Below are 57,671 nucleotides of genomic sequence, written 5' to 3'. Positions count from 1 at the left end.
ACTTAGAATATTGGCCCCCGGATACCCGAGCAGAATGGGCGAATGTGTCGCAATGATAAATTGCGAAGTACTCGACAAGTCATGAATAATTCGTAGCAACGAGAGCTGCCGCGCTGGAGACAAAGCGGCCTCTGGCTCGTCAAGCAGATAAATCCCCTTGGAACTGAAACGGTTGATGAACAAGTTAAGAAAAGACTCACCATGGGATTGCTCATGCAGCGAACGCCCTCCATAATATCGAAGCGATTCGGGCATCTCATCCACATGGGATGCAAATTGATAGAACGATTCCGATCGCAAGAAGAAACCGTTTGCCATTTTAGGCAACCAGGCCAGTCTTAGATAGTCTCCTAGTGAGGACTCAGATGCATGTGTTTCAAACACATTATTCCGCCCGCCTCCGGCGGTATTAAATTCACATTGATGAGCGATGCCTTCCAGCAATGTTGATTTTCCAGATCCATTTTCACCAACAAAAAACGTAACGTTATTGCTAAACTCCAGTCGTCCCATGGAATGAATCGAGGGGGTACTGAAGGGATATTCCCCAGGTTGCTCAATCTTGTCTGACATTAATTCAACACTTCGAAGATACATGATCTACCTCCTGCCATAGGTTCATTCACGTTAACTCCTATGTCCATCGTACCCTATAATCCAATATTTTGGAAACCGCTTTAATTGAAAAAGAGCGAGCCCGTTGGCTCACTCTTTATGATCCTTTCAATGTTGCTGAACACGCTTGTCATTGAGCAAGGTGCCACAATTGAGAACTAAAACGGATACGCGCGTCCTTAGGCTAATTAAAATACAAATCTTCGCTGTGCCCAGTAGCTGAACACAAAGATTGAGATTTCCGTCAGAATTTTAGCTGCCAGTAGCGGAATGATCAGTTGTTCATTATACAAATATAACAAACCGTAGTTTAGTAACAGCACAAGCACCACAAGCGAGAAATATTTCGGTAACGACTGCTGAATCTTGGAACTCCGACCTGCGGAGAAAACATATTTGCGGTTCAAAGTGTAATTGAACATGGAACTGCAAAGCCTTGCGGCAACCACCGACAGAAACAGATTATGTGTGAAATACTGTATGATAAATAATAATCCAAAATCAATCAGAGCAGATAAGACAGAAGATGTACTGAACATCAGAATGGGCATGTAGATACGAAATGAGTCTGCCAAAGGACGGAAATGGGAGGATTCATTGTGGTCCAGATATACCGTATCAATGAATTCTTCTGTAATTTCATAACCTTCCTTATGTGCGGTTAGCAGCATGTTCATCTCATACTCAAACCGTTCTCCGGGAATTTGGCACAGCCAGTCCAGCATCGCATATGGAAAACCACGAAGTCCCGTCTGTGTATCATTCACCTTACTGCCTGTTGTCAGCGCAAACACAGTACGGGTAACACGGTTACCGAAACGACTACGGACAGGCACCTTACCTGTAAAGCGACGACTTCCTAATACAATGCCAGGGCTTGTCTGCGCAAGCAGTGTCTCAAAGATACTCCGAATATCATGCGGCAGATGTTGCCCGTCACTATCTGCGCATACGACTCCGCCTTGCGGTCCATGCTCTCTTATATACTGAAAACCTGTCTTCAGCGCCCGCCCTTTGCCCCGATTGACCTCATGTGTCAGCACTGTACAACCGTACGCCTCAGCTGTCTCGAAAATTCCACGGTATTCAGCCCCGCTACCATCGTCCACGATCACAATAGGCCCAAGCTTAAATGTCTGTAACTGCATAACCAGATTCAATAAACGAACGTCAGGTTCATAGGATGGAATAAGGATCGTCATATTATTGTGCCTCCGTCAGATACAGAATGTCACTTACGCCACGCTCCTGGTTACGTCCCAGAGGATTGTTGACTACCCTGCCCATAAAATACATGGTGGAAGAACCACCGCCGTCCAGGTTATATGCCTCGGTTGCGCCCAGGTCTTTCATCGTCTGGGCAAGTTCAGCCAGTGTCATGCCCCGGCTGTCATCCTGTCTCCCATCAACCACAACGAACACATAGTGGTTTGGAGCGATCATACCGATCGCTGTTCGTGGATTCGCATCCTGAATGGAGCGATTGCCAAAGTTATTGTCGATCTTCACACTGCTGAAATCACTGGTGATTTCACCGTTCTGCACCAGAATCGGCCCAAAGGATAATGTATTGGTTACCCCTTCTTCCAGCAGTTCAGAAGAAGATATTTCATTTTCATCATACGTTTTGATCGTCCCGTCATTAAACAAGGCTAACGCATCCCTTGTCGGGCTGTCCCGATACAACACACCATTACGGATGATAACACCATCATCACGGAATCCATAGTAATCTCCGTTAACCGCGAAGATCGCGTTATTTGTTTTGGCAATCTCCGATGTGTCCTCAGTGATATTGGTGCCAAAGCTATTGTCCGCCAGTGCAGTTCGTAAACTGCTCGCGTCCTTCGCCTGTACATCAGCCACATAATACGTAATCTGATCCGATCCCGAGCCTGTCTGCTCTTTCTGGATCTGAATCTTTAGATCGTCACTGCTGTAACTCCAGTCATCTGACGTTGCATGTACACCCGTTGCACTCGTTGTAGTAGAGGTTGTACTCGCTGTTCCCTCAGATCTAGCATTCGCAGTTGCAGGAGTAGCTACCGTGTTATCATCAGCCACAACCACCTGTACATGCCGAATCAAATATCGGTCAGCCAGACTGTACAGAATGCTACCTATAACAATGACAGCCACAAGGGTAATGGTAAGCCACCTGCGTTTTTTTCGGGAAACAGGAATGCTATGTTGGTCTTTCCGATTGTTTTTTTCAAAGAGTTTGATCATGTATCATTCACCTCTCCAGATTCATTTACGTTCTAATGCCATATTAGGACCAGTAACTTAAATGAATCTGAAACGAAAGAGGTAAGATGACCATGAGTTTATCTTTAAAATACAAAAAGATCTTCCGTTTCCGTTAAAGGGATTCAGAAGACCTCAAAGTTGAAGTTGGATTTATCTATGCAAACAACGCATCGTAAGCCGGACAAGGCCGGTTTTTCAGAAAATCTGTTAGCGCAACAGGCTGCTGCTTATAGATATCTTTTAGCGACGTGCCACTATAAATGTTACCAATCACCACCGGATGACACAGCTCACAGATCAGAATGTCACCGTTACCATGCAAGTGTAATTGTTTCGTACCATCCACACAGTTCGAGAAATATACGCCTGGCTGTTCACGCAGATTCAATTGTTCGGCAAACCGATCCATACATGTAAAATAGAGCCTTGTATCCGGCTTTTTATGTTCGATTAACGCCGTGACCGATTGAACCAGTGACTCTTTGGAGACAATCTGACTCCAGTCGGTGTGTGGCATCTTGATGCTGTTCTGAATCTCATGAATACGCACACCCAAGTCATATACTTTATCGCTAATCGCCAGCATATGGTCCTTATTGCCTTTGAACAACAACGTTTCCAGTACGGTTTCCAAACCCAGCTCCGTACAAAGACGGATATTACGTTCTAATCTCTCATACATGCTTGGATGCACACGGTAGTAGGCAGCATACGATTCCGCATCGGTGTAGTTGAAAGAAATATGGATGTTGGACAAGCCGGCATCCCGTAATGCTATGATTCTTTCCTCTGTCAACAGACTGGCATTGGTGTTCAGCTGTGTATCGATGCCATGTGCTGCACAATAAGTTACAATCTCCAGACAATCCTGATATTTCAGCGTCACCTCGCCGCCTGACAGGCGTACCCGCTTGAGATGTGGAAGCTCACGAATAATTCGGATAACCTCTGCACCGCTGATACACTCCCCATCATCTCGATTGTAGGCACAGCAGTAGTCGCATTTATAATTGCAATTCGAAGTCACTCCAACCTCTAGCCCTTCCAGCTCATAGACGCCCGGGGTCTCCAGTTCAAGTGCTTTATATTTGTTTCTGATCGTCATACGCCCCCCTGATTATCTTTCAGCCAGTTACCTCCACGTCCTGATAACCTGAAGATTATAGCGAAAGACATTCCAAGGACGCTATGACATTATGTACGTTCCATATAAAAATGATTAACTCCTGCACCTCTATAATTTCAAACGAATAAAACCGGCGACAGCAATAACGATTACCGTATACGCTGATCTAATCTGCAATTGTGCAATGTCTGAACCATCCGTCGGTGGATGCATCAACATGATATAGAGAAAGTACAAATACACCAGAATTGAGATACCAATCACGATATTCAGCATTTTTTTTATCAAATCAGGTTTCCTTTCTTAAATGAGGAATCCTGTTCGTGTCCAATATGCTCCAGCCATTATTCATGTTCTGAACCGTGTGAATACTCGTGTTGTCGATGGGATAAAAACTGGACGTATTGCTCCACTCCCTGTTAGCGAGCACATAATAAAGGACATTAATCACCCCACCGTGGGTCACCAGTAAAACATTTGATTGGATTCGCTTCTCTTCGAGTTGAACACAAAGATTCTCGAATGTATTTTGTATTCTTGTATAAAAATGGGCCGGACTTTCTCCGCCCGGAAAAGAAGTGTCCATCTTGAGCGTGTTAAAATAAACTCCAGGGTACTTTTCCTCCGCATCCGCATGGAGCATACCCGCCATGTCACCATTGTTCATCTCACGCCAATCAGGTGTGTGTATACCTCGAATGCCCAATGACTCTTCAATGGCTTGGCTTGTTTGCACCGCACGGGGTAGATCGCTGCTTATCACCGTATGAATATCATATTGCTCTTTATGTTCATACAGATACGATCCTAAAGCTCTGGACTGAATAACACCTGCTTCGGTGAGTCCCCTTTGGCTCCAACCGCCGCGATAACCTTCTTCGTCTGCACCGTGTCGAACCAGGAAAATCTTCATGGCGTTCTTGTCACCCCTCACTGTCTCATCATTTAACGAACAAATGTGTTCTTGACACGTTCAGATTTTCTAAAATACGGAATCCAGATCGCACAAGCAATGGCTGATCTTGCAATGTCCCAAATTGAACTTCCATCTTCGAGTTCTCTTGCTATCGGAATCTGATAGAGCAGCAGAGAATCCACAACTCCGACTACGAAGCTGAGACTGTAAAAAATAATCATCAGACGTGGAAGGATTGCTTTTTTTCGATAAAAAGCAATCATAGTGTACACCGTAAATACTAGAAACAATAGGTTAAAAACAACTTCAAAAATAATTACCGGAGCCCAAAGCGGGTGATAATAACCTGAATCCTGCGCAGTTAGAACCTCCCATATCTCTTTGTTTAATATGGTTAAAGTAAATTGGTTGATCTGTAACAGGAACATAATTACTGAGAACCACAACCCAATCTGGATTAGGATCAGCAAGCCTCCGAGCCCAGACACACCAAGTGGGCGGTATTCTATCATTGATTCTTGAAATGGTTCTTGTCGAGGTTCTTGTTGCACTTCTAACACGTCCTTCTCTCATGCTGTTTTAACTGCCGCTATTCAATTCCATATGTATAAATACTCTATACGTTTCTTTCCTATTCTTACTTGAAAGCTATTTAGTCCCTCCCATAAAAATTTACACAGCTTCCTTATTGTACTACAGTGGAGAAATGAGGCATACTCATTTTTTCCACCTCCCTTGATAGGGTTCGTTATACTTACACCATGTTCCCTTCAGTCTGCTCATGTCATAATTCAACGTAACAACAGCAGCCTACGATGCTGCTTACGATTACTTATAATAAGGAGGATTTAGCCATGCTTGATCCAAAATTAACGTTACTTCCTTTTGCAGATATCTCCGTTTATACCGAAGGTTTCGATATCGTCTCCGTACAGTGGGGACACGATGGCCTTGCATATATACTACTTATCAATCAAGTCCCTGAACGAAGAAAAGGTATGTTCGTGCAAACCAAACTAAAGGAGCCATACACGTACAAAGTGCTGATTGTATCGGATCAATATGTCCAGGAAGTTGTCATCGGGGGACAACAATTTCACTATCATTATGTACAGCCTTTACAAGAACATCTTCTGCTCGTTGGTGCGCGCTGCACCTATTATGGAAACGATCAATTTGATCTGAACGCCAAAGTATGTGATATGGAAGGCACGACGATTCGAGAATTTTTGCTCGGGGATGGGATTCAGAGTGTACAGGTGACGAAGCATGGAACGATCTGGACGAGTTACTTCGATGAAGGTATCTTTGGTAACTATGGCTGGGATCAGCCCGTTGGGGCGAGTGGATTGCTCGCTTGGGATGCATACGGGAATGTGCTCTATAAAAATAACAGTGCAGACATTGCAGATTGTTATGCACTCAATGTGGTGAACGAGGAAGAAGTCTGGTTCTACTATTATAGTGACTTTTCACTTGGCTGTATTTCGGGAGGATTCAAACCGGAGTCTACTCGAGTGAACTTCCTGAATCCGAATATATCAGGTTCCTCCGGTTTCTGTACGGATGGATATCACTTCCTGTTTGATGCCGGGTACGGGAAGCATGGAACATTTATTTTCAAGAAAATGCAGAAGTCTGGCAGCCTCACCAAAGGAACGAAGTTCCAATTGCTGAACGAGAAAAAACGCCCCTTCCAACAGGCTCGACAGGATTTTCGTCAGGATCGCCTGCTACTGAGTGAGGGTGACTTGCTTTATCAAGTCACGATGGAAGAACTGTTATCTGTTATAGAGTAGCTTCCAAAGGAGCTGAGGAATGAGGAAACGATCAAAAAAGCTTGAAATCAAAGATTAAAGTCATACCTTAAAGGACAATCCCTCTTCCTCCAGCGATCTACGCAGTATGGGCATGCTCGAAGGCCCGATTCCGTGCAGTTTCAGAATTTCTTTTTCCGTATATTCAGCAAGTTTTGGTAATGTCGTAATATCTTCTGCTTCCAGTGCGCGTCTTACCGGAGCAGACAGTAGACTCATAAATCCCTCTTTCGGTTTCCGTTCCGCCTCACATTTGGGACAAGTCGAACAATCACTCTTTTTAAAAAATGTATGTCCCTTCTCGCATGTTCGCCGTGTTCCTTTATTGGTTGTCATTTGGGCTTTCCTCCTTAAGATTGTATAATACCTTTGATAATAAGTTTACTAGAATGAAATATAATTTGCAGGAGTGTGTTTAAATGAATTTAAAAGAAAAACTGATGTACATACGAGAAAATCAATATCAAGCACAGTCAGATGCCTTCGTCCTGATCCAAGAAATGTTACATAACATCGGTACGGTAGACGCACAATTGCGTGATGAATTGATCTATACCACCCTATCTCACTGGATTCCTAGCCTTTCTCTGACTACATCCGAATTAGAACACATTTTAACCACCGTTTTAGATCGTGACCATCTGCTTTATGGACTGGGGGAAACCCATTCCGACTCCGTATTCACACGTTCCTTTTCCATGCTGGTCATCCCTCTTCTTCTCATGAGACACGCAGCATCGCCCTTCCTGTCAAGTGAGCGTATTCATCAGATTAAGGACGTGGTCTTTCACAATGTACGAGAAGAAAAGGATTACCGTGGATATGATGAAACTAAGGGTTGGGCTCACGCTGTAGCTCATGCTGCTGATGTGTTGGAAGATTTGGCTCAATATAATGAATTAGATGAGGCTGATTTATCAACGATGCTGGATCTGGTGTACGAGAAAATGACGATCAGTGACCGGGTCTACTCCGATGGCGAAGACGAACGAATGATAACACCAGTCATGTGTATTCTGGATAGAAACATCCTTAGTCAGGCGTCCGTTCAACAATGGATTCAACGTTTTGGCACGGTGGAGAATGAATCCGAATTTTTGCCTGCCTTCAGGCAAAAAAACAACATTAAAAACTTTCTCAAAAGTCTTTATTTTAGAATCAAATTTCATGGAGTGTATGATGCTGACTTATGTCCAACGATTGAACAAACGTTATATAAAGTAGAACCGGTCTACTATACATCCTGAAGGATGAACTGCATTCCGAACTCTGCAAAAATGGCCGCATACTTTTTCTGAAAGATCGCCCAGCGATTTTCGGCTCCGTATTTGGCCTGCAACTGCTGTAGATATTTCTGAGCAGTCGTCGTATCACCATTTTGCAGCAGGAAATGAAAGGTTTCTTCGCTTAAATGCAGTGCGGTCTCCGCAATATAATATTCCACAATCTCTCTTGCGCTGGTTATGTTCTTCATGTATTCAACGGCGTCTTCCAGGTCGGACAGTAGTTCTTTTGAAAAGGTGATCGGGTCGGTGTCATGTGTCAACGAGTAGCGGTCTGGGGCAGATGGGACAATCTCTTCAATCCTGCAGGTCAGATGAACTTGCTCCCCCATCGTTTTACCGCCTGATGTCATAGACTGCAACTCCGCCAACTCCTTGGAATGAATCATGCAGTTAATATAGAAGCGAACGTGGTTGGCTGTGTTGCCTTGGGACTTCTGAATGTTGAATCCGTAAATAAGATCGCCTTCGACTCTTCGAAAATTCAGACCTTTTTTGGTATAACCGTGACGGGTAAACAAAGGTTTCACTTCATTCTTGATGATCTCTTTAAACAGCTCCTGCAAAAGAACTTCCTCCCTCTATGCCTCGATTTTGTAAAAATACGGCCCGCACATCGATTCATGCGTATGTACATATGTCCATGTGAACGCATTGTCGAAGATATAGATATCCTGTTGTTCATCAAAATCAGCTGCGACGACAGCACTTGCGCTCTCATAGATCTGGACAAACGGCGTATGTTGATACATCACATATAAGTCGGTCTTCTCTTCGGCATCGAAGGCTGCTCGTGCTGCTTCCCCTTCCAAACACTCCTGCTGTTTGTAACTGAACATATGCCATTTGTACTGGCTGTAGTAGATCGTTTCTTTTAAAATATCATCCAGGTTATGGGCAAACACCTCATCCCAGCGCTGAACAATCTCCTCCGATTCCTCGCACAACTCGGTCACTTGTACTCCCTTGTCCGCGATCATTTTCTCATACATATATTTGAGGTACACCATTTCAACTCGTGAGTATGCCACGTTAAGTTCACTTTCCGGCAACATATCCAGCATCCGATTAATCTCTTCCCGAATCATGGGTGAACCTCCTATATGTAGATACTTTCAAAAAAACATTTATCGATCATGAGATACGTACATACCTATCACACAGCAACTCCAATGGAAGCGTATAGATTCTCTCACTAATTTCAAAACGGCAACAATACCTTGCGTCTACATCAGCCTTTTTCTGCTTGTCGCAGCACATAGGCCAGTTCGTACATCTCGGCAATATCATGCCGATTCTGATCCCGGAAGCGCCGTACGGCTTCTTCGATCTCTACGATCTCAACCGCCACCACCTGCTCCCCATCCTCGGGATTAAGCGGCTCACCAACCAACTCCACATCTCCGTAACCAATCACCCTGACAAAATGCGGATGCGGAATATGCGGGCGATACGGTTCAAGTGAACTGGAGGTGCAGTAGAATTGCCCAAAAACCTGATAACTACGCAGCTTCCCGCCTAGTTCTTCCATCAATTCACGTTTCAATCCCTCCATATAGTGCTCGCCTGCTTCTAACGTTCCTCCGGGCAGTTCCCACAGTCCGTTATCCAGTTGAAACACAACACACTCTTCTCCAACAAACGGAATAATGCTCACATTACTCACCAGTGTCTCGTCTATTTGCTCGCCCAGCCTAAACTCCGCCTCAATGATTCCCCAGTGGATCGACGTACTCAGTGCCGGAAATTGTTCTGCATTTATGCTACTCATCTGTATCGGTTCCTCCCCCAATGAAATTCATGATGTACTGTCATCCATTCGTAGCCTGAATCTTTACCTCAACGTACACGCCATTCCCTTCCAATTATAGTCGAAAACACAAAAAGAAGGCCACCTCTCCCACAGGAGCTGTGACCCTCTCATCGCACTGAAACTAACCGTTAAGCGTATTTCTCATCAACTTATTTCTTCGAAAAGCAAATTCACAATCCTCTAACGTGCTACTAGCTTTCCCTTTTCCAAAAAAAGAACCCGGCTACAGAGCGGCAAAATCCGCTCATCATGCGTAACCATCACCGCACTCTTGCCCTGCTCCTTCACGAGCCGCGCAATCGTTCCTACAATATCCAGCCCGCGCTCCGCATCGAGGCTAGCCGTCGGTTCATCCGCCAGTAGCACAGCCGGATCATTCATTAGCGCCCGCGCAATGGCAACGCGCTGGCGTTCCCCGCCGGACAGCTTGTCGGTGTAAGCTTTGCGCCGGTTAGACAGGCCCACCGTCTCCAGCAGTTCACCTGCACGGCGCTCAGCTTTACTTTTGTCCATACCCGCAAGCTTCGCTACTACTAATAACTGCTCCTCCACCTTCAGGTAAGGAATCAGATTCGCACTTTGAAATATAAATCCGAGCTGGCGCAGCCGCACATCCGAGATGTCCGTTTTACTTTTGCCCATGATCGAAGAGCCATCCAGTAGTATCTCCCCATCCGTGGGTTCGAGCAACGCACCTGCAATGGACAGAAATGTACTTTTACCAGAACCCGAAGGTCCCATCACCGCGACAAGTTCCCCTTCTGCAACCTGTAGATCAAGCTGATCCAGAATGGTGCGCTGACTGCCACCGTCATCAAATGTCTGTGTAATCCCTTGTAATTCCAGTCGGTTTCTCATGCTGCCGTCCTCCCAATCGCATCAAGCGCATCAATTTTGGTAACCTTCCACACCGAGAACAACGAACCCGCCATCGACATCAGGATGAATAACACACAGGTCAATGCAAGGGTGGATGTTCCTAATTGAAAAGGCATAGATGCTGGAAGAACAGATTCGAACAGCCGCACAAGCAATACGCTAATCACCAGACTACCGATGGACAACAGCAACACCTGTAGCGACACACTGCCTGCGAGATAACCGTTTCGTGTTCCAATCGCTTTTAAAATGCCAAATTGACTGGTCTTCTGAATTGTAATGACGTAGAAAAATACCGCCAGTACAAATGCCGAGATGACGTACAGGAAAGCAATCATCATCAATAATGAGCCCTGCTCCTCCTTGTAACCTGGAATAGCGGATACCGCATCCGATTTGGTGATGATCTCTGTCTTTGGTAAGGCGGAACTCAACTTGCTCACTTGATCATCCGCACCTTTGACCGCGATTGCATTGTAAACTGGCGCATTCAGTGAACCAGATGGAGTCGATGTACCCATTACAGCTTCAGCGCTCTTTTCAGTGCCAATAGCGTCAGTATTCGCTTTAGCAATCGCGCTTGTTCCAGTGCCAGTGCCGGTGTCTACTCGACCTATTGCAGATGTTGCCTGCACAGTACGTGATCCAGCTTGCAATGTAAGCCATTCCTGCTCATTCATAAACACCACCGGTGCGTGACTGAACGATTCATTTTGCACAAAACCACTAACGGTCCACTCCGTCCCCGAGGCTTGATCTACCAGAACCGTGCCGATCGTGACACCGGATTTCGCCAGCTTCTGATCGACCACAACCTGCCCTGCGGACTGATCGTTGATCGCTTTGCCTTCGGTAACCGTTGGCGCCAACCAGCTTCCCGGGTTCACCATGAATAGGGTGACATCGATCTTCTTGGTATCGTCCGCCGGGCTGACTGTAGTCATTCGAACCCCAAGCGGCTCGGCATTATCCTGTCCCACGACAGCACGGGCCTCATCCAGCTCCTGCTGGCCCACCTGTGAACGAGTAAATCGATGATTCGAATCCTGTTCAAGCACAAAATGGGTTGCTGCCATATTTTTAATCGAAGCCGCGTTATCATACGACAGCCCCTGCGCAAGTCCGGTTACAAACAACACCAGAAACGAAACCAGCACCATGATGGTCGCGATCAAGGCGTATCGTCCTTTTGCAAATCTCATTTCCCGTATAGCCAAGTACATATGCTCTGACCTCCCTCTTGATAATCCAAGTATAGGGGGTGAAAATGAACGGAAAATGAATAACACATTACATCTGTGGAAGCGTTACGGTAAAGAGCGTGCCTTCAGCTGAACTGGACACCTCAATGGTGCCGTGATGGAGACGAATAATTTTCTGCACAATCGCAAGGCCCAGGCCGGTCCCGCCAGATGAACGTTCACGTGCATGATCCGCCCGGTAGAAACGGTCAAACAAAAAAGGCAGATGCTCGGCTGCAATTCCGTCTCCAGTATCCTGAATATACACGACACACGCTTTATCCAACTGCTCTGCCCGAACCTCAATGCTACGGCCCTTCGGCAAATGCTGCACCGCATTGCCAAGCAAGTTCATCCAAACCTGCATCAGTAACACTTCATTGCCTGTAATCTTTATGGATTCCGGTACAGACATGCGCAGGGATAACTCTTTCTCCTCCAATTGCCATTGCAACACTTGAACCGCCTGACGGAATTGGCTTCTCAGCGCGAAGGTAGCTTGGGTTTGCGTCATATCTTCATGACCCTGTTCCAAGGAAGACAGGAGTAACAATTGTTTACTGAGCAACGAGAGATGCCGGCTCTCTGTTTCAATAATGGATGCATAGTGCGCCCGTTCTTGCTCCGGTAATTCCCGATCCGCTACCAATTGCGCAAATCCCTGAATGGAGGTTAAAGGTGACTGAATCTCATGGGATACGTTGGACACGAACTGTTGCCGGGCCTGGTCCACCCGTTCCAATTCACGGCTCATCGTCATAAAATGCTGGGCGAGTTGCCCGATCTCGTCACGCCTTGCTGTATTTAATTTCAGATTATAATTGCCTTGCGCAATACGTTTTGTCGCTTCGGATAGCCGTTCGATCGGATTGACCAGATAACGCGTGCTGAACAGAAAGATCAGGACACTGATACCCACCGTCAATGCCCCAATGAGCGCAAAGAAAATCCGCAGTTCTCCAAATTGCAAAATAATATCGGGACGCATGAACATAGCATAGCGAGCATCGCCCACCTGTAGCGGAACCCCCACCGTATTGCTTAATTGGTTGTCAAAAAATCCGGTAATAAACGGTTGGCTCGGAAACTCGGCCACGCCATGATACACATCGCCGCTTAGAACCAGACGAACAGCCTGCTTGTCCAACTCCTTTTCGCGGAATTCACGGCCGTAAAACTGATCATCGCCTTGACCATCGGTGACATAGATTTCGTATCCTAATGCCGCTGCATTGTGAAGATATCGCTGTACCGTACTCGGCTCAGGCTGCTCTTCGGCAAACTTTTTCATGTCCATGGCGATACCAACCAACTTCTCATCATTAAAGTCTTTAAGTTTAGCGTGATAGTAGATGTTGGAGAAAAAGAATCCGAGCAAACTACTGACGATAATCACCGCCACCGTAATGAGAAATATGCGAACGTATAACGATCTCAATGCGCTTTCACCTCGATTTTGTATCCAATGCCCCGCACCGTCTGAATCACAAAATCATCGGTATAGTCCGCAAAGCGGTCACGCAACCGCTTGATATGTACGTCGACCGTTCGGTCGTCCCCTTCATAATCCGCCCCCCAGACGAGACGAATCAATTCATCACGCGAGAACAGGCGCCCCGGAAACTGCGCAAGCTGAGACAGTAGTTCAAACTCTTTCATCGGTAAAAAAAGAATCGACTGTCCATCGCTTACTTCCACATTGTTGCGGTCAATCACAATCCGGTTCATGCGGATGATATCGCTGGAAGTTCGGTGATATCGTCGAAATAACGCTTTGACCCGGTACACCAGTTCCTCAGGTTCAAACGGCTTGGTCACATACTCATCCGTGCCCCGCAAATATCCTTCTTTCTTGTCTGCCAGCTGATCCCTTGCAGTCAGCAATATAATAGGAATGTCGTAATGCTGACGTATGTAATCACACAGTTCAAGTCCGTCCATGCCTGGCATCATCACATCCAGGATCGCGAGATCGATGGGTGTCTCCTGTATCATTTTGACCGCCTCCACACCATCCTGTGCTTCATGTACCCGGTATCCCTCCTTCGTCATCACATGGCGCAATAGCGCACGAATATTCGCATCATCGTCTGCTAGCAGCAGATGTTTCATCTCGTAGTCCGCCCTTCTATAGTGATCCTGCCCCGATGGTAGCACAAAAACGAATCCATTAGCCAGTGCATCTAAGTGGTGCAGTTGGCAGTACAGCTGTCTGTGTGGATGCATGTTTATATTTTCGCAAATCTGGTTGACACTACTATGAGGCCAAATTATAATAAGTTTAAAATATATGAGTGATTGCTCATATGTTCATATTAAAGAGAGATAAACCGGATTACAGAATTGTTCAGCAACATAACCACATGCAACACGTAAAGCGATATAATCATGCAACATACATAACAGGGAATCATACCAAAGGAGAGGATTACAATGTCAGGACAACAACATGGGCACAATCATGGACATGATCATGGACACAATCACGCGCACAGCACGAATAATAAAAAAGTACTGCTCTTTTCCTTCATTATCATTACCTTCTACATGATCGTAGAAGCCTTCGGGGGATTCATTACGAACAGTCTTGCACTCATCTCCGATGCAGGTCATATGCTCTCGGACTCTATCGCGCTCGGTATTGCTTTGCTCGCGTTCACATATGGAGCCAAAGCCGTCAATACGGGGAAAACCTACGGTTACAGACGCTTTGAAATTCTGGCAGCCACGTTAAACGGCGTGACGTTAATTGCCATTGCGCTTTATATTTTCTACGAGGCTATTGGCCGCTTTATCCACCCGCCCGAAGTGGCAACGATGGGCATGCTGATCATCAGTACAATCGGATTGCTCGTGAACATTCTGGTCGCCTGGATTATGATGCGTGGCAGCGATACCGAGAGCAACCTGAACATGCGCGGTGCTTATCTTCACGTGATCAGCGACATGCTCGGCTCGATTGGTGCGATTGCTGCTGCCCTGCTCATGATGTTCTTCGGCTGGGGCTGGGCTGATCCGCTGGCAAGTGTCATCGTCGCGGTTCTGGTATTACGCAGTGGATTCTATGTCACCAAATCTTCCTTGCACATTCTCATGGAAGGCACACCCGCAAACGTCGATGTGAACGATCTGGTGCAGACGATTCAGCAGGTGGATGGCGTCAAAGGTGTTCACGATGTTCACGTCTGGTCGATCACCAGTAACCTGAACGCACTGACTGCCCATATCGTGGTAGATGGAACGATGGATGTATATGCGTCCGAGGTGCTTGTACAGAAAATTGAGCATCTGCTGGAGCACAAAGAGATCAAACATGTCACCTTGCAGGTCGAGTCTGAAAAGCATCTTCACGATACCTCCGTCCTCTGCACCGTCAAAGGTGACGCACCCGATGCACATGCGCATCACCATCATTAATGTGTTGCAGGTTAGCGGATGCTCCCTTTTATTGGGATAAGGCAAAACAGGACGGTTCCCGTTAAGGGATCGCCCTGTTTTTTGCTGTTTATACTGCAATGAATTCCAGAAACTCCAATCGATTCCCGAAGGGATCATTCAGATAAAAACGCCTTACTCCCTCGTCTGCTCTTGCTTCATCATCTAATACTTGGATACTGTGCTTGTGCAGGTGTTCACGCAGCTGCTCCAGGTTCTGGACATGAAAAGCAGGATGTGCTTTGGAAGCGGGTACAAAATCATGTTGCACACCGATATGAACCTGATGGACGCCGCATTGAAACCACACACCGCCGCGTTTCTGTAGCTGTTCCGGCTTAGGAATTTCTGTCCATCCAAAAATTTGATTAAAAAAATCTCTAGCTTCCTTCTCACAACCTTCAGGAGCAGCCAACTGCACATGATCAATGCCATTGAAATGATAGGCCATTTGATTCATCCTCCTATTGAGTTTCATTGATTGAAACTTAGTTTCGTTTTATAATCCCATTTTATAGGTTGAATAAAATTACGTCTAGGTTTCAACACATTTTACCTGTAGTGCATGAGCTTTCGCGCTTCCATCGTCAGACCAAATGAAACGAGCCGATCTTTCATCGCTCGGTATACATCAGGGTCATCTAACCCTTGTGCCTGACTGTCCCGGATTAAACTAAACAGACCCACCTGATCTGCGCTCGATATGTAGGATTTTAATTGCTCCTTTTGATCGTATGGAATTTCTTTTTCATGCCACGGATGAGGCTCCGCTCTCTTACAATCACTCACTAAATCTTTCCCCAGCGCAACGCCAAGGCCATCTAGTGTGTCGATAATGACTTCACCACGTCTGATCTGCCGTGCTTCCTGAATGTATGAGTATCCGTCGGAGATGGGCTGAAGATCAAATCGCTGCATAGCCAAGTTCCGAGCCTTGTTTTTTTCAAGATCCCTTTTCCCGTCAAAGTATTCACTTTCGCGCGCATCATCCTCTTGCTCTATGACATAGTTCAGGTACTGTTGTTTCGATTCAAATTCATTTAGGAGCAATCCCTCATAGCCTGAAAAGGCAAGAGTAAAAAAATCTCGGATATTGCTGGCCACAATCCTCGCATAGTTACCAGAATCCATTGGGTCTACACGAATTACAGGTGCTAAACTCAGATCAGAAGCATATCCAAAATCCGTCAAAAATGAATAATGAATGCCACCCATGCCTGTATTGGCAAATACGATCGCATCCGCAGGAGAACTCAAATAACCCCCATGATCATTAGGATCGAATTGTAGAAAATAACCCGTCGGTGTCTCCAGATAAGATACTTCATGCTTGATTTCCTGCTCCCAATCCATGATGTCTTGCAACAATTCAGGAATCTTATAATTGCTCGTCATTACACTTCCTCCTCCGTAATACATCATTGATTCACCAGCATTGACTGTTTGTATTGTTGAACGGAACGATGTTCATTTTCATTGTATCCTTACTCAACTAAAACGCTAACGATCACCAGAAGCCTTATTCGGCCTGTTTCGCTGCTTTTAATTTTCTAACGATCACCAGAGACGCTATTTAGCTGATTTTGCGTCAATACAGTATATTTTTTATGTTTCTGGATGAAATAAGCTTCCTGGAGATCGTTAGAGTTTGGACACCCTCATATCAGAGTAAATAAGCTTCGTGGGGATCGTTAGAATTCTGACACTCTCATTTCAGAGCTGGAGTACTACTTAAGTCGTAGCGACACCCGGTAAACGTGCCTATAGATTCTTTTCATGAAATATTAATTAAAATGACAAGAGCCCTGGCTTTAAGCCAAGGCCCTCTTCTTATAAGCTGATAAACATTTCCACGATCCCTTTTATTTCAACAGTACTCCAGCCACAGAAATCCGATCATCGACCAGTACGTTCAGGAACAATCACTCATCTTCCGACGAGCTTTGCAACGTAAAATAAAATTTTACGCCATTCGGCGTATTCGCTACACCATAGGACTGCTGATGCAGTTGGATAATCTCCTTCACGATAGATAACCCCAGCCCGGTTCCACCGGCTTGACGACTGCGCGCATCCTCTTCGCGGTAGAACCGATCCCATATCCGTGTCAGCTCATGCTCTGCAATGGACGGCCCTTCATTTTCTACAGAAATATATACTTGTTCATGCTCACGATCATGCTGCATATCTATCCGTATGCTACTTCCTTCATTCCCGTTTCGAATCGCATTACTCACATAATTCAGCAAGACCTGCTGCATCTTCTCGGCATCTGCCCAGACATGTACATTGCGGTCACCCTGCACCTCGAACTTCATCTGCTTAGCCTTGGCGAGTTGTCTCATCTTCTCCACACATTCAGCTACAAGTTGATCCGCCGTAAACGATTCCATACGTAGCTTCACCGCGCCAGCCTCTAGCCGGGTCAATTCCAACATATCGAGCACCAGCTTTTCCATCCGATCGGCTTCTCGCAAAATGGTACGAATATAACGCTCACGTTTATTTTCGGCGATCTGATCCAGAAGTCCTTCCGCATATCCCTTCACCACACTGATGGGTGTTTTTAATTCATGCGAAGCATCCGACACAAAACGTTTCTGCAACTGCTCCATCCGGCTTTTATATTCCATCTCCAGAACCAGTTTCTCGTTCGTGAGTTGAAGCTCCTTCAGCGTACGATCCAGATTGGAAGAAAGACTGACGAGACTTTCGGACAGACTACCCAGCTCATCTTTACTCCGAATCGGGGCCATGGTCGTGAAATCAAGCTTTGCCATGCGAGCCGCATCACGATTCAATTGTAATAACGGACGTGAAACGATTTTGGAGAAGAAAAAGGACAGAACCACCATCAGCAGTAGCCCTCCGGCAATACTGAAAAAGGCATAATACACCTCCAGCGCGCCAAATGCCTCCCCAAGCTGCGTCAAGGGCGTTAGAGCAAACAGATACTCCACGACCTTACCATCACGAACAATCGGTTGCACAAACACCAGATTATGCACACCGCTCACCGGTTCCTTCCATTCGGTATGAAATGCTTCGCCCCGATCCAGCTGCTCCCGCTCTACTTCCGGTAAAGGAAACCACACGCGTAGCGCAGCCGCCATAATACCTTCCCTGTTATTCCACTGACCCGGCGCAGGCAACAATACCGAGTTTACGGTGCCACTAATCTCTATGACGCCTTCCCGATCGGCGTTGTGAGGAAGCACCCCAACCGCGGGTGACCCCTCTTTACGAATGACATAAGGCGAGAACAGCGCGTTTCCCTGCTCCATGTAATAAGCACCTTGCACCGTCACATGATCACCAGGCTGCAAACCATACGAAGTCAGAGCCGAGATGTCCGGGAAAAAGGAAACTGCCACAGGTAGCGATTGTCCCTTATCCTTGTTCAGTTGAATTCGAAACGGGTTATCGTAGCGAACCTCACCCTCTTTATTTAGAATCGCCATTTGCACATGATTTTGTGTGATGAAACTGCCCATCACCATGGGTGTTTTCTCCTCAGGCCATTTATGCCGGGCATAGTCCATAGCGAAGGATGCTAGCTTTTTACCCAAATCACTGGCTCGCTCATGCTGATAGAATCGTTCAAAGAACCAGAAATGTCCTGCCACAACCGTTGCAAAGAAAACGATATAAAATACAAGATTGGCAGCAAAAAGCTTAAATACGATCCCTCTCGTTTTCACGATTCAACCTCAAACTTGTATCCGATGCGAAACACCGTACGAATATAACAAGCGTCTGCCCCCAGCTTTTTACGCAAATTTTTGATATGAGTATCCACCACGCGAGGGTCGCCAAAATAGTCCACACCCCACACTTGATTTAACAAATGTTCACGCGTCAAAGGGAAATTTCGATGCCTGAGCAGGTGCAGCAACACATCATATTCCTTATAGGACAGCTCAACGGGTTGCCCCCCTGACTCCACTAAGCGTTTTCTCTCATACACCTTTATATTGCCAAAAGAAATGATCGGATCTTCCTGTCCCACTGTATTGTCCACACGTTTCATTAATGTCTCCGCGCGGGCAACCAGCACACGCGGGCTGAACGGTTTCGTCACATAATCGTCGGCACCTAGTTCAAAGCCCAGCAGCTTATTCTCTTCTTCCGATTTTGCAGTAAGGATAATGATGGGCACGGTAGACTGATATCGAATCTGCCGGCACACATTCCAGCCACTCACTTTGGGAATCATCAGATCTACAATCACCAAGTCTGGCGGACAGGAATTGAACAGTTCAAGTGCTTCTTCCCCGTTAGCTGCTTCAATGACTTGCCAAGCGGATTGCGTGAAGTAATCCGTGACCAGCTCACGAATGGATTCTTCATCTTCTATTAATAAAACGGAACGTCTCACAATTTTCCTCCTAAACACACATGAATCACACAACTGTTATGTATTATATCAACAATGATAATCATTTTCATTAAAAACGAAAAGGGGATGAACGTAATCCGGCATGTTTCTTTCATTTCATAATTCATCTCGTGCTTCTGCCGTACGAAAACATCTAGGCCTGTCGAAGCACATCTGGATCGGCCTGACATTACTTATCCTGCTTGTTGCGGGCGCATATCTGGCCATGATCTTTCATCTGCAACCCAGTCGCAAGGAACCGATCCTGTTCAACTGGTTCGCCTGGACGGACAACGAATCCCTGATTCGCTCGGTAACCACGATTAGACTGCCCCGAATTCTCGCTGCGGTACTTGTTGGTGCCGGACTCGGTATTGCGGGATGTCTGCTTCAGTCTTTAACATCGAATGATCTGGCAGACCCGGAGGTTATGGGCATTAATCAGGGGGCCAACATGGCGATTGCTGCACTGATGGTGCTGATGCAGTTCCAGACATTCCGTTTTTTCACCGTAACGGCTTCCATGTTGGGAACTGCGCTCAGCGGCATTCTCATTTATGTGCTCAGTGTACGGAGCCGCTTCAGTTCAAGCAGTGTAGTGCTCACGGGACTGGTGAACAGTCTGTTTTTCAGTTCAATGACCACCACGCTGATCATATTCCATGATACCGATCTGTATCAACTGCTGCGCTGGATGGCCGGCGATCTGTCGGGCATGTCCTGGGAAGATGTCATGTTCTCGCTAGTCACTCTCGTTCCCGTCAGTATCCTTTGTTGCTTGTTTGCGTCCCAGTTAAATGTATTGTCCATGGGTAAGGATACAGCGATATCTGTCGGACAACGGTTAACCATGGTACGGAGCGGAATCATGGTAGCCATTATTGTGCTCGTTGGTGCAGCAACGGCGGTATGCGGCCCCATCGGGTTCATTGGCTTAATGGCAGTACATATTATTCGTACGTTAACAGGTATCGATTATCGGGTGATTGTACCACTCGCTGCGCTGACAGGCAGTGTGCTTCTCGTGTATGCCGATCTGATCGGACGCCTGCTTTTCTATCCGTTGGAAGCACCGGTTGGACTTATTACTGCGTTTATTGGAGCACCGTTCTTCATCGTGCTCATGCGCATGCGCGGGAGGAAACGTTCATGACATGTTTAAAAAATCCGTCCTCCCGATCCAACTGGAGCTTTGCTGCACTGATGACCGCAGTCTTATTCTCGTTAGCGCTGGTATTCATCCTGTCGCTTCGTTTCGGGGCAACCCCCGTTACGTTCCATGAAATCATCGACCAGTTTCAATCGCAATCCGGCACGATCTATGAGCTTCGGTTGCCTCGTGTTCTCTGCGCCATGCTTGTAGGCATTGCTGCATCTGTCGCAGGTGCCATCCTGCAAACTGTCCTGCGAAATCCTCTGGCTTCACCTGATGTCATCGGGGCAACAGCAGGTGGCGGGCTGGTGACCGTAGTCATTATTTTACTTGCGCCGTTAACACCCGCAATCTGGTTGCCTTTCTATTCGATGGCAGGTTCGGCAGCGGCAAGTCTAATCATTTTCCTGCTCGCTTATCGCCGCCAGGGCACATCCATGATCCGTCTCGCTCTTGTGGGTATAGCCGTTAGTTCTGCATTACAGGCCATCATCAAAATGCTTATCGTTAAATATGCCATGAGTTCCAGTCAGGCACTGGTCTGGCTTAAAGGCAGCTTATATGCGCGCAGCTTGCAACATGTGGAGATGTTATGGCCATGGACAGCAGCAGGATTGTTAGCCGCCATGTTGCTCGTAAGGTATTTAAATGTCTTGAAGTTGGATGAATCCGTGCTGGTGTCCTTAGGCACCCGGGTTCGCATGGTGCGAACGGTACTACTCATTGTAGCTCTCGCTTTATCCGCAAGCTCAGCCAGTATATCGGGGAATCTCAGCTTTGTTGGACTTATTATTCCACATCTGTCCCATAAGCTGGTTGGAGAGAACTTCATCCGTTCCCTCCCATTTACCGCGGCGCTCGGCGCGCTACTTGTCATGCTGGGCGATATGATTGGCCGCATTCTGATCCCTCCAATGGAGATTCCCGTTGGCATCATTACATCGTTAATCGGCGCGCCCTATTTTGTATACCTGATCTTCAAGCAAGGACAGAAAAAATAATTTTCAATATGGAGGGTTCATTCCCAATGAAACGAACATCACTATTTATGGTAATTATATTAACTCTTGTGCTGGTTCTCACCGCATGTAGCGGAGGAACGGCTGGCAACACCGCTGGTGTTACATCGGACAAGGAGCCAGCGGCTTCTGCCAATGAACCGAGTAAAACGGATAGTGGTAATGCGTCCACTTCCTCCACTGCAACATCATCTTCAGACCAAGGTTCAAATGAAGCCAATACAACAACGGCTCCTTCAATTACCTCTAATTCAGACGGTTCATTTGTTGTAAAGAACGCCTGGGGAGAAACCAAACTCCCTGCCTCGCCCAAAAAAATCGTTACCCTGCATTTCTCCTTCACGGATGAGCTCGTCTCCCTTGGTGTAATGCCAGCAGGGATTGCAGGCTCTTATAAAGCGGAAGTGCTTGGTTACCTGAAAGATCAGGTGAAGGACTATACTTTTGTTGGAAATCACCAGCAGCCTAATCTGGAAGTCATCTCTTCCCTCAAGCCCGATCTGATTATCGCCAATGCCGATGTGCACGGAGCCATACGTGAGGATCTGGAGAAAATTGCACCGACCATCGCGCTCTATACCAATGGTTACGGAGACATGGAGCAAAACTTCGCTATGCTGGGAACCTTGCTTGGCAAAGAAAAAGAACATGATCAGGTTATGAATGAACTGAACCAGAACATTGAACAGACCCACGCTCAAATCCAGGGCAAACCTAAAGTTATCGTCGTGAAAGCACTGGAGAAAAACTTCTACATCTGGATGAAAACCTCATATATCGCAACTCTGCTGGAGAAAATCGGCGCGGAATACAGCTTCGATGAGAACAAGTCCAGTCAGCAACAGACGCCAGGCAAGATTGACGTAGCCGATGTAGATCTGGAAACCCTTGTACAGGAAAACCCGGACTATCTGGTGATCTATGGGGCGAAGGCCGACCTGGATAAATGGATGAATAACAGCACCTTCCAATCCATCAAAGCGGTGAAAGATAAACATGTGCTCGTTGTTAATGATGAAATATGGGCACTGGGTAAGGGGCCTCTGTCGGGTGAAGAAATTCTCAAAGAGGCTATTCCATTCTTCACAAAATAATATGGTTTTCCTTAATTCAAAAGTAAAGCCAACCTTCCAAGCGAAGGTTGGCTTTATGTTATATGCCATTTCCACAAATCCCACGCTTCGAGATACTCGGGCAAGTCCTGCGGATGATGTTTGTTGCTGAGCCCAATCCGGCAGTATAGATGAACCAGTGCTTCTTCCATCAATCTGAACTTATCCATAGTCACCTGCTCCAGATGCCCGAATACATCCCATAACAATGTTGGGTCGAGGTCATCCGGGGAGGAACAAAAGGCATACAAAAAGTCATAGATCACGGGGCCAACCATTGGAGATGGGTCAATGACCCCAACCAGTTCCTTTTGCTCAAATACAATATTATGAACACCTGTATCCCCATGCAAAAGAAATCTCGCGGTCTCTTCCTTCTCAAACAGACGATTCACTGTAGATTGAACCAGATCGTAGTCTTCCGCTGTAAGCACATCACCAAGATTCTCTCTCGCCTCATCAATACTAATCTGATTGAATCCCCTCCATGTCTCACGTGGATACCCCATTCTTCCCCATAACTTTGTATCCGGCAAACGTACATATGTATTCAACAGCTCTTTCACCAGCCGGGTTAACCATTCTTTCTTCGCTCCCCGATGGTTATGAGTCACACCTTCCATAAAGCTGTATGCAAAATAAGTGTTGTCCGAACTCGTAAAAAGAACCTTTGGCAACAGCATCACTTCACTGTATGTATTCAGAAACTGACATGTAACACGAATGTCCTCAGGATCATCCCATTTCAAAATGTACCGTTCGCCCGAGCTCGCAAGTAGCCTGAACACCCGCCCCGCCGTCGTTCCCGACAACTGTCTTACTTCCACGATGTGTTCGTGAATGCTATGCTTTTGCAAGAGCTCGTTGATCTCCTTGGTGCTTGGGTTGATGTTTATCATATGTTTCTCCCTTTCCTTTTTCCCCTTCTCCTTTCTCCTGTGTTTCATCTAATTTTCGCAAGCAACTTCTCTTTCTTCTGGTCGAATTCATACTCCGAGATGATATTTTTGTCCTTTAAATCCCCCAATTGTAAAAGCTGTTCATGGACGTTAACCACTGGTTTGTTTAACTTATTGACTTTTACAAGCATAAAAATCGAATAAGGTATGGCAAAAAACATAGATAAAAATGCCCATCCTACTGCAGCCGCCTCGTCTACGGGTCCCAAAACAAAAATGAAAAATAACGTCAATGTGAATACTACAACTGCAATGATGGATAATGCCTTCAACTTCATTTCCCCCTAAATGTTATGTACTTTTTTATCATCCTCAAATGGACTATCTGCACTGGTTACTTCCTGTATAATGACAATCGGATCAGAGATCAAACCAAGCTCCTCATCCTTCGGATACGTCACAGCAATGGTAGGCTCAGGCCCTGCAAATGCCATCATGGACTCCATATCCTCCCACATGGTGCACAGGAAAAAGTGTGCGTAGTCTCCTTGCTCCACAACTTTCAGATACGCTCCGCGATTTCCCTTAACAGCGAGTGTATCTTTCACTCCTGTTTCAACCTCATATTCCAGAAAAGCTTCCTTGTTCTCCAGCGGTACAGCTCCATGCCATGTTCTTGCGATCATCCCATCACTCCCCTTATACACTGAACATTTACTCTTTCAAATTGCCAATAATCCAATGCACTGCATCTAAAATATCTGCTGCAATATAATCCGGCTCCGTCTGAGCCCACTTATCTCTGAACTTCGTTAATGAGGATTCCCCCCAGCCTGTTCTCACCATAATCTTCGTTGCTCCTACAGCATGCGCAGCAAGCATGTCTGTGTCGCCTACGTCTCCGATAACGATGCACTTGGTCAAGTCTAAACCATGCCGTTCTGCAGCCTGATGTAACATGCCGGGTTTAGGCTTTCGGCAGCCACATTCTTCTTCATGTGGACAGATGTAGGCCTGATCGAATCCGTATTCCTGAAACTGCTGTTCAAACTCCTGAACCGTTGCTTGTCCGCGTGAAATTCGGTGTTGATTGGTGAGTGCAAAAACCTTCATTCCGTTTTGCTTTATGAGCGTAATCGCTTCCTGTGCATTCGGATATAACTCAAAGTCTCTCGGATGAATAAAATGTCCTGTACCCCCGATCGTGCCATCTCTGTCGATAAAAACAGCCTGAACGTTTGGATTTGCAGTCATAAGGTTTGTTCACTCCCGATTTAAGTTATTGTATTAATCACTATTCACTAACTTAAAGGTCTCACCGCTTCACACAGCGATTACACTTTTTCATCGATAATATGTTTATTATCCTCCTGCTCTTTTGCATGTTGAAACCTTCTGACTTCTGCCCGCAGATCACGTACTTCCTTCATCAGTAGATCCAATTTTCTGGATGTTTTGGACGAATCCACGGCATAACGCACAACAGCGGCAACGATGAGCACGAAAATAATGCATACAAAAACGGCAATGAATGCTGTAAATAATTCCATAATTGTGTACATCTCCTTGGTGTCTATGAACTTGCGTGCCTGACAAAAGCATAGTCCAATTCATCTTATTAATAAATATTCAATTTAATTGTAACATTTTTGAACTCCGCCCGTTGTCTTAAATGAAGGAGGATGAAATCTGGAATGAGGAGTGATTTATATGCCGAACTATTCAAACAGTACCAGTCCTCCCTGCATCTCTATCTCTACCGGATGTGTGGATCACAAGAAACGGCTGAGGAGTTAGTTCAAGAAACATTTTACAGAGCTATGGTATCCATGAAAACCGAACATGCCGACTATGCCAGAGCATGGCTGTACAAAATAGCCCGACATTTATTTATCGATTGGTACCGAAAGAACCGCGGGGAAATGGAAATGAGCCGGGAACTGGAGAAACAAAGTGTAGAGAATACATATCGTACTCCTGAGGAAGTACTCGCCGCTCGTGAACGGGTAAAGCTCATTCAACAGGTCATGAAGAAACTGCCCGAACAATATCGGACTGTACTGCTACTTCGCGAGATGAATGAGCTGTCTTACAAGGAACTTTGCAAGGTTCTGGATATGAATATGAGTCAGGTCAAAGTTACCCTGTTTCGTGCCAGAGCACGATTTAAAGAAGAGATGTTACAGATGAAAGGAGAGAATGAATGATGTCCAAGCCAACGGAACCCGATGAACTGCATGTACTCCATGCAGATGATTTCGAACCTCAACGCCCGCAATGGAGTCATAAGCAATTCAGACGAATGGTATGGAAAACACGTTGGAAATTTTTCCTGAACGCAGGTGGAGTTCTATTTTTAATATTTATACTCTATCATGTCTATATCTCGGCTCTGCATATGTATTTCGATCAATCCAAAGTGCGTAATGACTTCATGCGATCCATCATTTCGGTAGTGGAGATGAGCGGTGACGGATTGCGTGTCGAAAAAAGTCCCCATCAGACGTTTGAAGTCACTCCCTTTTTAACACAGAAGGCTAATCTGAAAGTATATCGCCTCGTCGGTTCATCGGAAGTGATCACTGGTGAGGTTCAAGCCGAACGAAGTATTACCGGTAAATTCAGTTACAAGATGAATAGCACAGGTGCTTATTTAAATGGTAACGAACCCGGTCCATTTTACCTTCCGTATGACTTGGTTGACGGCAAACCCTCCGAGGAGGACACGGAGGAAAATAGCAGTTCTAAGCGACTTCGTAAAATAGATGACGGACATGTCGCCGAGATGTCGATCTCATTGAAAAATCTAAAATCACCTGAGCAATTGATGCAGCTGCTCTCTAAGTATGATGTCCGAGTCACAGCGATGCCGATCTATTCAGGAGAAATGCAAGAAAAAAATCTTTCCTATTCGAGAGCAGGACTGTTTGACTATAATGTTCCTCATCTGACGCTTAAGCCACTCTATGAAATGGAAGAAAGCGGAGGGCGATGGTTTAATTATTTTCCTAGAGAACCTCAAGACCAAAAGCTGGCGCAGTCAGAAGGAACAATGAAGGAACAAATCCAAGGCATGATGTCTGATCTGGAATGGATGACCAGCAACCTCAGTTATAACGGTGTTGATTGGGATCAACGACGACTTGCCTATCTGAAAAAGAATGGCGTACAAGTATACGGTGCTGTTGTAACAGGGCCCGTACGTGAATTGCAGAAGATTAGCGAGAATCCGGAATTCCAGCATGTTCATCTGAACCGGGTAGAGATATGGAATTGGGATTAGAAATGCAGGGCTATAGTTAAAAAAAGAGATCATGCCTTTGTGCGAACAGGGATGATCTCTTTTTTACATGCAAGAGTTACAAATAACGCATCCGAAGCAAGAAAGGTACACACTATGCTGCGTAGATTTATTTTCATCTGATCCAAACTACTATATCCCTGCCATACGAAAAGTGTTAAGGATCGCATGTTCATAGTTCTCCCACTCAAAATAAAATGGACCCACCTGAAGTTTTTGGTCATCTAGCATAAAATCTTTCCAAATGACGATATCATCTTCACGATCGATCTTCACTGAAACATACCCACATTCCTCATCGCCACACCCAGGGCATACAAGGATGGGATAGCGATAATACATAAATTCATGCGGCTTTCTAAGCAAAAAATAATCAAGCAACAGTAGCTGATATTCATCACTCCCCCATCCCAAACAGGGAACCAGATCATGCTTTTTTCGCATCCTATAGAAGACCGATTGTCCATCGATAATAATATCAGCGAACTCTGTATTTTTGTTGCCCTTTTGTTCAGGATCAAGCTCATCATATCTTGTGGAAAGTCTGGTTTCAATCGTGCTAGTTCTCAAATGTTCCCTTCCCCCATCCCCTCACTCAGTCTCGGCGATGATATCGGTACAACTTACGATCAATTCAGGCATAGGTTCCCCATCCAAAAGAACATGCAGTTCGTATCCCTGATCGATTCGGTACAGCTCTTGGTACAACCAATGACTGCCCACAACCTCACCTTCTTGCTTAAGAATTTCAGGTGCAATCAACGTGAGTTTATTCATTTCAGTGAAGCCTCCCCGGTTGTCAAAATTGATAACCAGATTATCGGCGTGCAATAGCTCAGTCACCTTGCAATCATGAAACTGCACCAGACGATGAACATCATCCGCAATATTCTGGTTCACCATCGCTTCCCTGTATTCTTGTCCGATACGTTCCATCTCTTGGGTATTCTCTGCACTCTTTTTCTTAAGCTGCTGCATAACTTCGCTCGTGCAGTATCCCAGTGCAAACACACGGATGTCTGCAATCTGTTTCAAGATGTCAGCAGGCAGTTTCTCCGCATGGTATTGGAAATTCCACTCCATCGCTTCTTTATACTTGTCTTTACATTGCTTCTCATCAAAAGCAGGACGGACATCATACTCGGCAATCAGCTTCTCAATATGCGCTCGCTCTTCCGGCGGCATGTGATACACCATCTGATCTTCCACCGTGATCTCTTCCCCGCTAAAAGCTTTGTCTGCACGGGTCATCACTTGACCATCACTCTCCAGCATGAAACGTGGATCGGTATCGTATATCTCACGCTCTTGCTTTACATGTTCTTTTCCCTTCCGTTTGTACAGTCTCTGGAAAAGAGCCTCATCCAGCGCCCCCGCGCCTTTATGTACTCTCAACCCAAAATGAAGCCCTGTTTGCTGGCACGTATCGTACCACTCTTTTGTTAAGTATTTCATAGGCATCGCTCCTGTTTGTAGAGTTTTTTAATCTGTGATGCGAATTTGGCTGCGCCGGGAATGCGTGTGCGTTTGAAAAAGGCGGTTAATTGTTTTGGATGATTCTTCACCAGATCATACTCAATAATGGTGTTTGCGATAACCGATCTCGTAAATCCCAACACCTCTACCACTTCGGACCGATCCCCTGCATCCAGTTCTTCGCCATCAGCAAATTCTCCGTCCGGATCATCATCCAAGTGCTCACTGAACGCTAACCTGGCTACCACATAAGACATAATCTCGTCCTTGTCCTCGGCAATCTGTTCCATAATCCACTGCACACATTCTTCTTCGGTCGGAGCAGGGCCGTTAAAGCCCTCCAGAACATATTTGCGCTCTCTAAAAGAATCCATCAACATAGATGACTCATAACTAGCATGTTCCACAAATTTCACCTGAGGTTTAAGCTGAACAAGTTCAGCCGTGACCTGTTTATACCAATCGCTGGTTAGCAAATGTTCTATAGTTTTCATGGCTACTCCTCCAGATTCTCCCACCTCAACGTCCCCTTACATTCACAGACATGCCGGTCTACACCCAGGATTGAAAAAATTTATGTTTGATTTCTTTGTCATTCCGCGCGGCCCATTCACGGACTGCTTCTACACCTGCGGTTTCTTGATCTCCCTTAAAATAAAAGCATAAATCCATTGGCACAATCCGTTTGCCATAGCGTTTAAACCCGATTCGTCTGTAGTTCATATAAATACACTCAATCTGAGATGCATCATATTTCTGTAATTTGGTAGAGATGATATGATCACTTTCCAGCGTAATGCTAGGTCTGGTGAACAGCAAACGCCAGATTAGAAAGATGATATAACCTAGAATAAAGACGAAAAAAACTAAAGCGATGTATTTCATAACACCATTTTCACCGTAAAAAACATTTCTAGAAAATAAAACTACAATCATGAACATACAAATTAATTGCAGTACAGCTCTTGGATAAATCGTCTTGAATGTAATGAGTTATCACCCCTTTTTTGGTTAGGTTATATTTAGTTGCACTTTATTAAATGTTGGGTGCCAAGTCTTCTAACTGTAACAACTCAAGCTTGCTCGCAGGTATGCTTGCATGTAAATCTCCATTCATGATATCCATCGCTTCCCATTCAACAAACACAACAAAGTTGTCTGTGAGTTTAGAGTATTCGGGCCAGTTGGTCGTTACATTTATCTCGTAAGCAACCTCCTGCCACAAGCGCTTGCCTTCCTCAAACCAATCTCCTCTGCTGCGCCAGTATATAATCAAAGTTCGAAGTCTCTGGATCAGATCATGATTCTCAAGCTCTTGTTGATCATTCAGTGGATGGTCGCCTGAACTCCAGAGTCCGTAGTAATAATACTCATCATGCTCATCTTTTTCTTCTATCTGTTCCTCTCTTACCTCATTCCAACCTGGGTTGAACATAGGCGAGTACACTGCATGAACTTCATCATGCAAGTAGATGGCTAAGAAACAATAGGAACTTTCCGATGGAGAGTCACAGAGCGTATCTATGGTTTGCTTCACCGCCAACATGAGTTCCATTTTCACCGTTTCCCGTAATGTCTGAACTTCTGCGTCTGCCATTCTGACATAGATCACACCTTGCGTTCCATCTAACACTCGTAGCAGTACACCTTGGTTATCATATTCGAAATACGTTCGAACAAGATGCTCGTAATATTCATTATTTTCATATTGCGGCTGGTAGACTTGCACAAGCAGGTCGCCCTCGTAAATATATTCTTCAACGTTAATTTTATTAAACCGAGAAAGATATTCTACGGATCGATAGATATGCCCGCCCTGCAACCAATATTCCTTAACTCCATCCAATGTGTCCTCAACATATGTTCGTGTCGTTATCAGATCATCTTTATATGTAACATACGTATAGCCGTCAATGAGATCGTCACAAGCCAATATCAGCAATCTGCCTTGATCATCAAACTCATAATAGGTGTCTGTCCTTTCGTTCGAAAGTTCTCCAAGGATTTGTCCCTCACGTTCAGACCAAAAGGGCATAATGTCATACCGCTTACTTGTTGTATACTCTCTTCTATGTACCTTTGCCTCAGCTTCTTGTTTGTAAAATAGATAATTATCTATTGCGTCCTGATTAAGCTTCTCATAATATTGTTCATTAATCATATTTCTCACACCTCTCTATTGATGCATATTAATCTGCAACCCATTTCCTCATGGATCTCTCGAAGCGCGCCTTCCCATACCTTTTCTTCACCTCCTGCCCTTCACGTTTCCTTGGAATTAAAAATCCTCCAACACCTTCGACTTATCCCCGTAAACCTTATCCAGATGCTCTTCCCCCCAGTAACACAGAAGATCCAGCGCAGGTTTAAGTCCCAATCCATACGCTGTCAGCTCATACTCCACTCGCGGAGGAACCTCTGAGTATACCTTACGCTGCACGATCTCATCCTTTTCCAGCGCTCTCAGCTGTGTGGTCAGCATTTTCTGCGTAATCTCGGGGATTAACCGTTTCAGCTCCGACGTTCTTTTGCACCCTGTAAACAAATGATAAATAATGAGCGGCTTCCACTTGCCACCCATCACTTCCAGCGCTGCTTCAACGCCAACTCTATATTTTTTGGGAGCCCCGTTATTTGTCTTGCCTTGTTCCATCTTGATCTTCCCTCCGATATCTTTCTGAGCCTCATGTCGGTACATTTAAGTTTCACGTTCAAATTTCATGCTCCTAGGGTACTTTCATCTCCCTATAGAACAATAAAGTGCGTACTTCCAGATGTTTTCAACTCTGTTTATAATAGCATCAGCAGAGGAGCTCTGGCTACCGAACCAAGCTCCAGAAAGGTTGTGATTGTTAATGAACGTATTAGTAGTGGTATCTCATTCGCGCAAAGATTCCCTGACCTTTCAGGTCACCGATCGTTTCGTTCAAGGTCTAGCAGAAGCAGGTCATCAAGCAGAAATCGTGGATTTACATGAGATTGGTTTTGATCCGGTCCTGCGGGCAGAAGATGAACCTGACTATACGCAAGATAATCAGCGATTCTCCCCTCAGATTGAAACGGAAATTACACGGCTCAAGAAACACGATGCAATTGCTTTTGTTTTCCCTCTGTGGTGGTGGCATCTGCCAGCGATGCTGAAAGGGTATATTGACCGCGTCATGAACAACAGTTTTGCCTATGGTTCGAACAAGTTGCATCATGAGCAGATTATATGGATTGCCCTGGCTGGTGTGACTGAAGAACAGGTGAATAAGCGTAACTACGGTGAATCCATCCAAAACCTGCTCAATGTCGGTATCGCCGATTATTGCGGTGTGTCTCGCTCCAAGGTTGAATTCTTGTACGAAACCGTGGATGCCTTACCGGAACACTATGAGGAACTGCTGAATCAGGCGTACGAGTTGGGCGTTAACTATGCCAGCGCATTTGCTGAACAGTCAGCAAAATAAATGGTTTAATGGTTAGGTACATCTGTGGCTTTCACGATATAAAATAAACACCTCACATTCCGCTCCGCCTTTGGTAAAATAAATCACCCGTTCCCGCTTGCCATGAGCGGTTATGGTAAGTAAAACACCCGGCATTACACATCAAAAAGGGCCGCTCAACTGAGCGACCCTTCCTGTGTTTTGTGCTATTTTACGATACTAACGTCGTTTGACCAGTTTGCTTATATTTGTACACACGAATCTCCAGCTTTATTTCATCGTTGCAAGCAGAAACTTCTCCAGCATGCTGATATCCGTAATGCTCTCATTACACGCCTTATCATCTATACACACATACTGGCCAACGGATGCAAAATTGTCCGCCGACTGTGCCTTGGTCTTCACGTTGAAAAACCCCAGTTCCTGATGGCGATGACAGAACATGCAGTACCCCTTCTTATTCGTGGGCGTAATTCGTCCCTCAATCCCGAGGAATTTGCCTTCGTGCGGGTACACGATGAACAAGCGGCTGGTCGCAATGTCGATCCATCTCAGGTACGTGGTGTGTACATAATCGATGGATTCCAAATCAGGCAGCTTAAGCTTCTTCGCCTTTGGAAACAACTTCTGAATCTGCTTAGCTGTGACCTGTGGGTATGGAATCAGATAGTCTTCAAGCTGATTCAGATAGAGTTGCACGTCATGCGGCGTCGCATACGTGGATAGCTGCTCCAGCAGCTGTTTTTGTTCCAGTGTCAGATCCTCGAAGATGCCTACGGCATTCGTACTGACGGTGTAACGGACCGTATCCAATACTTTGAGGTCCACGACCGAGCGCAGCGTTTTCAATAGAAATTCGGCTTGTTTATAGATATAGTTGAACTGATGATTATGAATAAATGGTGTTTGCATGGCCTTCAGCCCCTTATTTATAGTGGTCGAGCAAATAAGGTGCAAAGCCTGCGGGTTGAACCATGATATTGGTGTTGATTTCAGGGCACACGATCTCATGTTGTCGCGCCCTACACAAAGTCCGCCCCTATTCAGGCTTTGCGTAAGGCTTTCTAGCGAACGAGCAATCCGGCATCATCCCTATTGCCACGTCATAACCCCCAATGCAGTCGATATACGGGAATTATAGCAGGAATGGAGGGATTGGGGCAACGAGATTGATTATTCCCACTTCGGATGTCTGACTAGTTATAATTCATTTAAGAACGGGTAAATTTAACACTTCATTAATAACCGAAAAAGGATTTGTACAAAAAATGACGAAAAAGTATAGATGTAATGAATAGGTTGATCTAGCTTATCTAAAGAAAGAAGGAGAATTGTATGCAAGCTGCCCTTTTAGTTCTAAACGTACTTATCATGTTGGGGATTGTCGCTCTTTATCTGAGGAAACAGAATGGAAATGATCAAACCGAGCTTAGAATGGAGTTAGAGAAAACAAAAGAAGAGATCCGAAAATTACTTGCAGAACAATCCACTCAGATTCGGCAGGAAGCGAATGTAGCCGCTAAACTGAATCGGGAAGAGCTCGCCAAATCTATTGGAAACATGAATCAATCACTAATTAACACGATTGGAGAAGTTGCCTCTCAGCAAAAGAATCAACTAGATAGTTTTTCAAAAAGATTGTCGGATATGACCACGATGAATGAAACTAAACTGGAACGTATTCGCGGAACTGTTGAAGAGAAGTTAGTGCAGTTGCAGCAGGATAACAACCAGAAGCTTGAGCAAATGAGAGCCACAGTTGATGAAAAGTTACATGCAACTTTAGAACAACGATTAGGAGACTCCTTCAAACTGGTGAGTGAACGATTAGAGCTTGTACATAAAGGCCTTGGAGAGATGCAGACTCTCGCTAATGGTGTCGGAGATTTAAAGAAAGTTTTGACCAATGTCAAGACAAGAGGTACACTGGGCGAGCTACAATTAGAAAATTTATTAGATCAGACCCTAACGGTAGAGCAGTACGATAAAAATGTAATTACTAAAAAAGGAAGCAACGATCGTGTAGAGTTTGCAGTTAAGATTCCTGACAAGAATAATAAAAATCAATTTATACACTTACCTATTGATTCCAAGTTCCCTGTTGAAGATTATCATCGACTTCTGGATGCTTATGAAGAAGGTAACAGTCAAGCCATCAGCGAAAACACCAAACTTCTGGATACCAAAATTAAAAATGAAGCTAAATCTATTAGAGATAAATACATTGATCCACCGAACACAACGGATTTTGCCATTATGTTTCTGCCCATTGAGGGACTCTTTGCCGAAGTTCTGCGCAAACCTGGGCTCTGGGAAAGCATTCAAAGAGAATACCGAGTCGTTATTGCAGGTCCTACTACACTGACTGCGGTTCTGAACAGTTTGCAGTTGGGCTTTCAAACGCTCGCAATCCAAAAAAGTTCAAGTGAAGTCTGGCAGGTACTTAGTGGGGTTAAGACAGAGTTCGGGAAGTTTGGTGATATTCTGGATAAAACGCAGAAAAAATTACAAGAGGCTAGTAACCATATTGATCAAGCTTCCGTTCGAACCCGTGCTATTGAGCGCAAGTTAAGGAACGTTCAAGAACTTCCCAGTGCAGAGTCATCTCAAAACCTTTTAGAAGCTATCATAGAATAAACAACGTGAACATTACACTCGGCGATGTCCCTCAGAACATATGGGATAACATCGCCTTTTTTTTAGTTACATCTATCATGCATGATACCAATACATCGAATGTTCTCCTATCTTTTCAAAACCTAATTTCTGAGCCATTTCGTTCGATCCTGCATTATCGGTATGACAGCTCCAGTTGGGAGTAAGATTTTGGTCTAGACAGTCCTGAATAAAAAGTATGCCCAACTTACTCGCTAGCCCTTGTCGCTGAAACTCTACAACCGTAATAATGTCAATCTCAGCATAGCCTCCGCCCACATATGGGGAAGTACAGACACTAATCAATTCTTTATCTTTCATAATAAAATGTCCGATTCCATGGGCACAGAACTTCTCGGCAGATGGCCATACAAGCTTATAATAAGGGTAAAAATGTTCTCTGTATTTTGTAGCGATATCGAGTTCTAGAGGGTAATACTCAAATTGCTTTTGCGGAGTTATAGCTGACTTGCCATAAGACTGAACAAATTCCTCATACGACTTTATAAAACGGCCTTGATTAAAACGATAATATGTACGCGAGATTTTCCGGGAATGTTGAATAGAATAGACATCCATCCGGTTCTCCCAAGCCTGAGTATTGACACCCAAAGCAAAAAAATCAGGATGATTCGACTCATCATTCATATATTGAATGACATCCCGAACAAAAACATCGTTCGTTTCGTCTCCAGCCACACCGTAGAAACCACCACTACTTGTAATAAATGCAGAGGTGATTCGGTTTCCTTCATTTACAAATACGCTGCCCTGCTGTGTGCCGTCAATCACTGAAAGTGCATATACGGCTTGATTTCGAATCGTCTCCAGCAAAGGCAATACTGCTTCATATTCATTGAATGCAAGTTTTCTCATGTCCAGTCCTCTTTCTTGCATATGTCTATTTTCTGTTTGCAGATATTCCCCCATACATGCTCTTGGATATGTTCATCGTAGTACTTCAACTTAGTACTTCTCTCTAAATCTCTCGATCCACCAGTCTTTCTTCATCAAATATTCCGTTCTGATCGGCATAATGACGTATTCATCCGTAACCTCAATCGGCCTAGTTGGACCGTTATAGATTAAATCCACATTCATATAAAAGGGTTGAATTCTCCTGTCCGTTTCCATCTCAAACTCCCTAACATACCTTATAACATCCGGTTTACCTTCCCAGTAATGCATCGCAGCTTGTCCGCCTGCGGGCATGTTCCACCACTGGATGAAGGATGGCCATTGTTCGATCAAAGCGTTTCTCCATCCATCGTGCTCCACGGTTTCAAATTCAGGCTGATTAAGCACAAAAGGTGATATATGATTATGGTTAAGGTGTGCAAACTTTACTTGGGCCTGTGATCGAAATTTAGATACTGCTGTTTGCCTGATTTTTGCTTCCGCTTTTTGTTGAATGCTGCCTTTCCAGAAATCTTGCCACTTTGTCTCAAACTCCTGATGTAACTCATCTGCTAAAACAACCTGCCTGTCAGGCCATGTACTGTGCTCATGGAAATACGTATTACATATGCCATACGCTCTGGCGACATATACCAGAAAGTTCAACTCAACATCGCTTGATATGCACACAGACCATGAGTTTGAATCCATCATCATAATGAGCTTCCCACTCCTCTCATTTTTATTTTTCCTATAGTACCATTTTATTCAAATAAAGGTAACCGGAGAGATTTTAGTTCAGCATGAGAGAATCTACTTACATATAACTGGAAGTACTGGTAAAATAAAAACGGGTACAGCGCCATTAGCATCAATTGGGTTTCAATAGTTGAAGTACATATAGTTCGCGCCAAAAAAGGATGTGATCATTTGAATAATAAAAGTATAATCATTAGCATTTTTACACTGTGTATTCTACTCCTATTCGGTTTTATGAGATGGGACTATCTTGAATCTGCGTCCAGCGCGGACTTCAAGTATAAATATGATCGATGGACAGGCCAGAAATGGGTGGAATTTTATCCACCACTAGCCTTCTCCCCCAATAGCATGGAGTTCCCACTCATTTACATCGATGAAATAAATCCGAATGATATTAATAACTACTTAGCAAAACAAGCTCGTTCTGGAGAAATGGTGAACAAGTGGATTGAGAGAACACAGTTTACGGACGGATACTCAGGTCTCTTATTGTTGAACATCATCGTAACTGTGTATAGTTGCTTCAAGATATGGATGAAGAAACGTAATACAAGATAATCTGTTAAAGACTACAAAAAAGAAGCTATCTCCCTGGCCTTCCCCAGTTTGACAGCTTCTTTTTCACGTTACATTCACATAACTTGAAAACAAAAGTTTACACATGCATTTCACTTCTCAATCACAATTAACGCCATTCCAATTACATTCTTAAGTCCCTACTCCTTCACAGCCCCGACCACAATTCCACTTACAAAGTAACGTTGCAGGAATGGATAAACGAGCAAGATCGGCAGGGCGCTGATGAAAATTTGTGACGCCCGGATGGTCCGTTGGGACAGGTTCGCAATCGCTTGCGGGTCCATCTTGGTCATGTCGCCTTGCACGATGATCGTCTGCATAAATGTCGCCAGAGGTAGCTTTTCCGAATCACGGATGTAGATAATCCCGTCGAAATATGCATTCCAGTGCCCCACCATCATGAACAGAGACACGGTAGCAATAACCGGCACGGACACGGGCAAATAAATTTTGATAAACGACTGGAAATGACCTGCGCCATCGATAAATGCGGCCTCCTCCAGATCTTTCGGCACCGTGCGGAAGAAGTTCAACAACAGAATGATGTTGAACACCGCCACCAGACCTGGCAGAATGAGCGCCCACAGCGTGTTCATCAGACCAAGCTTCAGAATGAGGATGTATCCTGGAATCAGCCCCCCACTGAACAGCATCGTGATCACAAAATACCACAAGTAGACATTACGAGCGCGGAACACACGTGTCTCCTTCGACAGAGCATACGCCGCAAGCGTATTGACGATGAGTGCAAGCCCGGTGCCCAGCACCGTCCGCTCCACCGATACCCAGAGCGAGGACAAGAAGTTGGAGTTATCAAACGTCTTGGCGTACGCCTCGAACGTAAATCCAATTGGCCAGAATGTCACGAGCCCTGCATTCGCAGGGGCGGACGAACTGAGGGAAACCATCAGCAAGTGATACAGCGGCAGCAAGCAGAGCACCGAAAGGATGGTCAGAAACACATTGTTGAAGATGCTGAAAATGCGATAAGGTAACGTTTTATGATACATGGTTCATCATCATCCTTTCTTAGAAAATTCGGTATCCGGCAAAACGATACGCCAGTCGGTACGAGATCACGATGAGGATCAGACTGATGACCGATTTGAACAGATTGACCGCCGTTGCAAAGCTGAACTGTCCGCTCAGCAGACCTTCGCGATACACAAACGTATCGATGATATCCGCTTGCTGATAGATTAATGGGCTGTACAAGTTGAAGATTTGGTCAAAGTTGGCGTTCAGCACGTTGCCCAGCGCCAGCGTAGCAATAACGATTCCGATGGGAATGAGTGCCGGAATAGTGATATACATCGTCTGTTTCCAGCGCCCCGCCCCATCCACTTCAGCCGCCTCATACAGAGCCGGGTTGATGCCCGCCAGTGCTGCAAGGAAAATGATTGTGTTAAAACCAAACTCTTTCCACACATCACTGATAATGACGGTGAACCGGAACCAATTGCCGTCCCCGAGGAAGAAAATCGGTTTGATGCCAAATACCGACACCAGAAACTGATTCAATATTCCTGTCTGAGCCAGAATGTCGATCAGAATACCGGACAGCGTCACCCAGGACAAGAAGTGCGGCAGATACACCAGTGTCTGGATCGTACGTTTCAGCGCCATCTTCCGTACCTCATTGAGCAATAGCGCAAAGATAAACGGAATGATCAGGTTCATGATGATTTTCGAGCAGGCAAAGAATAGTGTGTTCCACGTAATTTGCAGGAAATAATCATTGGTCCACATATACTCGAAATGCTTCAGCCCCACCCACTCTGAACCCGTGAACCCCCTCGCAGGTTTGTAATCTTGAAAGGCCATTAGAATACCTGACATCGGAATATATGAAAAAATAAAGACCATAATGGCCGCTGGCAGCACCATGAAGTGCAATATCCACGGCTGTTTGTAACGTTTTTTCTTCTTTTTTTCCAGCTTATTGCCGACATTCGCCTGCGGTAGCCGTTGACCCTCTATTTTAGCCTCCATATGAACCTTCTCCTGTTCCCAAAAAAAGTTTTTGTGTGTCTTGGGCTTCTCTGATATAAATAGTATCAAGCCATTCCGAGGTCTGACTATATAACATTGTTAGGGTGGATAGGGTTTTGTTAGTTTGGTCTATATTGGTGAACTAATCGTGTTATTTACACGAGCCACTCCGAGGGCAGAATAACCTTTCAATCGCTGTTATCCCCAAATTTTTTTGATTCCCTTCTTAAAGGGAAAATCCGGTGATAAAGGCGAGCGCTTCGCTTTTCCAGGTTTTTTCTGTCCTCTCCGTTACATGTGTAAATAAAAACGTTCAACAATATAGTTAGATGTGAATATAAGGGAGACTTTTTATGCAGACATGGGAGCGCTTTAACGTTTTTCAAAAAGGAATCCGATCCCGCTTCAGCCTTTTCGCCAAAATCAACCTGTTAATCATCATTCTGTTCATCCCGATTCTGATCATGTACACCTATTCGAACAACGTTACGTACGATGTCGTCAGCAAAGAACTGCAGGTCTCGAACACCAAGCAGCTCACGTTTTTGTCTAGCCAGATCGATTCGCGCATCAATCAGATGATGGATTTCAGCCTTATTCTCTCGCGTGATCCGAATGTGCGTGCCTTCAACGGTCTGAACCTGTGGCAGGATAAGTACGACCAGATGCAGACGAGATACATCATTCAGGAGAAAATGACGCTCCAGACCGGCGTAACCGATCTCTGGCCTACCCGCTACGCGGTGTACTCCCAGCAGAACAAAGAGGTGATTGCGAACTACACCCGCGATACGGGTTATGATGAGGCGTATTTGAAAAAAAATATGAGCGGACAATGGACCTACGGGGATCATTCCACCGACTCGAAAGACGCGATGCAATCCTTTTACTGGTTCTATACCGATTCATTAGCACAACCAGGAATGCTCACGGGCAGCAATCTGGTCATTGAAGCCAGCTTTAGTCATGAGAACATCCAGAATATGCTCGACACGTACAAAGCAGGCGGACAGGGTGACCCATTCTTTTATCACAAAGGTAACACCCCTATTCTGAACCGCACCGCGGACAAGCAGTTATCCGGTGACCTGATCCGTTATTTGGATACTCACTCGCTCGAAGATACAACACAGGATGTCGTGGAGTTGGGCGGCAAAAACTATCTTGTCAGCACCGTCAAATCCACGTATTTGGACTGGCATCTGGTCGATGTCGTGCCGCTGTATCAGATTTTGGAGCCGATCTCGCTGAGTCAGAATCTGTTCTATGTTTGTATGATTTTGCTGCTTGTTGTGGGTATTTCCGCGTCCATCTTGCTCTATCGCAATGTGCAGTACCCCATCCAGAAACTGATTAAAGGTCTGCGCCGCGTACAGCAAGGGGATTACTCCGTGCGTTTGCACAGCAACAACCAGAATGAGTTTTCATTCTTGTTCCACCGTTTCAACGACATGTCTCACCAGATTCAGGACCTGATCGAAAATGTCTTTCAGGAAAAAATACGAGCCAGAGAAGCGACGCTCAAGCAGCTCCAGGCACAGATTAACCCGCATTTTCTATATAACTGTCTCGGTTATATCATCAACATGGCGCAGATGAAGGACGAGCAAGCCGTGGTATCTATGGCGCATAACCTGAGTGCATACTATCGCTACACCACCAGGATGGAACGGGAAACCTCTTCATTGCAGGAAGAGATCAAGCTGCTCGTTAACTATCTGGATATTCAGAAGCTACGCAACGGCCGAATCGAATATCACATTGATATTCCGGAGCATATGCTTGCCCAGTCGGTGCCGCGTCTAATGTTGCAACCGATGGTTGAGAACTCGGTGATCCATGGTGTCGGAAAATCGTATACATCCGGGGAGATTCGTATTACCGGGGAGAGTGTGAATGGCTTTGGCAAAATCTATATCGATGACGACGGCCCCGGTCTCACGCCGGAGCAGTACGAAGCGTTGAACCAAGAAATGCTGGAGCCGTTACAAGAGGAAGTCGGATGCGGTCTCTGGAATACGTATCAGCGTATGATTCACACCTTTGGAAACCATTCCTATCTTTTGTTCGGCCCATCTCCACTCGGCGGCTTCCGCACCGAAATCGTCTGGGAAATTCCGAGCGAAGAAGCTGACAAGGAACCTGGGAACGACTCAGGCGGATAGATAAAGACAGATTAACCTAGTATCCGTTACCCTGGACCGCCGCATTTGTTGCTCAATGTCCTTGGGTAACGATTGCATACACTAATGTACGCACTAAAAAACGCCTTCCAACCGCTCATTGTGGCGGCGGTAAAGGCGTTTTTTCCTTCTTCTTGGTATTTTCTTCGTATCCTCTTTGCTACACTTTTCGCTATCTTCTTGCTTTCTCTTTTCGATTTGCACTACGTCTATACTTTATTGCTCATCCGCTCATCCAACCAACTCACAATATCCGCAGTAACTTCGTCCCGGTTCGTTTCGTTCAGCATCTCATGCCGCCCGCCCGGATACAGCTTGTAGGTCACGTTATCGATGCCCTGCTGTTTATAGGCGTTGTACAGCCGGATAATGCCTTTACCAAAGCTGCCTACCGGGTCCTTGTCTCCAGCGAAGATATGAATCGGCAGATCTTTGCGCACCAGATTCAGATTGTTTTTGATCCCAAGCTTCTTGAGTCCAGTGAAAAAGTCTGCGAAAAATCCTGCCGTAAATACCGTTCCACAGAACGGATCACGGATATATTTATCCACCTCTTCCGCATCCCGGCTGAGCCAGTCGAACTCGGTGCGGACAGGCTTGAACGCATCATTGTAACTGCCGAAGGACAGCTTGTTCATCCGGTGACTGGGTACACGTCTGCCGCGGCGACGAATCTCTTCTTTGGTTAACAGCGCAGCCGCATGAAGAATAAAGCGTACATGCAGCGTAGAACCTGACAAGATAACCCCATCCAGCTCTTCGCCATAGAGCATCAGATACCGCTGCGTTACGAAAGAACCCATGCTATGCCCCATCAGAAATAAAGGGAGTTCAGGATACTTCTTCTTAATGATGCCAGTCAGTTTATACAGATCATGCACCATCCACTCGAAGCCATCGCGATCTGCCAGATGACCCAGGTTCTCCACAACCTCTGCCGTCTTGCCATGCCCTCGCTGGTCGTGGATGTAAACGATGTATCCATTCCGATTCAGTTCGAGTGCAAAACGCTCATACCGAGCGGCCGTCTCCGCCATGCCGTGGCAGATCTGTACTACTCCTTTGACCTGAGTGTCACTGGCAGGTAGCCAGTTATACACATGGATTCGAGTTCCTTCGTCCGATTTAAACTTAAAATGATTTGTTGTACTCACATAATCCCCCCGTAATGATACGTTTTCTCTTCTTATTCTTTTCTTCTCTTTCTTTTTCTTTTTCTTTTTCTTCTTCGTCGTTGTCATCTTTTTCTTTATGTATTTCTGTAGTTCCTCATCGGCTTCAAGATTGCCACTTGCTGATTTACCGTTCATACATATTCATCCTACTTCTCTAAGGAGGAGTTTAGCAATTGCAATTTCACCCTATATATCGGAATACTATTCATAAATATTCAATATTCGTTCCATTTTTTCAAAGGCAGATGTGCACGGAACTGTTTCCATAGAGAAGCGGATTGGGGTGTGATATACTGCTTGCAACACATGTCAGCTTAGAAGCGTGTAAACCCTCAAGCAAGGAGACAAAGCAACATGCAAATGATCATTGTAGACGACGAAGCACACTGGGTCGATAACCTGTCCATGACCAAACCCTGGCATACGCTCGGGATCGAACAGGTTCACCGGGCATACTCCGCTCGTGAAGCACTGCAACTCATTGAAACCCATCCGATTGATATCGTGATCTCGGACATTCAGATGCCGGAAATGACAGGCATAGAGCTGATCGAACGCATCCGCATCCGGGACAAAAAAATAAAATGCATCCTCTTATCCGGCTACTCCGAATTTGATTATGCCAAGAAAGCCATCCAGTACGAAGCCGTGGACTACCTGCTCAAACCGCCAACAGATGACGAACTAATCGGCGCCGTGCAGAAAGCCATCGATCAGCTTAACAATGAATGGGCGCTTGTCAGCTCCCTATCGCGGACGCAGTTTACCCTGCGCGAGAATTTGCCGCATTTGCGTGGACGCCTACTTTTGGAAGCATTACAGGGAATTCGGTTCTCCGCCAGCGAATGGGAGCGCAAACTGGACAATTACGACCTGCCCTTCCACACCGGGGATGCTGCGCTGATGCTGGTACGCATGGATAATGAGTTCGGCCACTATGACAGCCATGATCAGACCCTGATCGAATATGCCATCATCAACATGGCGGAGGAGATTATGGGTGAGTTTATGCACGTGTGGGGTGTGAAGGAAGAGCACGGGTATGTCGTATTTTTACTGCAATTGAAGGAACGAAGCGGCGATATTGGAAAAGAAACCATTCTGGAGAAGCTCTCCATTCAGCTTCAATCCAAAGTAAAACAGTTTCTGAAAGGCTCCCTCTCCATAGTCATGACCGAATGGTTCACCTTCCCGGAACAGATCTATGATCGCTTCCGTCAGGCTTCCGCCTATTTCCGCCAGATCGTCGGGGACGAGCGTGAATTCGTCATGCGGGTGACCGATGTCGAAGCACCAGCGGCACAAGGTCCGCTGGATGTGCTGTACACACCGCCTACCTTCATTCAGCTACTGGAAAGCGGACAATGGGATGCCGCCGAAGATAAAATACGTGCCGTCTGCGCCGAACTGGACGAGAAATGGTCGGAATCATGGGAACACTGTATGGAGGCGGGGTTTCTCATCACCGCTGCTTTCACGAACCTGGCTCATCGGAACAAACTCACTCTGGCAGGGCTAATGGGCAGTGAGATCGAGCAACTACAGAGTGGGGAAGTCTTCTCCACCATCGGCAAACTACGCAAATGGTCGCTCGGCGTACTCGCCAAACTTAAGGAAGGCACGTCCAATGAAGTCAAGGATACCCGATCCGAGTACGTGAAGAAGATCCAGGAGTTTACCGATAAAAACCTGCATCTGGACGTGTCTTTACGTGTGCTTGCAGATCATGTGAACCTGCATCCAACGCATCTGTCCAAGATTTACAAGATCGAGACTGGCGAAGGCATCAGTGAATATATCGCGCGTCTGCGTATGGATCGGGCCTGCCACAAACTGGTCACCACAACCAAGAAAGTATATGAGATCAGCTTGGAGATTGGCTATATGGACCCGGCGTATTTTATCAAAGTGTTCAAACGGCAATTCGGCGTGACACCACAAGAGTACCGCGACCAGCATTAATATGAATAGCGGTTCGCTTTGGATTACGTTACTTATAGAAAGTTAAACTATTCATTTACACGAGAACGGAGAGGACAGAAAAAACCTGGAAAGCGAAGCGGTCGCCTTTATCACCGGATTTTCCCCTTTAAAAAGGGAATTAAAAAATCTGGGGATAACAGCGATTGGAAGGTTGTTCTGTCATCGTAGTGGATTGTGTAAATTTTTTAGTTCAACTTATATAGATTGCGAAAACCAAAGTTTTTACACTTTCACTAATAGAGTCCTATCGAAACTAACAAACTCATATAGATGCCCTCCTGCTCCTCTTGGTACAGTTACAGTGTAAAGATCATACATCGTAGGGGGATTGAACAATGATCAAATTCAAAACATGGTGGTCCTTGCTCATGGTCATCGCACTCATCACCATCACTGCATGCGGCAGTGGCGAGTCAGCCAGTGAGAAAGGCACGAATGATACACAAGAGGCTGTCGGCTCTGCGGAAGCGGAAGCGGCGTTTGCCAAAGGAAAATACGACCCGCCCATCGAATTCAGCTCCGTGCTGATGCCGAAAAAATACGCTCATGGCGATACCAAAGAGAACAACGTACATGACCGTTGGATGCTCGAAACGCTGGGCATGAAGCACAAAGATACGTGGTATCCAGCCACTGACGATCAATACAGACAGAAGCTGCAGCTGGCAATTGCGTCTGGCGAGAAGCTGCCTGATTTCGTAACCGTGCCAACGAACGCGGTACTGACGAATCAGCTGATCGACTCCGGTCAATTCATCGCCATTGATGAGCTGTTCGAGAAGTATGCAAGCCCGATTCTGAAAGAGCACGCGGCAGCACATCCTGAGCTGTGGTACCCGTTCACGAAAGACGGCAAAAAATACAACATGCCCATCATGGAGTACACGGATAACGACGATACCCTGCTCTGGCTCCGTGAGGACTGGATGGAGAAGCTGAACCTGCAAGCGCCGAAAACCATCGCAGACCTTGAGAACATCATGGACAAATTCAAAAACGAGAACCCGGACGGCCTGTCTCCAGACAAAGTATTCCCGCTGGCCATCTCGCTGAAAAATAACACCAACACCTGGATGGGTGGACTCGACTGGTTGTTCGGTGCATACGGCACAATTGAAGAACAATGGAACAAAGACGCAAACGGCAATCTGGAGTACGGCTCCGTGAACCCAGGTGCAAAACAAGCCCTTGCCAAGCTGGCTGAATGGATGGAAAAAGGATATATCCACGCCGACTCCGCGCTGTGGGACGAAGGTAAATCCGCCGAAAGCTGGACGGCTGGCAAAGCCGGCATTCTGCCTGGCGCAAACTGGGTACCGGACTGGCCTGCTCCAGACCTGCTGAAGAACGTACCTGGCGCGAAATACAAAGCCTACCCTGTTCCAGCTGGTCCAGACGGCAAGATCGGTACGAAATGGCAGAACTCTGGTGTCAACGCAAGTATCATGATCAACAAAGATGCGAAGCACCCGGAAGCGATCTTCCTGTACTACAACTATCTGTTGGAAAACCTCGCGAACCCGAAAGCAGGCAGCCCGTACGAGTACGGCTTTGCGAAAGGCTACGACTGGGATGTTATAGACGGTAAACCGACCAGTGACAAAGAGAAGATCAAAGACTTTTCCAACGAATTCCCGTTCCTGACCGGCCCGGCACGTATTCCGGATCTGTACATGAAAACACTCGTGAAACTCGCAAACGGCGAGAAGCCTGAAACACCGTACGAGAAACAAATGGCTGAATTCCGTAAACCGGAAAACTGGTACGCGGGTAAAGTCGTGATGTCCCAGATCGACATCCGCAAACAAAACTATTTCACAGGCGCAGCCACACCAACCATGGTATCCAAGTGGAACCTGCTCCGTCAGTCCGAGCTCGAAACCTTCAACAAAATCATCTACGGCAAACTGCCAATCGATGCATTCGACCAATTCGTAGCCAACTGGAAATCCAACGGCGGCGACCAGATCACCCAAGAGGTGAATGATTGGTTCAAGTCTGTGAGTGGAAAGTAAGAATTTGTTTTTTGGAAAAGTAGTATTAGGCAAAATAAATGAAACAAAAAACAAGCCAAGGCGTGTAGTTTTAACGCCGCGGCTTGTTTTTTTGATTAATCGGGAGAACGGTCATACTAAAGATGCCCAAATGACATGAAGGAAAAAATCTGCTGACATATGAGAAAGAATCGCGTATTCTAAACCCTTTTTCCAGTATAAATAACCAAACAGAATTCCTAACATTCCATTACCTATAATTGCTCTAAGCACTAATATTGGAGTCAATTCTCCAAACAAACTCGCAGTCGCTGGCAGATGTGCTAACCCAAATAATACAGAAGACATAATGATGGCGATCCAGTATATAGCCGCAGGAATGCTTGCTTGAGTTTTACTTATCTTCACCATTCCCCATACTAGTACCGTCATTAAACATAAACGCAGAAGAACTTCTTCGACAATTCCACCATAAAAAATAGTCAGTAAACTTTTCCACCATGCCAATGTTGGAGTTGACGGTAATTGTGGCATATGTGGTTGAAATATGTACGTTTCGAGCATAACAATGCCAAAAGTTCCGATGAAGCTACCCAATATCGCAATAATAATCCACTGTTTTGAAACTTCTGATAACCTGCCTGAGTATAATAATCTTCTTAAAATAGGAACACCAAGTTGAACTTTTTCGGCTAAAATGAGTCCGACCGTACTAGCAATAAAAGACATAAATGCGACATTCAAAATCGTAATAATAACGATCCCATACAGAGGAAGGCTGAATTGTTCAGTCAATTGAGTTCCTACGGTTCCTATCATATAAGGTAGAATAGTAGCTCCCCCAACGACGCCAAGGATGGTGAAAGTTACAACTAACCGACCATTTTGGGTAGTAGTCGGAGACGCGATTGCATTTTTACGAAAAAGAAAGACAATAAATACTCCAAGACATATTAACCCCAGACTAGCATTGAGCAGCACTTCCCACAACGAGGAATGAAACGATTTGGACACCGCACCTGACCCAAAAGCCAAAAACAAAACAAACCAAAACCACGTTTTATATCGTTGATAGAAGAAAGAAAGCAGCTTAATCACTCCTCTTTTGAAAAATCTCGCATTCCCATTACCGTAAACTATGCCTTACATAACATCCTGTTTATCTTATGTATTCTTATAGATGAACTAGTTGTTTCTAAACAAACTGCTTCAATAACTCCAAAGAAATAGTCTACTCTCCCTCCTCCACAGATCCATACTCCACCAGAGTGGATTTGGAATCTGATGTGTATTCGGAGTTCCTCGAACCCCTGTGCTTACTTTTTTTCAAAGCATTATTACAATGAGTAGCAAAAATTGGGCTAGAAGTTGCTTATTCCAACTTTATATTAATCATATCAATTTTGCCCATATTTGTTCAATCACTTCTCTTATGCTCATATACACTTTTATTTTTTCGTGTTTCTCTCCTCCAACATCTATCGATTAATTGTAAAGTGTCCGGCTTAGATGGTTACATTCTATTAAATTGATTCATACTCTTGATGACTTTCTCCTGATTGAAAACTTTGAGAAACCAGAAAACCGGTATGCAGGTAAAGTCGTGATGTCCCAGATCACCCAAGAGGTGAATGATTGGTTCAAGTCGGTGAGTGGAAAGTAAGATTTTATTGTTTGGAAAAGTAAAGCATTAAAACCCGAGCCGAAGCGAGTTATTCACACTTCGGCTCGGGGTTTAAGTGTAGAGCGGGGGCGCTCCCCCATGACTTATGGGTTGGCGTTAGTGGATCAAGCCCGTGCATGTGTACCAAGCTAAGCTATGTAAACATGCATGGGCCTTTCACACTGCTAAGTGCATAAATCAACTAGCGTTAGTCAGATTCATTCCCTCTCTCCACCAACATCGATTGACCTAACAAGGAAGCCGTTAGCTGAATACCATCTCGTAGCCCCTGCATGTACAACCGTTCATTCTCTATGCCTTTGCTGACAATATAAAGATTCTCCCATTCAGCATATTCAGATGTCTGCTCGACATCCTTGCCAGCAAACAAAGCTTCAAACGCTTCGTCGGTTTCCCCACGTACACGACTCAATTCAGGATCATGCTCAATCCGGGCAGTCACCTCATCCAGCCTTGCCTGAATCGCTCGCTGCATCCACGGCGGAAAATCCATAGCTTCTCCTCCCCCACGCATTATGTACTTCGCTCATTACCGTACAACTCGGCTATGTCTCGCCCTCGTTTCACTAACTCGTGCCACCAATTCATCCACCCTCCGGCTCTGTTCCTGAACCGCTGGATTGTCCCACAACGGAATCGCTTGCTTCAAGGATGCCTCTCCAAGCTGATTAAGCTTGCGCCGTTCCTCTTCCAATAAGTCAAGCAACCGGCTCATACATGCACCTCTCTGATGGGTCTAAATTGCGCCATGTCTTGTTAATGCTAGATGTGAGCATTATTTTAATGCGATTATCGGTTTATTTTATTTTAATTCGATATCCGCATTAAAACAACCATTATTTCTCATACAATTTGGTTGAAATGAGAGGTGTACATAATGAAGCATAGACAAGAACCACCTGGCGACAAAAATATTATCGGCTCCAGAGTCGTAGCCATCCGTAAAAGTAAAGGAATCAAACAACGTGAATTCCTCGCCAGATTGCAAACATTGGGACTGGATATCAGTCAGACTAGTCTTTCACGTTTGGAGGGTCAATATCGTCTCGTTCAAGATTATGAAGTGTTGGTTATTGCCAAGGCATTGGAGGTTTCTGTGGGGTATTTACTTGGGGAAGAACGAGTAAAGTGACAACATAATTTAAGGCATAACTACCTATTATGAAAATATTACATTTTTTTACATAATTGAGATTGTACACTTCGAATAGTAGCATTCACGATAAAAATAAAGCGTTTGGAAATATCCTTCTTATAATCTCTTCTAAGTTCCAATAGCCCTTGAGTAGTCTTAATGTCTAGTTCGCCTACCCAAGGATTTTGTTAAGTTCCCTTGAACATCTGCATCCACTAGCGATACTTTTTTCCTTTTCAACGTTAAAAAACGATCGCGCTGAACTACAGCAATTGGCTCTAGAAAGAATATCTAACAAAAAGAGAGCATCCAAATGAAGGATGCTCTTTTGGAATATCTGCATTATCAAAAAAACATTAGAGGCATCTACAACGACTCGTAGCCTGCCATATCGTTATTAGCTAGACACAATCCTAAATATCACAGACGAGCACCTATCTACCCCAGCTAAGAGTCTACTGTATCTTTTCAATTTGAGGCCCCTCTTCAGTGTATCCAACAATCCTATACTGAACCATTTTTCTATTTCTCATTTTTATAGAAAGCAATTGAGCAAAATTTTCATCGTGTGTTGAAACAACTATATGTTTATTACTATATCTGGAGTCCATTATGGCTCGTAACACATCAATAAAAGCAAGAATGTTAACATCATCCATACTCTGTATAGGATCATCCATGAACAGTTGTTGAAGCTGACTATATCGTTGAGTGAGACCTAAGCCAAGAAAGATACTTAAGGCCAGAATATTTAATTGGGCAGCGCTAAATATTTGATCAAGATAGAGATCAACCTTATCCTCAAGTTGTGTTTCACCTATAAAGTTAGTTCCTCGCTCTGTGTTTGTAATGTGTAATCTTTTGTGAAATGGATGCGGATTGATTGTTTCATATACCCAACTGATTATGGGATGGTTCTCTAACCTTTCCTTAACAATTTGTCTTTGCTTTCCAAGTAATTTTCCATGCCATTTATTTACCTCAGTCCGATAATAATCAATCTGTAGCTTTTCATCATTATATTGTTTTATTACTTCTTCCAGTTTCTCATATCGAATCATTACAGCTTCATATTCATCTGGAAGCTTCTTATTTAGGATTTCTTTCATAGACCCAATAAGATCATCAATAACAACAAATTTACTTTTGATAGACTCCATGTTCTTTTTCACTATGGCATAATCTTTGCCATTAAGATATTGTTCCCTGAGCATAGTAAGTTCACTTTCTATTTCACTAAATGTCAGATTACTAGAAAAACCAAGTAAACTTTGATTTAGAGTAAACCATTCTTCAGATTTAGAAATAATATCATCAAGTGAAGATGCTTCAAGTTCTTCAAGCTTCACTTCACTCCCGAAAAGACTTATTAAGGACTCCTGAATCCTGTTGATTTGTATTTTAATATCATTATTTTTGAGAATCAAAGAACTTTTTAGTTCAGAATAAGTATTCAAATCCTTATTAAGTTGTTTTTCAACATCATCATATTGCTGTTTAAACTTAGTCATTATACTTTCCAATCGCAAATTCAAAGGCTCAGTTACTTCTTTTAAAAATTGATAGTCAAGTGCACGAATATTATCGTTAACCTTTTTTTCTCTACTATTTATAAGAGCAATCTGTTCGTTACCTGCAGAAAAAGTTGAATCAATTATCAAAACAAGCTTCTCAGCTGTAGTAGAACTATCTTCCCAGCCTTCTAAACTAGTATACTTAGAATTAGAAAAGTCATCATTCAAACAAACTGGGCATTTATCAATACTTAGGAAATTTTCATTAACCATCTTCTTAACGTGATTTAAAGCTTCTTGGTATTGTTTATTCAGCTGAGAAACAGAATCTTTCTGTGAAATTATCGCCTCTAAGTTTTCTTTTAATTGTTTTTTTCTTCTCTGTAAATTTTTTGATCGCTCTTCAACTTCGCGAAACCATTCTTTGTTTATATCCTCAATTTCCAATGTTTTCGAATTAATGTTAAGTTCTGATGAAAAATCAAGAATAAATTTATTCCATTTTTCTTCCTCTTCACTCCACTCTTTCCAAAACTGAATGTTAACATCGAAGTTGGAAATAAATCTACTTAACAAAGTGAATACATTCTTATAGTCTGCAAGGGACTCCTTTTTATTTTGGATGGATTTCACACCTGTTTCAGTTGTAATAATTTGTCGATTTATTTCATCGCTTTCTTTCATTAATAAATTGCTGTTTTCTCGCTTTATACGATTAGCTGCTTCTGATCTTTGTAAATGTTTTTTTGCCTCCTCCAATAAAGATGCTCTTTCAAATCGCTTACTGAGACGTAACAACTCTTCATACTTGGAGTTCAAATCGTTACGAAATAGACTAACTCTTTGATGTTCCACACTTACCGTCTGCAGATATTTAATACAATTGTTAAGGCCTATGTTTGATTCAATCATTAACAATGAAAAATTATACTCTAAATCTTTAATATCACTACGTGATAAAATAAGTTTAATTTTATTGTAATCTTCATTGATCGCTCTTATATAGTGAGCCATATCTTCAAAATTTAATTTTTTCATAAAATCTGTAATTCCAATTTTGAAGTTCTGAAGATTCTGAATAATTTTACTTAACTCACTATATTTAATTGTTAACGAATTATTTTTTGCTTGATATTTACTCAGAGACTGGTAAGCATTGTTGAGTTCTTCTTCCTGTAAAAGATGCATGAAAATATCTCTTCTTTTCGCTGGTGAATTATTTCTCAAAAAATCACTTATACTTTCTTGTCCTAACATATGAGTATGAAAAAATGCTTCTTTATCCTTCGTTTCTAGAATAAACTGGTGCAACACTAATTCGTTAGTTACTTCAACCAAATCACTTGTTCCCATATATACTTTAGATAAATAACTTGTGTCTCTTTCTGTAGTACGAAGTACATTGTTAGTGCTTTTCCGGACAATACGTAACCCATTAGTGAATAGTAATTCAACGAATATCTCTCTACGCTCAATATTTCCATGTTTAGGATGGTAAAATTTCAAATAATGACTTCGTTTTAATTCATTAGCTTGATAAGTTTTTTCTTGATAAAATTTTTCCAAGCGGTAAACGTTATCTGTCAAACACCATTCGACTGCTTCAAAAAAAGATGTCTTTCCAAACCCATTATATCCATGAAATATTACCAAGGGAGAGTCCAGTTCGTCGTAAACAAAGCAACGATCTGAAGAACTTTCGTTCTCACCATATCCACGAAAATTTTTTATTTTCACTTTTGACAGATACACCGTTTACCCCTCCTTCTTTACTACATTTTCAATATTTTGAAGTAATTCTTTAATTTCTTCAAAATCTATCTTTTCGCTATCTAGACTTTCTAAAACTGAAAAGCTATCCAATATTCTTTCTGGAAATAATAGCTCAACAAAATTCCTTTTCAATTCCTCCATGTGCTCGTATTGGATGATAATTTTTCGTGCTATAAATCTATCACGTTCATATTTAGCTATTTCTGCAGGTTTGAAGCAACTCTTTTCATCCTTATATTGATGAAGAGCTACTATATACATATCCCACAAAAATTTGGAGATCGGTATCTTAGTTTCAACGACTTCAATATTCTTTGGGTTATTCATTCGCATCATCATTTTATTTCTTAGACTGGGTAATTTTTTAGCGATATCATCAATTTGAGATAACTCGTCTATTAAGCAAATAACTAATATTTTATCTTTATCTAGATTACCTATTCTACAGGAAGGCAGTTCTTCATAAAGAAGGAAATCCTTTATTCCTAATTCATTCATTATAATATCCATCATATCCGCCCTTCCTTAAAACTTTTAGTAAAGGGACAATCAGCATCGTGGGTTAGCAATCTTACACATCGTATACATTTATATTGAAAAGAGCGATAAAACTCCTGGTTTAAAATAGTTCCGTAGGGTTTTGAAATATCCATAACTATGTCCTCTATATTTAATCTTTCTGGATCACATATTTTGCAATCAGCATCAAAAATTATGGTCTCATCACCTATAGCCTTCATAAGATGTTGATCTTTTAGAGTATGTTCGATAAAAGCAGTTATTAACATTTGCTCATCTTGCTTATCACTAGCATGATGTGTAGTTTTCAAAGAAAATCCTTTATATTCAGAAAACGATACATTATTAATGCCTTCAAGATCAAATAGATCTATATCTCCTAGCTCTTTTTCCGATAGAGCATATATTTCTCCCATTGCTTTAAATAATTCCAGTATGTTAAGCGCATATGACGGAGAAGATCCCATTAGATATCGGCTGTTCATCTGCGTTACTCCATATTCTTTCATTCCATGAACCCACTGTTCAGTGCATGTGCCTACTACTTTTAAAATACGCTCTAAACTATCAGAGTGCCCTTTTCTCTTTAGAAGCAGTTCATACTTAATTAATTCAATTTCAATATCTTTAATAGAGCTAGCCAAAACATCTTTGTTAAACAGTTCTTGAATTGATTCAGTGTGATTTGCTACGATTTGATTAATCGAACTTGTCTTTAAAATGAATGAAGTTGTATCCACTGTCGTATCCAAAAAAGCATTCATAATAAGAAATCTAATATTTTCATATTCAAAGTTACTCAGTCCAGGAAAATGAACTGACAAATGATATTCAGTTTTCTCTTTAAGAGCTAAAATACTGCTGAATTTATCAACTTTTTTTCTGGGAGTATCAAAGGTAACTAACTTAACAAATTCTAAAATTTCCTCATCGCTTATGAGCACATTTTCAGATAAGAAATTCTTGTATTCATCTGGATATAAGTGTAAGTGATTAATTAAGGCGCGTTTAAATTGAGGTCTTTTTAGCTGAGGGTTAGATTTCTTATAGGACATTTTAAACACTTCGTAAGCTTCTTTACCCTCCTTTTTATCGGCATATTCGTACACCAAACAATCCTTCACATAATTAATGTATTCATTAGGGATATCAAACTTTTTCGTATTCCAATTATTAAAAAAATCAAAATCAGAAGTAGCAAACGGCACATTCGTTTTTATTTGGAATGTACCACTTGTTTTTGTTCTCTTATATGTGTGATAAAAATTATAAATAGTATGGGTTATAGCTTCTTGATTACGAGTAAAAGAGTCATCGCTATAAAATTTAGCTTCAATAAATTGATCGTTACCATAGTTTACTCTTACATCTGCATCACATTCTACACCTACGTAAGCATCTTCATATTCATAAACATTCACTAATTCATAGCAGGCTATCAGAAGTTGAAAGTAGAATCCCGCTATAGAGTGTTTAACATCAGTAGATTTCATTTCAAGCCCTACCTTCTCTATATCTAACCTCAAATTCAACGGAAGAATATAAAAATAACATTAACGGCTTACTAAAACTTATTATGCGTAAGTTTAATTATTTTAACTTGACCGCTTTCTTTATTAATTCTATGTGCTCTTTATGAATTCGTTTTAGAGCACTGATTCTTTCTTCCATGATGTATGGTGCATCATGTGATAGCGTATTTATATTTTCCTTCAGGTATTTATATAGTGTCTTTTTTTCTTGATCTGTCGGCAATACAGGAGCTAGAGGTAAAGATAAAGGCTCATCTTGCTGAGCAAGTTCTTCGGGCGTTGCAAAACCGAATTGATTAAAGTTATACAGCGCCTTTTCCATTTCCTTTTGAGTTAATTCATAAGAACCTTCTGAATCTAAAGTTACTCTATCAAATTCTAGGAGTAATAATTTTGATGGCTTCTTTTCAAACGTCTCATAGTATAGGAGAACTTTGAGTACCTCTTGTCCGGCTAACTCTTTAATAGGCTTAAACTTACTATTTTTAGGATTTGGTACTTTGTGGACTTTCAGATCATTACTTATATACAACCACCTTGATCCACTCATACACACACTCCAATTGAGGTTATTTTATTTTTCAATTATCGAACAGTAATCTCTACATATTCAAAAGTTCGTTTTTCTTCTTTTGAAACTCTTCATCTGTAATTACGCCTAAATCTACCAGATTTTTAAATTTCAAAATTTCATCAGCCACGCTCTCGACTTTTTTTGCTGGCTCTTCTTGAATTGCTGAAATTACTTCAGTCCATTCTGTTTCTTCATCTGATCCTATATCAATAACTTCTTTCTTGAAATTTTCCATATCATTCACAAAATCCTTCTCTGAGTAGTTACATGCTACTTTGTATAGTTCGTCACGTAGTCTATTCCCCATAGGTTTCATGGAGGCATACGTTATACCACCTGAAATCACACCACCTAATACGGGAATAGCTTTAGATATGCCTTGCGCAAAAGTTTTCTTAGTTATTTTAACACCTATTGTGGCAGCTACTTTTTTCACAATAGGATAGTAAATTGTCTTCATCAAAGCACGTTGTGGAAGTTTTTTCAAAGTTTGCTGCGCTACTTTTGCTGATACTATTTTAAGAGCAGAACTGGCACCACCCACTCCAAACATTACTCCGAGGAAAATTATTAGCTCTGATTTGACTCTGTCTGAGTTTATTCCTTGCTCTCCCCACAAATCTTCATGACCGAATAAATATGCCAGTTCTTGCGCCAGTCGGAGTGCTACTCCAAAAAACTGTAAAGTGTCAGCTGGTATAGTTGCCGCCATTGCAATTCCCCCAGGAAGTCCTGTTGCAAAGGAAATTCCTGTGCTCTGCAATGTTCTTTTTTCAATATGACTCTTTGCTAATTTATTTAGTAAATTCACAGAAATCCCCGCATCAACTGGCCCCTTATCCAGAGCATTTAGAAGTTCACTGCTACTTACTTTACTTGCTAATATTTGTGTCAAAAATTCTTGGCGATTTACTTTAACTCCCGGAACCTTCAATGCATTAACTACAATCATTTCTAAAGAGTTTGCTTTTTCTTCTTTTGACATAATTATCACTCCCATTTTTTAAATAACGAGTTGGTCTTAATTCTATTTCAACTACTTTTTCAAGAAAGTTATAGATTTCTCAAATAAGATTTTAGGGAAATTGTTCAAAGGTATCGCTCTTTTATGTTCCGATCCAGCCCCCCTTATTCTAAAACTCCCGCCCTCCGGTCTATATATTTCTATCCATTCGCTTTCTAACTGGTTCAAGTCTATGCATGATTCAAATGTTTCAAAATCAACTATACAAACTCCTGTTTCACCACAAACAAATATTAAGTATGTATTCATTGGAAATTGCTGAAATACTTTTGTTACCTCAACTTGATGTTCTGGCGTAAAAGTAAACCTCCACGAATTCCCCATTTTTGCTGTATATTTGATATACAAACCCTTATCATGATTTAATTGATAGGCATGTAGTGAATTAATATTGGATATTCTATTAATTGAAGTAAAGTTTTCATGTTCAGTAATTCCTGCTAATGCTACTCCATGATAAAAAGATCTGTTTGTAATCCTCATGTTCTATCTCCCCCTCGATACATTCCTATTCAGCAACATCAGATGAATACTTTGCTCACCTTACTTCTTGAATAAACTTTCTGTGGAGTCAGAGTTCTGAACTCTAGACTATATCTAATCAATATGTTCTGATATCCTATTAGAAACTATATTTTCCTTAACTACATAGATAATAACCCATTTTGTGACATTTGCGAAGAGTTTCCCTGTGCTAAAAGAACTATTTTTAGAACTTTAAGCCTATTCAATCAAGTTTATAAGATACTATTGATATAGCATCTTGAAATATCTTTTGTAAGGGGTATCAATTAGAGTTGAAGGCGAAGGAAGAAGTAATACTGATCTTTGCATAATCGGAGCATGCTTCTTAACTAAGGATATGTCGAAACAATCCACAAAATAAATATCTAAGATAAGTTGATGTCATTAATGTTGGCATCAACTACTTATTCAAAGGAGATATGATGTATAGAAGACTAATAATTATTGCTTGTCTGATAGAAGTGTCCTTTTTACTTTTTTTACAATATCGTTACAATAATATTTTAGATCTTTTTCCTTTCATTGGGGTGTTAGTTTTTTTCATGGTGCTGAGTTATTTCTTAAAAGTTCAACTAAGTAAAAAACGTAAAGAAATAGTACTTTTGTTACAAACACTATTTTTAATATTTATTCCAATTTATACTATAACCACACTTCCTCAATACACGTATGAACGTGCGGTAGATAAGGTCACTCAGAATTTAGAAGAGCCTTATGTGGTTAATAAGCAAAAGAATACGTTAATTGAAGATGAATCTAATGAAATTAAAAAAGGTTATATGTTCTCAGTGGAAAAAAATTCAGAAGTAACTTCATTCGTTTTTGATCCATGGACTGGTAATTATCATGAAGTGCAAGATTGAGATAAGTTTAGCTACTCGGTTAAATTGATGTAGATTCTGCTATCATTTGAAAATTATTTTTAACGCCTTAAGAAAAAAAGAATCGGTTCACCGATTCTTTTTTTCTTGCACATTCTTAGCCTTCCGATCATGCATACCTGCGAATACAAGACCGCGCAACATGT

At 43.5% G+C, this 57,671-nt stretch carries 60 protein-coding genes (1 of these 60 only partly in view); 15 read left to right on the top strand and 45 right to left on the bottom strand.

All coding sequences use genetic code 11. The features are described from left to right. The 7 genes from BLQ13_RS16490 to BLQ13_RS16460 all read right to left on the bottom strand — a co-directional run. Positions 1 to 597, bottom strand: the 5' portion of a protein-coding gene (locus BLQ13_RS16490; protein ID WP_090922017.1) for an AAA family ATPase. It extends 117 nt beyond the left edge of the window; 597 of the gene's 714 nt are visible here — the first part of the coding sequence; the start codon lies at positions 595 to 597; the stop codon falls past the left edge of the window. A 206-nt stretch (positions 598 to 803) separates the two neighbouring features. After that, on the bottom strand, positions 804 to 1,817 hold the full coding sequence (locus tag BLQ13_RS16485) for a bifunctional glycosyltransferase family 2/GtrA family protein (protein ID WP_090922015.1): 1,014 nt from the start codon (positions 1,815 to 1,817) through the stop codon (positions 804 to 806). A gap of 1 nt (position 1,818) precedes the next feature. Then, a complete protein-coding gene (locus BLQ13_RS16480; RefSeq protein WP_090922013.1) occupies positions 1,819 to 2,844 on the bottom strand; it encodes a phosphodiester glycosidase family protein in 1,026 nt (341 codons plus the stop codon). A 175-nt stretch (positions 2,845 to 3,019) separates the two neighbouring features. Continuing rightward, positions 3,020 to 3,970, bottom strand: a complete 951-nt coding sequence (locus BLQ13_RS16475) for a radical SAM protein (RefSeq protein WP_090922011.1) — start codon at positions 3,968 to 3,970, stop codon at positions 3,020 to 3,022. 129 nt (positions 3,971 to 4,099) lie between these two features. Beyond that, positions 4,100 to 4,279: a hypothetical protein gene (locus BLQ13_RS16470; RefSeq protein WP_090922009.1), complete on the bottom strand. Its 180-nt coding sequence runs from the start codon at positions 4,277 to 4,279 to the stop codon at positions 4,100 to 4,102. Between the two features lies 1 nt (position 4,280). Next, positions 4,281 to 4,904, bottom strand: a complete 624-nt coding sequence (locus BLQ13_RS16465; protein ID WP_090922007.1) for a histidine phosphatase family protein — start codon at positions 4,902 to 4,904, stop codon at positions 4,281 to 4,283. Between the two features lie 32 nt (positions 4,905 to 4,936). Continuing rightward, positions 4,937 to 5,467: a DUF2569 domain-containing protein gene (locus BLQ13_RS16460; protein ID WP_139168912.1), complete on the bottom strand. Its 531-nt coding sequence runs from the start codon at positions 5,465 to 5,467 to the stop codon at positions 4,937 to 4,939. Between the two features lie 294 nt (positions 5,468 to 5,761). Here BLQ13_RS16460 and BLQ13_RS16455 point away from each other — a divergent pair, with 294 nt between their 5' ends. After that, a complete protein-coding gene (locus BLQ13_RS16455) occupies positions 5,762 to 6,706 on the top strand; it encodes a hypothetical protein (RefSeq protein ID WP_090922003.1) in 945 nt (314 codons plus the stop codon). 60 nt (positions 6,707 to 6,766) lie between these two features. Here BLQ13_RS16455 and BLQ13_RS16450 read toward each other — a convergent pair whose 3' ends face one another. Beyond that, a complete protein-coding gene (locus tag BLQ13_RS16450; protein ID WP_090922001.1) occupies positions 6,767 to 7,060 on the bottom strand; it encodes an RNA polymerase alpha subunit C-terminal domain-containing protein in 294 nt (97 codons plus the stop codon). Between the two features lie 83 nt (positions 7,061 to 7,143). Between BLQ13_RS16450 and BLQ13_RS16445 the strand changes: the two genes are divergently transcribed. Next, on the top strand, positions 7,144 to 7,971 hold the full coding sequence (locus tag BLQ13_RS16445) for a DUF2785 domain-containing protein (protein ID WP_090921999.1): 828 nt from the start codon (positions 7,144 to 7,146) through the stop codon (positions 7,969 to 7,971). Here the strand turns inward: BLQ13_RS16445 and BLQ13_RS16440 are convergent. The 7 genes from BLQ13_RS16440 to BLQ13_RS16410 form a co-directional block, all read right to left on the bottom strand. Beyond that, positions 7,959 to 8,573, bottom strand: a complete 615-nt coding sequence (locus tag BLQ13_RS16440) for a DUF4304 domain-containing protein (protein WP_090921997.1) — start codon at positions 8,571 to 8,573, stop codon at positions 7,959 to 7,961. The genes BLQ13_RS16445 and BLQ13_RS16440 overlap by 13 nt on opposite strands. A 15-nt stretch (positions 8,574 to 8,588) precedes the next feature. Beyond that, positions 8,589 to 9,095: a DUF4275 family protein gene (locus tag BLQ13_RS16435; RefSeq protein ID WP_090921996.1), complete on the bottom strand. Its 507-nt coding sequence runs from the start codon at positions 9,093 to 9,095 to the stop codon at positions 8,589 to 8,591. Between the two features lie 143 nt (positions 9,096 to 9,238). Next, the gene (locus BLQ13_RS16430; protein ID WP_090921994.1) at positions 9,239 to 9,778 is read right to left on the bottom strand and encodes an NUDIX hydrolase; all 540 of its coding nucleotides are present in this window, start codon (positions 9,776 to 9,778) and stop codon (positions 9,239 to 9,241) included. Positions 9,779 to 10,000: 222 nt separating this feature from the next. Then, the gene (locus tag BLQ13_RS16425) at positions 10,001 to 10,678 is read right to left on the bottom strand and encodes an ABC transporter ATP-binding protein (protein WP_090921992.1); all 678 of its coding nucleotides are present in this window, start codon (positions 10,676 to 10,678) and stop codon (positions 10,001 to 10,003) included. Further along, on the bottom strand, positions 10,675 to 11,922 hold the full coding sequence (locus tag BLQ13_RS16420; protein WP_090921990.1) for an ABC transporter permease: 1,248 nt from the start codon (positions 11,920 to 11,922) through the stop codon (positions 10,675 to 10,677). The genes BLQ13_RS16425 and BLQ13_RS16420 overlap by 4 nt, the downstream gene beginning before the upstream one ends. Before the next feature lie 67 nt (positions 11,923 to 11,989). After that, positions 11,990 to 13,378 (bottom strand): sensor histidine kinase, encoded by a 1,389-nt coding sequence (locus BLQ13_RS16415; RefSeq protein ID WP_090921988.1) that lies wholly within the window; start codon positions 13,376 to 13,378, stop codon positions 11,990 to 11,992. Then, positions 13,375 to 14,052, bottom strand: a complete 678-nt coding sequence (locus BLQ13_RS16410) for a response regulator transcription factor (protein ID WP_090921986.1) — start codon at positions 14,050 to 14,052, stop codon at positions 13,375 to 13,377. The genes BLQ13_RS16415 and BLQ13_RS16410 overlap by 4 nt, the downstream gene beginning before the upstream one ends. Before the next feature lie 321 nt (positions 14,053 to 14,373). Between BLQ13_RS16410 and BLQ13_RS16405 the strand changes: the two genes are divergently transcribed. After that, positions 14,374 to 15,357 (top strand): cation diffusion facilitator family transporter, encoded by a 984-nt coding sequence (locus BLQ13_RS16405; protein WP_090921985.1) that lies wholly within the window; start codon positions 14,374 to 14,376, stop codon positions 15,355 to 15,357. Between the two features lie 88 nt (positions 15,358 to 15,445). Here BLQ13_RS16405 and BLQ13_RS16400 read toward each other — a convergent pair whose 3' ends face one another. The 4 genes from BLQ13_RS16400 to BLQ13_RS16385 all read right to left on the bottom strand — a co-directional run bounded on the left by BLQ13_RS16400 (position 15,446) and on the right by BLQ13_RS16385 (position 19,753). Further along, positions 15,446 to 15,826, bottom strand: coding sequence for a VOC family protein (locus BLQ13_RS16400; protein ID WP_090921983.1), 381 nt, complete (start codon positions 15,824 to 15,826; stop codon positions 15,446 to 15,448). Between the two features lie 101 nt (positions 15,827 to 15,927). After that, positions 15,928 to 16,770 carry a hypothetical protein gene (locus BLQ13_RS16395; protein WP_090921981.1) on the bottom strand — a complete coding sequence of 281 codons (843 nt, stop codon included), beginning with the start codon at positions 16,768 to 16,770 and terminating at the stop codon, positions 15,928 to 15,930. Between the two features lie 527 nt (positions 16,771 to 17,297). Next, a complete protein-coding gene (locus tag BLQ13_RS16390) occupies positions 17,298 to 19,076 on the bottom strand; it encodes a sensor histidine kinase (RefSeq protein ID WP_090921979.1) in 1,779 nt (592 codons plus the stop codon). After that, positions 19,073 to 19,753 carry a response regulator transcription factor gene (locus BLQ13_RS16385; RefSeq protein WP_090921977.1) on the bottom strand — a complete coding sequence of 227 codons (681 nt, stop codon included), beginning with the start codon at positions 19,751 to 19,753 and terminating at the stop codon, positions 19,073 to 19,075. Before BLQ13_RS16385 ends, BLQ13_RS16390 begins: the two co-directional genes overlap by 4 nt. 103 nt (positions 19,754 to 19,856) lie before the next feature. Between BLQ13_RS16385 and BLQ13_RS16380 the strand changes: the two genes are divergently transcribed. The 3 genes from BLQ13_RS16380 to BLQ13_RS16370 are packed head-to-tail and all read left to right on the top strand — an operon-like array spanning position 19,857 to position 23,019. Beyond that, positions 19,857 to 20,906: a FecCD family ABC transporter permease gene (locus BLQ13_RS16380; RefSeq protein ID WP_090921975.1), complete on the top strand. Its 1,050-nt coding sequence runs from the start codon at positions 19,857 to 19,859 to the stop codon at positions 20,904 to 20,906. Continuing rightward, the gene (locus BLQ13_RS16375; protein WP_090921973.1) at positions 20,903 to 21,907 is read left to right on the top strand and encodes a FecCD family ABC transporter permease; all 1,005 of its coding nucleotides are present in this window, start codon (positions 20,903 to 20,905) and stop codon (positions 21,905 to 21,907) included. Before BLQ13_RS16380 ends, BLQ13_RS16375 begins: the two co-directional genes overlap by 4 nt. 26 nt (positions 21,908 to 21,933) lie before the next feature. After that, a complete protein-coding gene (locus BLQ13_RS16370; RefSeq protein WP_167375764.1) occupies positions 21,934 to 23,019 on the top strand; it encodes an ABC transporter substrate-binding protein in 1,086 nt (361 codons plus the stop codon). Positions 23,020 to 23,072: 53 nt separating this feature from the next. On the opposite strand, the gene BLQ13_RS16365 is transcribed toward BLQ13_RS16370, so the two are convergent. From BLQ13_RS16365 to BLQ13_RS16345, 5 genes are all read right to left on the bottom strand, one after another. Continuing rightward, positions 23,073 to 23,936, bottom strand: a complete 864-nt coding sequence (locus BLQ13_RS16365) for a phosphotransferase (RefSeq protein ID WP_167375763.1) — start codon at positions 23,934 to 23,936, stop codon at positions 23,073 to 23,075. Positions 23,937 to 23,980: 44 nt separating this feature from the next. Beyond that, a complete protein-coding gene (locus tag BLQ13_RS16360; protein ID WP_090921969.1) occupies positions 23,981 to 24,268 on the bottom strand; it encodes an SHOCT domain-containing protein in 288 nt (95 codons plus the stop codon). A gap of 12 nt (positions 24,269 to 24,280) precedes the next feature. Next, the gene (locus BLQ13_RS16355) at positions 24,281 to 24,622 is read right to left on the bottom strand and encodes a hypothetical protein (RefSeq protein ID WP_090921967.1); all 342 of its coding nucleotides are present in this window, start codon (positions 24,620 to 24,622) and stop codon (positions 24,281 to 24,283) included. Positions 24,623 to 24,650: 28 nt separating this feature from the next. Beyond that, the gene (locus BLQ13_RS16350; protein ID WP_090921965.1) at positions 24,651 to 25,190 is read right to left on the bottom strand and encodes an HAD-IIIA family hydrolase; all 540 of its coding nucleotides are present in this window, start codon (positions 25,188 to 25,190) and stop codon (positions 24,651 to 24,653) included. Positions 25,191 to 25,270: 80 nt separating this feature from the next. Continuing rightward, positions 25,271 to 25,486 (bottom strand): hypothetical protein, encoded by a 216-nt coding sequence (locus tag BLQ13_RS16345; protein ID WP_090921963.1) that lies wholly within the window; start codon positions 25,484 to 25,486, stop codon positions 25,271 to 25,273. A 144-nt stretch (positions 25,487 to 25,630) separates the two neighbouring features. Here BLQ13_RS16345 and BLQ13_RS16340 point away from each other — a divergent pair, with 144 nt between their 5' ends. Together BLQ13_RS16340 and BLQ13_RS16335 are read left to right on the top strand one after the other, a co-directional pair. Continuing rightward, on the top strand, positions 25,631 to 26,143 hold the full coding sequence (locus BLQ13_RS16340) for an RNA polymerase sigma factor (protein ID WP_167375762.1): 513 nt from the start codon (positions 25,631 to 25,633) through the stop codon (positions 26,141 to 26,143). Next, on the top strand, positions 26,140 to 27,219 hold the full coding sequence (locus tag BLQ13_RS16335; RefSeq protein ID WP_090921959.1) for an anti sigma factor C-terminal domain-containing protein: 1,080 nt from the start codon (positions 26,140 to 26,142) through the stop codon (positions 27,217 to 27,219). The genes BLQ13_RS16340 and BLQ13_RS16335 overlap by 4 nt, the downstream gene beginning before the upstream one ends. 150 nt (positions 27,220 to 27,369) lie before the next feature. Here BLQ13_RS16335 and BLQ13_RS16330 read toward each other — a convergent pair whose 3' ends face one another. The 6 genes from BLQ13_RS16330 to BLQ13_RS16305 form a co-directional block, all read right to left on the bottom strand. Next, the gene (locus tag BLQ13_RS16330; protein WP_090921957.1) at positions 27,370 to 27,807 is read right to left on the bottom strand and encodes an oxidoreductase; all 438 of its coding nucleotides are present in this window, start codon (positions 27,805 to 27,807) and stop codon (positions 27,370 to 27,372) included. A 21-nt stretch (positions 27,808 to 27,828) separates the two neighbouring features. Beyond that, positions 27,829 to 28,692 carry a DUF4085 family protein gene (locus tag BLQ13_RS16325; RefSeq protein WP_090921955.1) on the bottom strand — a complete coding sequence of 288 codons (864 nt, stop codon included), beginning with the start codon at positions 28,690 to 28,692 and terminating at the stop codon, positions 27,829 to 27,831. Then, positions 28,689 to 29,207, bottom strand: coding sequence for a hypothetical protein (locus BLQ13_RS16320; protein ID WP_090921953.1), 519 nt, complete (start codon positions 29,205 to 29,207; stop codon positions 28,689 to 28,691). The genes BLQ13_RS16325 and BLQ13_RS16320 overlap by 4 nt, the downstream gene beginning before the upstream one ends. A gap of 58 nt (positions 29,208 to 29,265) precedes the next feature. Next, on the bottom strand, positions 29,266 to 29,598 hold the full coding sequence (locus BLQ13_RS16315; protein ID WP_090921951.1) for a hypothetical protein: 333 nt from the start codon (positions 29,596 to 29,598) through the stop codon (positions 29,266 to 29,268). Between the two features lie 151 nt (positions 29,599 to 29,749). Further along, positions 29,750 to 30,874, bottom strand: coding sequence for a hypothetical protein (locus BLQ13_RS16310; RefSeq protein ID WP_090921949.1), 1,125 nt, complete (start codon positions 30,872 to 30,874; stop codon positions 29,750 to 29,752). Between the two features lie 117 nt (positions 30,875 to 30,991). Continuing rightward, a complete protein-coding gene (locus tag BLQ13_RS16305; protein ID WP_090922282.1) occupies positions 30,992 to 31,366 on the bottom strand; it encodes a winged helix-turn-helix transcriptional regulator in 375 nt (124 codons plus the stop codon). Positions 31,367 to 31,568: 202 nt separating this feature from the next. Between BLQ13_RS16305 and BLQ13_RS16300 the strand changes: the two genes are divergently transcribed. After that, positions 31,569 to 32,165, top strand: a complete 597-nt coding sequence (locus BLQ13_RS16300) for an NAD(P)H oxidoreductase (protein WP_090921947.1) — start codon at positions 31,569 to 31,571, stop codon at positions 32,163 to 32,165. Between the two features lie 249 nt (positions 32,166 to 32,414). Here the strand turns inward: BLQ13_RS16300 and BLQ13_RS16295 are convergent, their stop codons facing one another. Further along, positions 32,415 to 33,056, bottom strand: coding sequence for a FusB/FusC family EF-G-binding protein (locus BLQ13_RS16295; protein ID WP_090921945.1), 642 nt, complete (start codon positions 33,054 to 33,056; stop codon positions 32,415 to 32,417). Between the two features lie 423 nt (positions 33,057 to 33,479). On the opposite strand from BLQ13_RS16295, the gene BLQ13_RS16290 reads away from it, so the two are divergent. After that, positions 33,480 to 34,781, top strand: coding sequence for a DNA recombination protein RmuC (locus BLQ13_RS16290; protein WP_090921943.1), 1,302 nt, complete (start codon positions 33,480 to 33,482; stop codon positions 34,779 to 34,781). 75 nt (positions 34,782 to 34,856) lie between these two features. Here BLQ13_RS16290 and BLQ13_RS16285 read toward each other — a convergent pair whose 3' ends face one another. From BLQ13_RS16285 to BLQ13_RS16265, 4 genes are all read right to left on the bottom strand, one after another. After that, the gene (locus BLQ13_RS16285; protein ID WP_167375761.1) at positions 34,857 to 35,675 is read right to left on the bottom strand and encodes a GNAT family N-acetyltransferase; all 819 of its coding nucleotides are present in this window, start codon (positions 35,673 to 35,675) and stop codon (positions 34,857 to 34,859) included. A gap of 90 nt (positions 35,676 to 35,765) precedes the next feature. Continuing rightward, positions 35,766 to 36,413, bottom strand: coding sequence for a hypothetical protein (locus tag BLQ13_RS16280; RefSeq protein ID WP_090921939.1), 648 nt, complete (start codon positions 36,411 to 36,413; stop codon positions 35,766 to 35,768). Positions 36,414 to 37,174: 761 nt separating this feature from the next. Further along, on the bottom strand, positions 37,175 to 38,047 hold the full coding sequence (locus BLQ13_RS16270) for a carbohydrate ABC transporter permease (protein WP_090921935.1): 873 nt from the start codon (positions 38,045 to 38,047) through the stop codon (positions 37,175 to 37,177). A 19-nt stretch (positions 38,048 to 38,066) separates the two neighbouring features. Then, positions 38,067 to 38,924 (bottom strand): ABC transporter permease, encoded by an 858-nt coding sequence (locus BLQ13_RS16265; RefSeq protein WP_208606800.1) that lies wholly within the window; start codon positions 38,922 to 38,924, stop codon positions 38,067 to 38,069. Between the two features lie 458 nt (positions 38,925 to 39,382). Here BLQ13_RS16265 and BLQ13_RS16260 point away from each other — a divergent pair, with 458 nt between their 5' ends. Then, a complete protein-coding gene (locus tag BLQ13_RS16260; protein ID WP_090921933.1) occupies positions 39,383 to 41,194 on the top strand; it encodes a sensor histidine kinase in 1,812 nt (603 codons plus the stop codon). A 227-nt stretch (positions 41,195 to 41,421) separates the two neighbouring features. Here BLQ13_RS16260 and BLQ13_RS16255 read toward each other — a convergent pair whose 3' ends face one another. Beyond that, positions 41,422 to 42,522, bottom strand: a complete 1,101-nt coding sequence (locus BLQ13_RS16255; protein WP_244159341.1) for an alpha/beta hydrolase — start codon at positions 42,520 to 42,522, stop codon at positions 41,422 to 41,424. Positions 42,523 to 42,741: 219 nt separating this feature from the next. Here BLQ13_RS16255 and BLQ13_RS16250 point away from each other — a divergent pair, with 219 nt between their 5' ends. Together BLQ13_RS16250 and BLQ13_RS16245 are read left to right on the top strand one after the other, a co-directional pair. Next, the gene (locus BLQ13_RS16250; RefSeq protein WP_090921931.1) at positions 42,742 to 44,349 is read left to right on the top strand and encodes a response regulator transcription factor; all 1,608 of its coding nucleotides are present in this window, start codon (positions 42,742 to 42,744) and stop codon (positions 44,347 to 44,349) included. 356 nt (positions 44,350 to 44,705) lie between these two features. Further along, positions 44,706 to 46,385 carry a type 2 periplasmic-binding domain-containing protein gene (locus tag BLQ13_RS16245; RefSeq protein WP_090921929.1) on the top strand — a complete coding sequence of 560 codons (1,680 nt, stop codon included), beginning with the start codon at positions 44,706 to 44,708 and terminating at the stop codon, positions 46,383 to 46,385. Between the two features lie 111 nt (positions 46,386 to 46,496). Here the strand turns inward: BLQ13_RS16245 and BLQ13_RS16240 are convergent, their stop codons facing one another. The 3 genes from BLQ13_RS16240 to BLQ13_RS16230 form a co-directional block, all read right to left on the bottom strand. Continuing rightward, positions 46,497 to 47,462, bottom strand: coding sequence for a CPBP family intramembrane glutamic endopeptidase (locus BLQ13_RS16240; RefSeq protein ID WP_090921926.1), 966 nt, complete (start codon positions 47,460 to 47,462; stop codon positions 46,497 to 46,499). Between the two features lie 773 nt (positions 47,463 to 48,235). Continuing rightward, complete coding sequence (locus BLQ13_RS16235; RefSeq protein WP_090921924.1) at positions 48,236 to 48,541, bottom strand: hypothetical protein; 306 nt, start codon at positions 48,539 to 48,541, stop codon at positions 48,236 to 48,238. A gap of 36 nt (positions 48,542 to 48,577) precedes the next feature. Continuing rightward, a complete protein-coding gene (locus BLQ13_RS16230) occupies positions 48,578 to 48,763 on the bottom strand; it encodes a hypothetical protein (RefSeq protein WP_090921922.1) in 186 nt (61 codons plus the stop codon). 162 nt (positions 48,764 to 48,925) lie between these two features. Here BLQ13_RS16230 and BLQ13_RS16225 point away from each other — a divergent pair, with 162 nt between their 5' ends. Beyond that, positions 48,926 to 49,180 (top strand): helix-turn-helix domain-containing protein, encoded by a 255-nt coding sequence (locus BLQ13_RS16225; RefSeq protein ID WP_090921920.1) that lies wholly within the window; start codon positions 48,926 to 48,928, stop codon positions 49,178 to 49,180. A 458-nt stretch (positions 49,181 to 49,638) separates the two neighbouring features. Here the strand turns inward: BLQ13_RS16225 and BLQ13_RS16220 are convergent, their stop codons facing one another. The 6 genes from BLQ13_RS16220 to BLQ13_RS16195 form a co-directional block, all read right to left on the bottom strand. Continuing rightward, the gene (locus tag BLQ13_RS16220) at positions 49,639 to 52,449 is read right to left on the bottom strand and encodes an AAA family ATPase (protein WP_090921918.1); all 2,811 of its coding nucleotides are present in this window, start codon (positions 52,447 to 52,449) and stop codon (positions 49,639 to 49,641) included. A 3-nt stretch (positions 52,450 to 52,452) separates the two neighbouring features. After that, positions 52,453 to 52,983: a hypothetical protein gene (locus tag BLQ13_RS16215; RefSeq protein WP_090921916.1), complete on the bottom strand. Its 531-nt coding sequence runs from the start codon at positions 52,981 to 52,983 to the stop codon at positions 52,453 to 52,455. After that, positions 52,980 to 54,482 (bottom strand): hypothetical protein, encoded by a 1,503-nt coding sequence (locus tag BLQ13_RS16210; RefSeq protein WP_090921914.1) that lies wholly within the window; start codon positions 54,480 to 54,482, stop codon positions 52,980 to 52,982. The genes BLQ13_RS16215 and BLQ13_RS16210 overlap by 4 nt, the downstream gene beginning before the upstream one ends. Positions 54,483 to 54,579: 97 nt before the next feature. Then, positions 54,580 to 55,071 (bottom strand): hypothetical protein, encoded by a 492-nt coding sequence (locus BLQ13_RS16205; RefSeq protein WP_090921912.1) that lies wholly within the window; start codon positions 55,069 to 55,071, stop codon positions 54,580 to 54,582. Between the two features lie 52 nt (positions 55,072 to 55,123). Next, complete coding sequence (locus tag BLQ13_RS28905; RefSeq protein WP_139168910.1) at positions 55,124 to 56,080, bottom strand: SHOCT domain-containing protein; 957 nt, start codon at positions 56,078 to 56,080, stop codon at positions 55,124 to 55,126. Between the two features lie 51 nt (positions 56,081 to 56,131). Then, positions 56,132 to 56,602 (bottom strand): hypothetical protein, encoded by a 471-nt coding sequence (locus BLQ13_RS16195; protein WP_090921910.1) that lies wholly within the window; start codon positions 56,600 to 56,602, stop codon positions 56,132 to 56,134. 461 nt (positions 56,603 to 57,063) lie between these two features. Between BLQ13_RS16195 and BLQ13_RS16190 the strand changes: the two genes are divergently transcribed. Then, entirely contained in the window at positions 57,064 to 57,507 is a 444-nt protein-coding gene (locus BLQ13_RS16190; protein ID WP_139168909.1) for a hypothetical protein, read from the top strand. Positions 57,508 to 57,671 lie beyond the last annotated feature (164 nt).

The organism is Paenibacillus polysaccharolyticus, assembly GCF_900102085.1.
GTDB lineage: Bacteria > Bacillota > Bacilli > Paenibacillales > Paenibacillaceae > Paenibacillus > Paenibacillus polysaccharolyticus.
Note: the sequence above shows the minus strand (reverse complement) of the source record. Positions and strands in the feature narration are given on the sequence as shown.

Coding starts and splice junctions, on each gene's coding strand:
- BLQ13_RS16485 (WP_090922015.1), bottom strand. CDS start 1,817: ATGACGATCCTTATTCCATCCTATGAACCTGACGTTCGTTTATTGAAT.
- BLQ13_RS16480 (WP_090922013.1), bottom strand. CDS start 2,844: ATGATCAAACTCTTTGAAAAAAACAATCGGAAAGACCAACATAGCATT.
- BLQ13_RS16475 (WP_090922011.1), bottom strand. CDS start 3,970: ATGACGATCAGAAACAAATATAAAGCACTTGAACTGGAGACCCCGGGC.
- BLQ13_RS16465 (WP_090922007.1), bottom strand. CDS start 4,904: ATGAAGATTTTCCTGGTTCGACACGGTGCAGACGAAGAAGGTTATCGC.
- BLQ13_RS16455 (WP_090922003.1), top strand. CDS start 5,762: ATGCTTGATCCAAAATTAACGTTACTTCCTTTTGCAGATATCTCCGTT.
- BLQ13_RS16450 (WP_090922001.1), bottom strand. CDS start 7,060: ATGACAACCAATAAAGGAACACGGCGAACATGCGAGAAGGGACATACA.
- BLQ13_RS16445 (WP_090921999.1), top strand. CDS start 7,144: ATGAATTTAAAAGAAAAACTGATGTACATACGAGAAAATCAATATCAA.
- BLQ13_RS16435 (WP_090921996.1), bottom strand. CDS start 9,095: ATGATTCGGGAAGAGATTAATCGGATGCTGGATATGTTGCCGGAAAGT.
- BLQ13_RS16430 (WP_090921994.1), bottom strand. CDS start 9,778: ATGAGTAGCATAAATGCAGAACAATTTCCGGCACTGAGTACGTCGATC.
- BLQ13_RS16425 (WP_090921992.1), bottom strand. CDS start 10,678: ATGAGAAACCGACTGGAATTACAAGGGATTACACAGACATTTGATGAC.
- BLQ13_RS16420 (WP_090921990.1), bottom strand. CDS start 11,922: ATGTACTTGGCTATACGGGAAATGAGATTTGCAAAAGGACGATACGCC.
- BLQ13_RS16410 (WP_090921986.1), bottom strand. CDS start 14,052: ATGAAACATCTGCTGCTAGCAGACGATGATGCGAATATTCGTGCGCTA.
- BLQ13_RS16405 (WP_090921985.1), top strand. CDS start 14,374: ATGTCAGGACAACAACATGGGCACAATCATGGACATGATCATGGACAC.
- BLQ13_RS16400 (WP_090921983.1), bottom strand. CDS start 15,826: ATGGCCTATCATTTCAATGGCATTGATCATGTGCAGTTGGCTGCTCCT.
- BLQ13_RS16395 (WP_090921981.1), bottom strand. CDS start 16,770: ATGACGAGCAATTATAAGATTCCTGAATTGTTGCAAGACATCATGGAT.
- BLQ13_RS16380 (WP_090921975.1), top strand. CDS start 19,857: ATGTTTCTTTCATTTCATAATTCATCTCGTGCTTCTGCCGTACGAAAA.
- BLQ13_RS16375 (WP_090921973.1), top strand. CDS start 20,903: ATGACATGTTTAAAAAATCCGTCCTCCCGATCCAACTGGAGCTTTGCT.
- BLQ13_RS16370 (WP_167375764.1), top strand. CDS start 21,934: ATGAAACGAACATCACTATTTATGGTAATTATATTAACTCTTGTGCTG.
- BLQ13_RS16365 (WP_167375763.1), bottom strand. CDS start 23,936: ATGATAAACATCAACCCAAGCACCAAGGAGATCAACGAGCTCTTGCAA.
- BLQ13_RS16355 (WP_090921967.1), bottom strand. CDS start 24,622: ATGATCGCAAGAACATGGCATGGAGCTGTACCGCTGGAGAACAAGGAA.
- BLQ13_RS16350 (WP_090921965.1), bottom strand. CDS start 25,190: ATGACTGCAAATCCAAACGTTCAGGCTGTTTTTATCGACAGAGATGGC.
- BLQ13_RS16345 (WP_090921963.1), bottom strand. CDS start 25,486: ATGGAATTATTTACAGCATTCATTGCCGTTTTTGTATGCATTATTTTC.
- BLQ13_RS16340 (WP_167375762.1), top strand. CDS start 25,631: ATGAGGAGTGATTTATATGCCGAACTATTCAAACAGTACCAGTCCTCC.
- BLQ13_RS16335 (WP_090921959.1), top strand. CDS start 26,140: ATGATGTCCAAGCCAACGGAACCCGATGAACTGCATGTACTCCATGCA.
- BLQ13_RS16325 (WP_090921955.1), bottom strand. CDS start 28,692: ATGAAATACTTAACAAAAGAGTGGTACGATACGTGCCAGCAAACAGGG.
- BLQ13_RS16320 (WP_090921953.1), bottom strand. CDS start 29,207: ATGAAAACTATAGAACATTTGCTAACCAGCGATTGGTATAAACAGGTC.
- BLQ13_RS16315 (WP_090921951.1), bottom strand. CDS start 29,598: ATGAAATACATCGCTTTAGTTTTTTTCGTCTTTATTCTAGGTTATATC.
- BLQ13_RS16310 (WP_090921949.1), bottom strand. CDS start 30,874: ATGATTAATGAACAATATTATGAGAAGCTTAATCAGGACGCAATAGAT.
- BLQ13_RS16305 (WP_090922282.1), bottom strand. CDS start 31,366: ATGGAACAAGGCAAGACAAATAACGGGGCTCCCAAAAAATATAGAGTT.
- BLQ13_RS16300 (WP_090921947.1), top strand. CDS start 31,569: ATGAACGTATTAGTAGTGGTATCTCATTCGCGCAAAGATTCCCTGACC.
- BLQ13_RS16295 (WP_090921945.1), bottom strand. CDS start 33,056: ATGCAAACACCATTTATTCATAATCATCAGTTCAACTATATCTATAAA.
- BLQ13_RS16290 (WP_090921943.1), top strand. CDS start 33,480: ATGCAAGCTGCCCTTTTAGTTCTAAACGTACTTATCATGTTGGGGATT.
- BLQ13_RS16285 (WP_167375761.1), bottom strand. CDS start 35,675: ATGAGAAAACTTGCATTCAATGAATATGAAGCAGTATTGCCTTTGCTG.
- BLQ13_RS16280 (WP_090921939.1), bottom strand. CDS start 36,413: ATGATGATGGATTCAAACTCATGGTCTGTGTGCATATCAAGCGATGTT.
- BLQ13_RS16270 (WP_090921935.1), bottom strand. CDS start 38,047: ATGTATCATAAAACGTTACCTTATCGCATTTTCAGCATCTTCAACAAT.
- BLQ13_RS16265 (WP_208606800.1), bottom strand. CDS start 38,924: ATGGTGCTGCCAGCGGCCATTATGGTCTTTATTTTTTCATATATTCCG.
- BLQ13_RS16260 (WP_090921933.1), top strand. CDS start 39,383: ATGCAGACATGGGAGCGCTTTAACGTTTTTCAAAAAGGAATCCGATCC.
- BLQ13_RS16255 (WP_244159341.1), bottom strand. CDS start 42,522: ATGAACGGTAAATCAGCAAGTGGCAATCTTGAAGCCGATGAGGAACTA.
- BLQ13_RS16250 (WP_090921931.1), top strand. CDS start 42,742: ATGCAAATGATCATTGTAGACGACGAAGCACACTGGGTCGATAACCTG.
- BLQ13_RS16245 (WP_090921929.1), top strand. CDS start 44,706: ATGATCAAATTCAAAACATGGTGGTCCTTGCTCATGGTCATCGCACTC.
- BLQ13_RS16235 (WP_090921924.1), bottom strand. CDS start 48,541: ATGGATTTTCCGCCGTGGATGCAGCGAGCGATTCAGGCAAGGCTGGAT.
- BLQ13_RS16230 (WP_090921922.1), bottom strand. CDS start 48,763: ATGAGCCGGTTGCTTGACTTATTGGAAGAGGAACGGCGCAAGCTTAAT.
- BLQ13_RS16225 (WP_090921920.1), top strand. CDS start 48,926: ATGAAGCATAGACAAGAACCACCTGGCGACAAAAATATTATCGGCTCC.
- BLQ13_RS16215 (WP_090921916.1), bottom strand. CDS start 52,983: ATGATGGATATTATAATGAATGAATTAGGAATAAAGGATTTCCTTCTT.
- BLQ13_RS16210 (WP_090921914.1), bottom strand. CDS start 54,482: ATGAAATCTACTGATGTTAAACACTCTATAGCGGGATTCTACTTTCAA.
- BLQ13_RS16205 (WP_090921912.1), bottom strand. CDS start 55,071: ATGAGTGGATCAAGGTGGTTGTATATAAGTAATGATCTGAAAGTCCAC.
- BLQ13_RS28905 (WP_139168910.1), bottom strand. CDS start 56,080: ATGTCAAAAGAAGAAAAAGCAAACTCTTTAGAAATGATTGTAGTTAAT.
- BLQ13_RS16195 (WP_090921910.1), bottom strand. CDS start 56,602: ATGAGGATTACAAACAGATCTTTTTATCATGGAGTAGCATTAGCAGGA.
- BLQ13_RS16190 (WP_139168909.1), top strand. CDS start 57,064: ATGATGTATAGAAGACTAATAATTATTGCTTGTCTGATAGAAGTGTCC.